Source organism: Ktedonobacter racemifer DSM 44963 (assembly GCF_000178855.1).
Classification (GTDB): domain Bacteria; phylum Chloroflexota; class Ktedonobacteria; order Ktedonobacterales; family Ktedonobacteraceae; genus Ktedonobacter; species Ktedonobacter racemifer.
Genome location: NZ_ADVG01000003.1, coordinates 115,344 through 171,624, shown reverse-complemented (window position 1 = coordinate 171,624; position 56,281 = coordinate 115,344). Strand labels below are relative to the sequence as shown.

54 protein-coding genes and 1 pseudogene (2 of these 55 only partly in view) are annotated in these 56,281 nt (G+C 53.9%); 20 read left to right on the top strand and 35 right to left on the bottom strand.

What is annotated here, in order from left to right; genetic code table 11:
• Positions 1-230 carry the start of a MerR family transcriptional regulator gene (locus KRAC_RS29785; RefSeq protein WP_007913777.1) on the bottom strand. It extends 595 nt beyond the left edge of the window, so only the first 230 of its 825 coding nucleotides appear in the window; the start codon lies at positions 228-230; the stop codon falls past the left edge of the window.
• Positions 231-509: 279 nt separating this feature from the next.
• Between KRAC_RS29785 and KRAC_RS71805 the strand changes: the two genes are divergently transcribed.
• Positions 510-929 (top strand): hypothetical protein, encoded by a 420-nt coding sequence (locus KRAC_RS71805; protein ID WP_157507335.1) that lies wholly within the window; start codon positions 510-512, stop codon positions 927-929.
• 94 nt (positions 930-1,023) lie between these two features.
• On the opposite strand, the gene KRAC_RS29775 is transcribed toward KRAC_RS71805, so the two are convergent.
• The 4 genes from KRAC_RS29775 to KRAC_RS29760 form a co-directional block, all read right to left on the bottom strand.
• Positions 1,024-1,959, bottom strand: a complete 936-nt coding sequence (locus KRAC_RS29775; RefSeq protein ID WP_007913776.1) for an LLM class F420-dependent oxidoreductase — start codon at positions 1,957-1,959, stop codon at positions 1,024-1,026.
• Positions 1,960-2,263: 304 nt separating this feature from the next.
• Positions 2,264-3,154 carry a YidC/Oxa1 family membrane protein insertase gene (locus KRAC_RS29770; RefSeq protein ID WP_007913775.1) on the bottom strand — a complete coding sequence of 297 codons (891 nt, stop codon included), beginning with the start codon at positions 3,152-3,154 and terminating at the stop codon, positions 2,264-2,266.
• A 165-nt stretch (positions 3,155-3,319) separates the two neighbouring features.
• The gene (locus tag KRAC_RS76370) at positions 3,320-4,834 is read right to left on the bottom strand and encodes a carbohydrate binding domain-containing protein (protein WP_007913773.1); all 1,515 of its coding nucleotides are present in this window, start codon (positions 4,832-4,834) and stop codon (positions 3,320-3,322) included.
• Between the two features lie 232 nt (positions 4,835-5,066).
• Positions 5,067-5,372, bottom strand: a complete 306-nt coding sequence (locus KRAC_RS29760) for a hypothetical protein (RefSeq protein ID WP_007913771.1) — start codon at positions 5,370-5,372, stop codon at positions 5,067-5,069.
• A gap of 191 nt (positions 5,373-5,563) precedes the next feature.
• On the opposite strand from KRAC_RS29760, the gene KRAC_RS29755 reads away from it, so the two are divergent.
• Positions 5,564-5,743, top strand: coding sequence for a hypothetical protein (locus KRAC_RS29755; RefSeq protein ID WP_040445316.1), 180 nt, complete (start codon positions 5,564-5,566; stop codon positions 5,741-5,743).
• A 14-nt stretch (positions 5,744-5,757) separates the two neighbouring features.
• Positions 5,758-6,447 carry an HAD family hydrolase gene (locus KRAC_RS29750; RefSeq protein ID WP_040445314.1) on the top strand — a complete coding sequence of 230 codons (690 nt, stop codon included), beginning with the start codon at positions 5,758-5,760 and terminating at the stop codon, positions 6,445-6,447.
• A gap of 69 nt (positions 6,448-6,516) precedes the next feature.
• Here the strand turns inward: KRAC_RS29750 and KRAC_RS29745 are convergent, their stop codons facing one another.
• Together KRAC_RS29745 and KRAC_RS29740 are read right to left on the bottom strand one after the other, a co-directional pair.
• Complete coding sequence (locus tag KRAC_RS29745) at positions 6,517-7,032, bottom strand: chromate transporter (RefSeq protein ID WP_007913767.1); 516 nt, start codon at positions 7,030-7,032, stop codon at positions 6,517-6,519.
• 2 nt (positions 7,033-7,034) lie between these two features.
• Entirely contained in the window at positions 7,035-7,727 is a 693-nt protein-coding gene (locus KRAC_RS29740; RefSeq protein WP_007913765.1) for a chromate transporter, read from the bottom strand.
• Positions 7,728-8,172: 445 nt separating this feature from the next.
• On the opposite strand from KRAC_RS29740, the gene KRAC_RS29735 reads away from it, so the two are divergent.
• A complete protein-coding gene (locus tag KRAC_RS29735) occupies positions 8,173-8,457 on the top strand; it encodes a 3-isopropylmalate dehydratase small subunit (RefSeq protein ID WP_157507333.1) in 285 nt (94 codons plus the stop codon).
• A 183-nt stretch (positions 8,458-8,640) separates the two neighbouring features.
• Here the strand turns inward: KRAC_RS29735 and KRAC_RS29730 are convergent, their stop codons facing one another.
• From KRAC_RS29730 to KRAC_RS29720, 3 genes are all read right to left on the bottom strand, one after another.
• A complete protein-coding gene (locus KRAC_RS29730; RefSeq protein ID WP_007913763.1) occupies positions 8,641-9,837 on the bottom strand; it encodes an MFS transporter in 1,197 nt (398 codons plus the stop codon).
• Between the two features lie 24 nt (positions 9,838-9,861).
• Positions 9,862-10,494 carry a hypothetical protein gene (locus KRAC_RS29725; RefSeq protein ID WP_007913761.1) on the bottom strand — a complete coding sequence of 211 codons (633 nt, stop codon included), beginning with the start codon at positions 10,492-10,494 and terminating at the stop codon, positions 9,862-9,864.
• Between the two features lie 180 nt (positions 10,495-10,674).
• Positions 10,675-11,352, bottom strand: a complete 678-nt coding sequence (locus KRAC_RS29720) for a hypothetical protein (RefSeq protein WP_007913759.1) — start codon at positions 11,350-11,352, stop codon at positions 10,675-10,677.
• Between the two features lie 264 nt (positions 11,353-11,616).
• Here KRAC_RS29720 and KRAC_RS29715 point away from each other — a divergent pair, with 264 nt between their 5' ends.
• Both KRAC_RS29715 and KRAC_RS70305 read left to right on the top strand, forming a co-directional pair.
• Entirely contained in the window at positions 11,617-12,168 is a 552-nt protein-coding gene (locus KRAC_RS29715; RefSeq protein WP_007913758.1) for a macro domain-containing protein, read from the top strand.
• A gap of 187 nt (positions 12,169-12,355) precedes the next feature.
• Complete coding sequence (locus KRAC_RS70305; protein ID WP_007913755.1) at positions 12,356-12,709, top strand: hypothetical protein; 354 nt, start codon at positions 12,356-12,358, stop codon at positions 12,707-12,709.
• Positions 12,710-12,763: 54 nt separating this feature from the next.
• On the opposite strand, the gene KRAC_RS29705 is transcribed toward KRAC_RS70305, so the two are convergent.
• The 5 genes from KRAC_RS29705 to KRAC_RS29685 form a co-directional block, all read right to left on the bottom strand.
• Complete coding sequence (locus KRAC_RS29705; RefSeq protein WP_007913754.1) at positions 12,764-13,213, bottom strand: GNAT family N-acetyltransferase; 450 nt, start codon at positions 13,211-13,213, stop codon at positions 12,764-12,766.
• 103 nt (positions 13,214-13,316) lie between these two features.
• The gene (locus tag KRAC_RS29700; protein ID WP_007913752.1) at positions 13,317-13,721 is read right to left on the bottom strand and encodes a VOC family protein; all 405 of its coding nucleotides are present in this window, start codon (positions 13,719-13,721) and stop codon (positions 13,317-13,319) included.
• Positions 13,722-13,925: 204 nt separating this feature from the next.
• The gene (locus tag KRAC_RS29695) at positions 13,926-15,071 is read right to left on the bottom strand and encodes a YncE family protein (protein WP_007913750.1); all 1,146 of its coding nucleotides are present in this window, start codon (positions 15,069-15,071) and stop codon (positions 13,926-13,928) included.
• Positions 15,072-15,256: 185 nt separating this feature from the next.
• On the bottom strand, positions 15,257-15,691 hold the full coding sequence (locus KRAC_RS29690; protein ID WP_007913748.1) for a VOC family protein: 435 nt from the start codon (positions 15,689-15,691) through the stop codon (positions 15,257-15,259).
• Positions 15,692-15,843: 152 nt separating this feature from the next.
• Positions 15,844-16,425, bottom strand: a complete 582-nt coding sequence (locus KRAC_RS29685) for a TetR/AcrR family transcriptional regulator (protein ID WP_007913746.1) — start codon at positions 16,423-16,425, stop codon at positions 15,844-15,846.
• A gap of 299 nt (positions 16,426-16,724) precedes the next feature.
• Here KRAC_RS29685 and KRAC_RS29680 point away from each other — a divergent pair, with 299 nt between their 5' ends.
• From KRAC_RS29680 to KRAC_RS29670, 3 genes and pseudogenes are all read left to right on the top strand, one after another.
• A complete protein-coding gene (locus KRAC_RS29680) occupies positions 16,725-17,468 on the top strand; it encodes an alpha/beta fold hydrolase (RefSeq protein WP_052568687.1) in 744 nt (247 codons plus the stop codon).
• Positions 17,469-17,729: 261 nt separating this feature from the next.
• Positions 17,730-18,903 (top strand): annotated as a pseudogene (locus KRAC_RS29675) (RNA-guided endonuclease InsQ/TnpB family protein).
• Between the two features lie 271 nt (positions 18,904-19,174).
• Entirely contained in the window at positions 19,175-19,537 is a 363-nt protein-coding gene (locus KRAC_RS29670) for an Mth938-like domain-containing protein (protein WP_007913736.1), read from the top strand.
• A gap of 22 nt (positions 19,538-19,559) precedes the next feature.
• On the opposite strand, the gene KRAC_RS29665 is transcribed toward KRAC_RS29670, so the two are convergent.
• From KRAC_RS29665 to KRAC_RS29655, 3 genes are all read right to left on the bottom strand, one after another.
• Positions 19,560-20,540, bottom strand: a complete 981-nt coding sequence (locus KRAC_RS29665; protein ID WP_007913734.1) for a methyltransferase — start codon at positions 20,538-20,540, stop codon at positions 19,560-19,562.
• Between the two features lie 344 nt (positions 20,541-20,884).
• Positions 20,885-22,249: a M20/M25/M40 family metallo-hydrolase gene (locus KRAC_RS29660; RefSeq protein WP_040445312.1), complete on the bottom strand. Its 1,365-nt coding sequence runs from the start codon at positions 22,247-22,249 to the stop codon at positions 20,885-20,887.
• Between the two features lie 238 nt (positions 22,250-22,487).
• Positions 22,488-23,381 (bottom strand): oxidoreductase, encoded by an 894-nt coding sequence (locus KRAC_RS29655; RefSeq protein WP_007913732.1) that lies wholly within the window; start codon positions 23,379-23,381, stop codon positions 22,488-22,490.
• 306 nt (positions 23,382-23,687) lie between these two features.
• On the opposite strand from KRAC_RS29655, the gene KRAC_RS29650 reads away from it, so the two are divergent.
• Both KRAC_RS29650 and KRAC_RS62785 read left to right on the top strand, forming a co-directional pair.
• On the top strand, positions 23,688-24,548 hold the full coding sequence (locus KRAC_RS29650; RefSeq protein ID WP_007913731.1) for a helix-turn-helix transcriptional regulator: 861 nt from the start codon (positions 23,688-23,690) through the stop codon (positions 24,546-24,548).
• A 440-nt stretch (positions 24,549-24,988) separates the two neighbouring features.
• Complete coding sequence (locus tag KRAC_RS62785) at positions 24,989-25,936, top strand: phosphotransferase family protein (RefSeq protein ID WP_007913730.1); 948 nt, start codon at positions 24,989-24,991, stop codon at positions 25,934-25,936.
• 128 nt (positions 25,937-26,064) lie between these two features.
• On the opposite strand, the gene KRAC_RS29640 is transcribed toward KRAC_RS62785, so the two are convergent.
• Positions 26,065-26,889, bottom strand: coding sequence for a helix-turn-helix transcriptional regulator (locus KRAC_RS29640; protein WP_007913729.1), 825 nt, complete (start codon positions 26,887-26,889; stop codon positions 26,065-26,067).
• A gap of 208 nt (positions 26,890-27,097) precedes the next feature.
• Here KRAC_RS29640 and KRAC_RS29635 point away from each other — a divergent pair, with 208 nt between their 5' ends.
• On the top strand, positions 27,098-28,036 hold the full coding sequence (locus tag KRAC_RS29635) for a zinc-binding dehydrogenase (protein ID WP_007913727.1): 939 nt from the start codon (positions 27,098-27,100) through the stop codon (positions 28,034-28,036).
• A gap of 62 nt (positions 28,037-28,098) precedes the next feature.
• Here KRAC_RS29635 and KRAC_RS69355 read toward each other — a convergent pair whose 3' ends face one another.
• The 3 genes from KRAC_RS69355 to KRAC_RS29625 form a co-directional block, all read right to left on the bottom strand.
• The gene (locus KRAC_RS69355) at positions 28,099-28,266 is read right to left on the bottom strand and encodes a helix-turn-helix transcriptional regulator (protein WP_083814891.1); all 168 of its coding nucleotides are present in this window, start codon (positions 28,264-28,266) and stop codon (positions 28,099-28,101) included.
• Positions 28,267-28,365: 99 nt separating this feature from the next.
• Positions 28,366-29,091: a VC0807 family protein gene (locus KRAC_RS29630; protein ID WP_007913726.1), complete on the bottom strand. Its 726-nt coding sequence runs from the start codon at positions 29,089-29,091 to the stop codon at positions 28,366-28,368.
• A gap of 240 nt (positions 29,092-29,331) precedes the next feature.
• Positions 29,332-32,535 carry a winged helix-turn-helix domain-containing protein gene (locus KRAC_RS29625; RefSeq protein ID WP_007913724.1) on the bottom strand — a complete coding sequence of 1,068 codons (3,204 nt, stop codon included), beginning with the start codon at positions 32,533-32,535 and terminating at the stop codon, positions 29,332-29,334.
• A gap of 319 nt (positions 32,536-32,854) precedes the next feature.
• Between KRAC_RS29625 and KRAC_RS29620 the strand changes: the two genes are divergently transcribed.
• The 3 genes from KRAC_RS29620 (at position 32,855) to KRAC_RS29610 (ending at position 36,171) form a co-directional block, all read left to right on the top strand.
• Complete coding sequence (locus KRAC_RS29620; RefSeq protein ID WP_007913722.1) at positions 32,855-33,559, top strand: arylamine N-acetyltransferase family protein; 705 nt, start codon at positions 32,855-32,857, stop codon at positions 33,557-33,559.
• A 171-nt stretch (positions 33,560-33,730) separates the two neighbouring features.
• Positions 33,731-35,392 (top strand): hypothetical protein, encoded by a 1,662-nt coding sequence (locus KRAC_RS73885; protein WP_007913719.1) that lies wholly within the window; start codon positions 33,731-33,733, stop codon positions 35,390-35,392.
• On the top strand, positions 35,359-36,171 hold the full coding sequence (locus KRAC_RS29610) for a TIGR03560 family F420-dependent LLM class oxidoreductase (protein ID WP_007913717.1): 813 nt from the start codon (positions 35,359-35,361) through the stop codon (positions 36,169-36,171). The genes KRAC_RS73885 and KRAC_RS29610 overlap by 34 nt, the downstream gene beginning before the upstream one ends.
• 81 nt (positions 36,172-36,252) lie before the next feature.
• On the opposite strand, the gene KRAC_RS29605 is transcribed toward KRAC_RS29610, so the two are convergent.
• The 3 genes from KRAC_RS29605 to KRAC_RS78470 form a co-directional block, all read right to left on the bottom strand.
• Positions 36,253-37,938 (bottom strand): tetratricopeptide repeat protein, encoded by a 1,686-nt coding sequence (locus KRAC_RS29605; RefSeq protein WP_007913715.1) that lies wholly within the window; start codon positions 37,936-37,938, stop codon positions 36,253-36,255.
• 11 nt (positions 37,939-37,949) lie between these two features.
• Positions 37,950-39,059 carry an RNA polymerase sigma factor gene (locus KRAC_RS29600; RefSeq protein WP_007913709.1) on the bottom strand — a complete coding sequence of 370 codons (1,110 nt, stop codon included), beginning with the start codon at positions 39,057-39,059 and terminating at the stop codon, positions 37,950-37,952.
• 96 nt (positions 39,060-39,155) lie between these two features.
• A complete protein-coding gene (locus KRAC_RS78470) occupies positions 39,156-40,880 on the bottom strand; it encodes a helix-turn-helix transcriptional regulator (RefSeq protein ID WP_040445310.1) in 1,725 nt (574 codons plus the stop codon).
• A gap of 462 nt (positions 40,881-41,342) precedes the next feature.
• Between KRAC_RS78470 and KRAC_RS29590 the strand changes: the two genes are divergently transcribed.
• Positions 41,343-42,374: a LacI family DNA-binding transcriptional regulator gene (locus KRAC_RS29590; protein WP_007913707.1), complete on the top strand. Its 1,032-nt coding sequence runs from the start codon at positions 41,343-41,345 to the stop codon at positions 42,372-42,374.
• 110 nt (positions 42,375-42,484) lie between these two features.
• On the opposite strand, the gene KRAC_RS29585 is transcribed toward KRAC_RS29590, so the two are convergent.
• From KRAC_RS29585 to KRAC_RS29570, 4 genes are all read right to left on the bottom strand, one after another.
• A complete protein-coding gene (locus tag KRAC_RS29585; RefSeq protein ID WP_007913705.1) occupies positions 42,485-43,393 on the bottom strand; it encodes a carbohydrate ABC transporter permease in 909 nt (302 codons plus the stop codon).
• 30 nt (positions 43,394-43,423) lie between these two features.
• The gene (locus KRAC_RS29580) at positions 43,424-44,362 is read right to left on the bottom strand and encodes a carbohydrate ABC transporter permease (protein WP_007913703.1); all 939 of its coding nucleotides are present in this window, start codon (positions 44,360-44,362) and stop codon (positions 43,424-43,426) included.
• Between the two features lie 127 nt (positions 44,363-44,489).
• Positions 44,490-45,875 carry an ABC transporter substrate-binding protein gene (locus KRAC_RS29575; protein ID WP_007913696.1) on the bottom strand — a complete coding sequence of 462 codons (1,386 nt, stop codon included), beginning with the start codon at positions 45,873-45,875 and terminating at the stop codon, positions 44,490-44,492.
• 207 nt (positions 45,876-46,082) lie between these two features.
• On the bottom strand, positions 46,083-46,325 hold the full coding sequence (locus KRAC_RS29570) for a hypothetical protein (RefSeq protein ID WP_007913694.1): 243 nt from the start codon (positions 46,323-46,325) through the stop codon (positions 46,083-46,085).
• Positions 46,326-47,068: 743 nt separating this feature from the next.
• Here KRAC_RS29570 and KRAC_RS29565 point away from each other — a divergent pair.
• On the top strand, positions 47,069-48,913 hold the full coding sequence (locus KRAC_RS29565) for a S9 family peptidase (protein ID WP_007913693.1): 1,845 nt from the start codon (positions 47,069-47,071) through the stop codon (positions 48,911-48,913).
• A 104-nt stretch (positions 48,914-49,017) separates the two neighbouring features.
• Positions 49,018-49,470, top strand: a complete 453-nt coding sequence (locus tag KRAC_RS62780) for an NUDIX hydrolase (protein ID WP_007913692.1) — start codon at positions 49,018-49,020, stop codon at positions 49,468-49,470.
• Positions 49,471-49,567: 97 nt separating this feature from the next.
• On the opposite strand, the gene KRAC_RS71800 is transcribed toward KRAC_RS62780, so the two are convergent.
• Together KRAC_RS71800 and KRAC_RS29555 are read right to left on the bottom strand one after the other, a co-directional pair.
• Entirely contained in the window at positions 49,568-49,789 is a 222-nt protein-coding gene (locus KRAC_RS71800; RefSeq protein WP_007913691.1) for a hypothetical protein, read from the bottom strand.
• Positions 49,759-50,373, bottom strand: coding sequence for a transposase (locus tag KRAC_RS29555; protein WP_338010129.1), 615 nt, complete (start codon positions 50,371-50,373; stop codon positions 49,759-49,761). The genes KRAC_RS71800 and KRAC_RS29555 overlap by 31 nt, the downstream gene beginning before the upstream one ends.
• Here KRAC_RS29555 and KRAC_RS79040 point away from each other — a divergent pair.
• Positions 50,365-50,526 (top strand): hypothetical protein, encoded by a 162-nt coding sequence (locus KRAC_RS79040; RefSeq protein WP_338010128.1) that lies wholly within the window; start codon positions 50,365-50,367, stop codon positions 50,524-50,526. The two genes, KRAC_RS29555 and KRAC_RS79040, sit on opposite strands and share 9 nt — an antisense overlap.
• A gap of 17 nt (positions 50,527-50,543) precedes the next feature.
• On the opposite strand, the gene KRAC_RS29550 is transcribed toward KRAC_RS79040, so the two are convergent.
• The 4 genes from KRAC_RS29550 to KRAC_RS29535 form a co-directional block, all read right to left on the bottom strand.
• Complete coding sequence (locus KRAC_RS29550; RefSeq protein ID WP_007913689.1) at positions 50,544-51,101, bottom strand: helix-turn-helix domain-containing protein; 558 nt, start codon at positions 51,099-51,101, stop codon at positions 50,544-50,546.
• A 44-nt stretch (positions 51,102-51,145) separates the two neighbouring features.
• Entirely contained in the window at positions 51,146-51,910 is a 765-nt protein-coding gene (locus KRAC_RS62775; RefSeq protein ID WP_052568685.1) for an alpha/beta fold hydrolase, read from the bottom strand.
• Positions 51,911-52,028: 118 nt separating this feature from the next.
• On the bottom strand, positions 52,029-52,268 hold the full coding sequence (locus KRAC_RS29540) for a hypothetical protein (protein ID WP_007913687.1): 240 nt from the start codon (positions 52,266-52,268) through the stop codon (positions 52,029-52,031).
• A 244-nt stretch (positions 52,269-52,512) separates the two neighbouring features.
• A complete protein-coding gene (locus KRAC_RS29535) occupies positions 52,513-55,275 on the bottom strand; it encodes a winged helix-turn-helix domain-containing protein (RefSeq protein ID WP_007913686.1) in 2,763 nt (920 codons plus the stop codon).
• Between the two features lie 268 nt (positions 55,276-55,543).
• Between KRAC_RS29535 and KRAC_RS29530 the strand changes: the two genes are divergently transcribed.
• On the top strand, positions 55,544-56,281 hold the 5' portion of the coding sequence (locus KRAC_RS29530; RefSeq protein ID WP_007913684.1) for a DUF998 domain-containing protein. The gene runs 18 nt beyond the window's last position; the window shows 738 of its 756 coding nt (coding positions 1-738); its start codon is at positions 55,544-55,546; its stop codon lies off the right edge, out of view.

Sequence of the window (56,281 nt, the reverse complement as noted above, 5' to 3'; positions counted from 1 at the left end):
ACCGTCTTCGTGTCGTAGGTTCGCAGCAACTGCGCGATCTCTTCCAGAGTAAAGCCGCAGTCTTTGAGCGCCAGAATACGCACCATATCGACCAGTTGCCCGATTTCATACAAGCGGTAGCCGCTCTCTGGATAGATTCTCGCTGGCCGCAGCACGTTCAGTGCATCATAGTGTCGCAACGTTTTTATCGATACCTGGCTGAGACGCGCAAATTCTCCAATCTTGAGCATAATCTTCTCTTCCTCCGCTTCTCAAGAAAGCTTACATCCTCCCCTTAGGGGAGAGTCAAGGGAAAAGTGAACCATCTTTGCGTCTTTCAGACGCGAACTGATATCTCCCTAGAAGGCATTTGTGCTCATGATATCCTATTGTGCAATTTTTGACCATTTTATTGTTTGCTAATTTGCTGAGCTAATGAGAAATCACATATGATGTAGTTGGAGAAATTACTTCCAATAGCAGCAGAGGGAAACGAGAAAAGGGTTCTTTCTGCTTGAAAGACCAATGCGATGATGAATTTATCCTTTGGAGACTTTATCTTTGGAGATTTGCGTAACTGGTCTATTTTTACGGGCCTAAGCGCTGCTGTACTTTGTGCCAGCGCGATCTTGCTCCTGGTTGCCAACTTGATTCGTAGAAGGCAGGCCTGGTGGCAAAATGCTGTCTTCTTGCTTGGGCTGGCTATGGGGGCCTGGTCGCTGCTTGTCGCGTATGATGCGTATCACCGATGGAGCGCGATGGTTCAACAGACGCCGCCACATGCCTATGCCGTTACGTCCATAGCTTTTGCGGGTTCCTATCATGCAGGCATTGCCAGGTGCCAAACTCAATGTGTTCTAATTCTTATAGCCGTTATCCTGCTTTTGCTTATCGCTGGCTGGTCAGCCTGGTCTTCTAGCAGGCTTAAAACTGCTTCAGAATCTGCTTGATACAAAAGATGCGCTACTGACGCACGCGCCTACGCCTCCCGAGCTACATGCTGATGCCTGGCGTAGGCGCGTATGCGTCAGTAGCGCATCTTCCTTACTTCGCGATAAACTCTTGCGCGAAGCGGTGGAGCGTCGTCAGGTCGGTTGCGCTGGGGAAGTCGATAATGATCTCGTGAATGCCCAACTCCTCCAGGGCCGCGATGCGCTGGCGGATGGTCTCGGGGCTACCCACGAGGGAGGTGTCTCTGAGGTTGCCCCTAGACTTTTCGGGGACCAACGCCAGAGCCTCCTCATCCGTATCGGCGATGGAGCAGAACGAGCCAGTCGTGTTATAGATGCTGCTATAATCGCGTCCCACCGTCTCGCAGTGCTGCTTGAGTACCCCAAGCTTATGCTTGATGGTTGCCAGTTCGCCGCCCACGTTGCAGGCGTCGCCGTACTGGGCCACCAGCTTGAGCGTAACCTTCTCGCCGCCACCACCGACGAGGATGGGGGGGTGTGGCTTCTGCACGCCTTTGGGCTGGTTGATCGCGCCACGTACCTGGTAAAACTTACCTTCGAAATGGGCCTCTTCCTGCTCCCACATGGCGTGAATGACCTGGAGGGCCTCGCGCAGCATGCGCAGGCGCTCAGGCGCATCGGGATAGGGATAGCCATACGCCTTATACTCGTGCTCATACCAGCCCGCGCCAATGCCGAAGTTCAAACGGCCATGGCTCAGGACATCCAGTGTACTCGCCATCTTGGCCAGCAGGGCGGGATTACGGTAGCTATTGCAGGTCACGATCTGCCCGATGCGGACGCGCTTGGTATCGCGTGCGATAGCTGCCAGCGACATCCAACTCTCAAAGGTGACCTCCTGTGTTGGCGTAGGAACTGTGTGGAAGTGATCTACCATCCACACCGCCTCAAAGCCCGTCTCATCCGCGGCCTTTGCCACATTGGTCATTGTCTCATATGCCTCAATAGGATCCTTAATACCCACCAGGCTCATAGTCCAGCCATTGGGAAGCGAGATACCGTATTTCATGCATAACCTCTTTCCATTGTGAAATATAGAAGTAAATCAATATAGCGGGGAGCTTCTACCTCACGTTCACCATGCCCCTCCCTCTCTGAAGCCAGCACATAACTGGCCCCTTTGATTATAGCCCAACATCAGGCCCATGTTCAATCTCAGCCATTTGCTTAGCGGTCCGCTCGCCAAGCGTGTAGGGTCCATGCTGGCATGGACTCGCCCGGCCCGCAGGCCGATACCCAACCGCTGGGGAGATCGCTGCGCTCGCAGTTCATGCCAGCATGGACCCTACATTTGTTGTGCTACTAAAACATAGCTACTTGCGTCGTCGCGAAGAGTTCGGGTTGCTGTGCCTCCTGTTGCGCCGCTTGCGTTGCGGGGCTAGGGATCGAGTCTTGAGAGCGCTTTGTTGGACGGGCGAGTTAGCTTCTTGAGCCATTGCGGGTTTGAGGGGAACTCCTCCCCAGACGGAGACAATATACTGCTGGCCGATGTTCATAAGGAGGGAGACGACGCGGTAGAGCGCCAGGCCTGCCGCGAAGTGCCAGGCAATGAGAACGGTCATGGCGGCGGGAAGCAGGAGTAGCAACCATTGCATGTTCTGTGAGACGTGCTGCATGGTATCGCGTGCCTCAACCGCGGCCAGTGGTTGGGTTAGCCAGGTCTGGAGGAGGGTAAGCAGCCCGGTCAGCAGCGGGAGAATTGCTGTGGGATCGGGAGCGCCGAGCGAGATATGCCAGGTGGCGTTGAGCACAGTGAACCACGTGAGGTGCAGATTGGGGAGAGAGGTGACGTGGACAACAAAGGGATAGAGATAGCGATTGATGTCAGCAACCAAAGGCGCTTGCAGGATCATATTGAGGGCGAAATACAGCCCAGAATAGATAGGAGCTTGGATAAGTAGCAAGAGGAAGGTTGAACTGGTGCGAATACCATACGCTTTATACAACTCTTGCAAAGCGCGTGTCTGAGCCAGGCGATCAGAGGCATAGCGCCTACGAAGGGCCTGAATCTCGGGCTGGAGCCGCCTTGTTATCCTGCCCTGGCGTATCTGTCGTAGTGTCAAGGGCAGGAGGAGCACTGAGATGCTGACCGTCAGCACGACCAGCGCCAGGCTAAAATCCCCCAGCCAGGCATATAGCAGGAGGAGCGCGTTAAAAATCGGGTACGTGAAAAGTGTATGAAAGAGAGTCACAATACTGGACATAATTTCTCCTTACCAGGCAAACAAGTAAAACATGCCTTTTCATTGTTTACGTCAGGAGAAATATAAAGTTGAATAAGGTGTGCGGTAGCGCTCTGGCACTGCCAGAGCGCTACCGCACACCTTATTCTGCTCGCCATAGCGTGGCGAGCATGTGTTTCCTATAGTCTAACTAAGGGAGACGTCATCGACGTAGACGTTGCCCTGGGCGTACCAGCCGTGGACATAGATGGTAGCGCTGCTCTGCGAGGCACCTGTGGTGAAGGTCACGCTGAGCAGTGTATAGCTGCTGCTGCTGGTCCAGTTGCTGGCGCCGTTTTGTACTCCCAGGTAGGCATATGGCCCATCCACATAGGCGCTCAAGGTGTAGGTGTGATTGGGCTGGACGCTGATGGTCTGATCACACTCACCCGTGGTCGAGCTGCTCGGGACCATAGCCAGGGCATGTGAGCCGCTGTGGACTGGGCTGCTCACCACGCTATCGCCCGCCTGGCAGGTCCAGCTGGAGAGGCTGCCTGTCTCAAAGCCAGCGTTGCTGACCAGGTTTCCGCCAGTTGGAGGCGTGGGAGTGGGAGTAGGCGTCTGGGTCTGGGTAGGCGTTGGCGTGGGCGTCTTTGTCTGGGTGGGTGTAGGTGTAGGCGTGCTACCACCACCGCTGCTACCGCTGGTAAAGGGTTTCCAGAGATTGGTGAAGGCGTAGGTGCTTTGCGAGAGGCCGCTACAGGTATCGGAGGCAGTCGTTGAACCGGCGCAGTTGCCGTTATCGCGTGGGACCTCCCAGAAGGCCAGCTCCCCAATCTTGTTTGTCTGAGCGAATGAGAGCACCTGCGAGGCATTACTCAGGCTAAAGACCTCGCCCCCGGAATCGTTCTGCCCAATCATGGGTGTGATGCCAACCATAGCCCAGAGCTGGCTAGAGCTTTTCGAGGGGAAGATGCTCTGTAACTCGGAGTGGAGTCCATTGGCCGCGTTGATGGATTCCTGCCCCATCTGGCTATCGGGCGAGCCATAGTCCATAGTCATAAGGTTGACGATGTTGAAGTTTACGCCGTGTGAGACCGCGTTATTTAGCAAGCCCAGGCTATCGCTGAGCAGGCCAGTTGTCGCGGAGGGGAGCGTGAACGAGATGGTCAGGCCGGGATTGGCGGCCTGCAACGCTGCCAGGGCCGTATTGCGACGTGTGTAGGTCGTCGAGTCGCCCTGCTCTCCGCCCTCGATATCGAAATCGAGATGCGTTGCATGGTACTGGTTAATGACGGCCTGGTATTGTGCCTGCAAGGAACTGACGGTGCTACAGGTCTGTGCCAGTTCCTGTCCGGCCGCGCCACCGAACGAGATAATGATATCGCCGCCCTGACTGCGCAAGTAGCTGATATCGCTATCCAGGTTAGGCAGATAGATACTGGTCTGGTTCAGCGGGATTGTACCGGCCCAGTCGGCGTTGCAGCCATTGCCGGTAATGAAGGCCAGCGTGTAATACTTTTGTCCGGTTGCCTGGGCAACCGATTGTAGCGAGGCACCAATGGTGACATCCTGATAGGGAGCGAAATACGACGAGGGAAAAGACGAGGCGGCATGGGCCTGACCGGCGTTGCCGATCTGCATCAGCCCGGCTGTCACCGCGCTGGTGAGCAGCAAAAATCCTGCCGCGATCACAAAAAGCATCCTGCGTGAACGGTTCATGCAGCTTTCCTCCTTGAAAACCTGGCAACAGCGAATGAAACAAAAGAAGGCGTTTCACGCGTTGCCTCTACAAAGGGGTTGGTGTACCAGGCTCCTGGAAGAGATCCTTTCTTCACAAAGCTGATACATACTTATAACTGTACTGTTGAAACGCGTTCTTGTCAAGACGTCTAGACCACTAGTTGTATTTTATGCTACTGGTTGGGGTAAGGATGGGAGGGCTTTCTTGAGATTAAACATCTTCCTGAGAAGAGAGCCAGAATTGCAGGCGGTCTTTCAAGCGTTGGACGTCGGCGGGGGTTAGACCGGCGCGTTGGCAGCGCTGGGCGAAGAGCTGATCATAGTCCTGGTGGGCTGCGAGAACCTGCTGGAAGGAGTCGAGCAGCACCTCTTCGTTCTGGGCGAAGGTCGCGTAGTAGCCTGCGTCGCCGCCAAGATTGACCGCGAAACGGCGACATGCGGCCAGGATGCGCACGCAGCGCTTCTCATCCTCGCGCAGGGCTGTGAGTTCTTTCATATCATCCGTATGTTCTGCCATGTTTGCTCCTCGTATTTGTGGTTTTTTATGTATTGTAACCTATGCCCGCTACTGGCGAACGCGGCTACTGGGGCCGTGAATGTGATGTGCGAAATTTCATTTGGGTGGCTGCTTGTATGATCGCGGGTTGGCGGGATATACTCAGAATAACCTGAGATGGATGAGGTAAAGAGAATGCATATCTCGCCAACATGCGGGAGCGTGGTCGCGGCTTCAACGCATTCGAACAGCACCAGCAGCACACCCAGGCGCGCCAGAACTGGCTCTATGGACAATGGCTGGCACGAGAGGCCGAGCGCCGGCCTTCCCGTCTGCCTGTGCGCCCCTGGGAGACGTTGCTTAGTCGCGCATTGGTGAGTATAGAACCATGAAGGAGGAAAAACGCGTGCCTATTCGCCTACCCTACCAGACCCAGGCGGTGCTATTTGATCTGGACAATACCCTGTATTCCAGAGAGCAGGCATTTGAGGCGTGGGGACGGTCATTTATCAAGTCTCACATAGCGAACGGTGATGAAAGGGAGATCGAACAACGCCTCAAGCAGCTTATCGCATGGGATAACTATGGCATGACGCCACGAGAGAAGCTCTTTCAACAAGTTAGCGGGGCCTATACAGGGCTGTCAGCACCTGTGGAGGAGTTGATTACAGCCTACCGCCAGGAACTTTCTCTGCATATCATGCCTGACGAGAGTATGCCTGGCTTGCTGCTTACGTTAAAAGAGGCCGCCATCCCATTTGGCATCATTACTAATGGAAGCGTGCAGAATCAACAACGAAAGATTAGGCGGCTTGGTCTTGAGCAGTTCACCTCCTGTATTTTTATCTCTGAGGCGTTTGGTGTCAAAAAGCCTGATGCCTCGATCTTCCTGGCTGCCGCTTCATGCTTAAACACGAAGCCAGAAGAAATTCTCTTTGTTGGAGATCATCCTTATCTTGATATGTGGGGAGCACATGCCATTGGGATGAAAACTGCCTGGCTGCACAGTTCTCTTCCATGGCCAGCAGATCTTTCCTCTGATGTTGCTGATATTACGATTGATTCACTGCATGAACTCCTGGCATTGATTGGATAGGCCTGCTACTGGCATACGCGGTTATTGTGGGCTTGGAGAAGTAGCCGCGTATGCTGGTAGCGGACTCTTTTAGCGGAAGCCATAGAGGAGGTAGCCTGCTCCCATGGCTAGAAGCAGGGTCAGGAACGATCCGATGCGGCGGTTCATACAGAGTGCGCAGGCTGCCAGGCAAATCAGAACGCTTCCAATATCGATGGTACGTCCATCCAGAATAGACCATGCTGCACTTAGCAGGATGCCAATCGAGACCAGCGAGAGGCTGCGGATAATCGCCTGTGCCCAGGCCTGGTGCTCAATGCGGTGGTATGCTGCCTCCAGCGGAAGGATGAGTAGCGGGGGAAGCACCAGGGAGAGCAAGGCCAGGCCTGCTCCAGGGAGGCCATATATCAGGTAGCCCAGACTGACCGTCCAGAGGCCATTGGAGCCTGGGCTAAATTGCCCAATTGCCAGCGCCTCGCCAAAGTCGGCTTCTCGTGCCCACCCCTTGCTCAATAGATCGCGATGCAAACTGGCAAGGTTGCCCACTGAGCCGAAAGAGAAGAGCGATGCTTTGAGGAAAAGCAGAAAATAAATGACAGGATTCATCTCTATTGCCTCCTTTGGGCTGCTGCTTGTCTTGGAGCAAGCTTGGTGCGCAGGGGAAGAAAAAATCCTACACTCAACAGAGCTGCGCCCAGCATAACCAGTACGACGTCTATATGCCAGAAGATCAATGCGCTGGCGCTGCTTAGAATGATGACCAGGCATTCAATGAGGCTCAAGCTATCTGCTTGATAGCTCTTCTTTACCAGTGGTTGGGCAAACTTAATCGATAAGGTAAGCATAATGCCAGCCGTAGCTGGAATAACCCCCTGAAGCATGGCCTGCACTGCTGGTAGATTCTGTACAGCCTTAAAACCGGCTGAAAAGAGCAGTGTAATGAGTGCGCTGGGTATAAGTAGCCCGGCGAATGCTGCGATGACATTCTTCCATCCGCCGATCTTGCGAAACATTAGAATCATTGTCGCGAACATGACGATACCCGGTGAAATCTGACTTAAGCTCCAGTAGCGACTATATTCCTCTTCCGTTGCCCATTTCATCTGCTCTAGGCATTTGCGCTGAATCAATAATAACGTCGCCGATCCCCCCCCCAAACGACATGACACCAATTTTGAACCAGGTAGTGAATACAACCCAGAAGGATGGTTTATCAGGGGCTGCTTCAGAGTCGTCTGCTGCTCGCTTTCTAGAGCGCGTATAGATGCCTTCTCTTCTGTATCAGACATTTGTGGGTGCATAAGACAATCTCCTATCACGTAGCTTGCCAGGTATAAAGAGCTGAATAGGCAAAACTCGCACGCGTTTCACTTGTTCAGGAGTATAGCTTGTGCTAGATGATATGTCTAATACCTATTTATTCAAATTTTAATAACAAAAAAGCATCACTGTCGGAGAAAAAAGCTAGATAGTTGATGCCTTTAGATTATCAAATATCGGAAAAATAAGTATTGGACATATCACTTGCTGACGATTATACTGCTGGTAAAGGCTGGCTTGCATGTGTTACAGGATTTAAGTGACAAGGATGTCTAGTCGTCATGTTGTGAAAGGGACGATTTTTATGCCACAAACAACGAGAACACAAACGATGTTTGAGAAGATCTGGCAATCTCACGTGGTGCGCGAAATTGAGGGGCAGGGATCGCTTCTGTATATTGATCGCCATCTTATCCACGAGGTTACATGCCCATATGTCTGCCAGAGAACGTGATTCAGTCGCTCTTTGACGCGGTTGAGGCTACGCCGAGCTATGCCTTGACAATTGATTTGCCTTTACAGCGTGTTATCACATCTAGTGAGCAGGTACATGCCCTCGACATTGATCCCTTTAGAAAAGATGTGCTTGTGCAAGGGCTGGACGCTGTTGCGCACACACTACGCTTCCAGGAAGACATCACGGCCTTTGAGGCGAGTCGCAGAGAGAGCGTGCCCTGGTATGAGGCTACTATTGCAAATACGGGAGGATAACTCATGCGTGAAACACTATTACCTGGTTGGGGCACGCAACGTTCCAGTTCATAACGGCGCGTTGAAGTTATCGAGATAGCACCCGAAACCATCGCCATCAGTGGCTGATGAGGCGATATTGGCCCGCTACTGGCATACGCGGCTACTCTAGGTCAGTAGCCGCGTATGCCAGTAGCGGGCTTGTTATGCGGGCGAAGCTATATGTCTCGCCAAAACGCGCCAGAGGATAATCATCGCCAGAGTCAGGAGGATGATAAAGGGCATGAGCGTCCAGATGCCCACAGCCTGGGCCAGCAGGCCGGCCAGCCAGGGGAAGACGCCCAGGCCGATGATGCTGATGCTGATCAAGAGGCTAATCGCGCTTGCCGCCAGGTGCGAGGGGACCAACTTGGGCATGATGGCGACCGTGAGAGGATAGAGCGGTGCAACACCAAGGCCCATAAGGCAGAAGGCCAGAGCCGCGCTAATGCCCGAGGGTACGAGCCAGGCCAGAAGCGCGCTGAGCACAATACAGATCAGGCATATATAGACGAGGACGGTTGAGCTAATCCCCATGCGCTCGGCCTGGCGCTGTAAGAAGAAGCGCCCCAGCGTCAACCCCAGCCAGTAGCCACTCACGATCCAGCCCGCGATAAGCGGACTCTGAGCGCGCTCATTGAGCAGGAAGGTGTAGCCCCAGCTACCCGCGCAGGTCTCCACGCCGACATAGACGAGCAGAAAGAGCGTCGCGATCCAGACCACGGGGAGCTTGAGCGTCGCGCCAAAAATGCCCTCTTTCCTGGCTGGCTCGTCTCTCTGAGTATCCTGGATGTTCGCAGGCACACTAAAGAGCGGACCCAGGCCGAGCGCGAGGGGCAGGCAGAGCACGACGAGGAAGAGGTACGTGATATTCCAGCCCCAGAGGAGCGTCAGGAGCGCGCTGACGAGCAGGGGACCAAGCAGTGATCCCACGCCGAAGAAGGCGTGCAGGTTGTTCAGGAGCGTCTCTTGCCTGGGCTGTGTACTGATATAGATATTAAAGCCTGTTTCGATGATGCCTGAGCCCAGGCCAATGCAGAGGCGAGCCCCGAAGAGCCAGAGAAATGGCAGGCGCAGGCCAAAGCCCGCGAAACCGAGGGCAAAGATGACAGTCCCCAGGAGCAAGAGCCAGCGCAGCCCAAACTTCTCAATGAGCAGGCCACTACTTAAGGATGAGAGGAAATAGGCGAAGGGCGAGACGAGCAAGAGCAGACCAATCGTGGCGTCTCCCACGTGATAGTACGCGCCCAGGCTGGGCAGAATGGGACCGCTTACACCGCTACTGATGCCCACAAGCATAAAACCAAAGAAAGATAACCAGATCGAGAGGCGCCGGGAGGGTACGGATACCGCGTTTTGCATACAAAACCTTAATTTAATACAGACTTATGCGTTGGGCTGAAAGGAGTCGAGCACCGTATCGAAGAGGCCATCATACCCGCCTGAGCCCTCGCATACCACAAGTTTATAGAGGTTGGCCTGATCCTGCCCATAGGCGATATCGTAGTAGAGCGCCTTGCCATCCCTGGAGACCTGAACGCGCGTCGTCCACCAGGAGATGTTATTGAACGTTTGCTGCTTGATGGCGCCAGGGCTGGCCGCCTGTTTAACCAGTGTATCCTCTTGCAGACTATTTTTCAATGAGTCGCTGGTGGGCATTCCCGCAAGCTTCTCCGCGTCAATCGTCGTTTCCTGGTTGTTGGGGGCCGTGAGCAGCACAGTGGCGTCGCTCTCCTGTGTTTTGTTCCAGTTGGCGGGATAATTGAAGGCGAAATAGCTATTGTGATAATTCTGTGTGCCGCCATCGGCCAGCGCCTTACCCTGAGGCGTTGGAGTAGGCGCGGGCGTGCTGTTAATGGTTGGTGTAGGGGTTTGGCTGATTGTAGCGCTTGTGGGTACCGACGTTGGTGTAGGCGTGAGCGAAGAAGCACTATCGCTCCCTCCGCAGGCGGCCAGCAGGAGAGCGAGCAGGCCGAGCGCGAGACCGAGTGTAAGACGTAGAGAAAGACACTTTTTCATAGAGAATGTACTCCAGGCATGCATGATTATGGGGATAAGAGGTGCTATTCAAGTATAGTAACGCTTGTGAATGCGACAAAAGCACGCTTAGATCAGCCATAAATTAAGAGTTTTCAAAAAAGAGCCGGGAGCAGCGACGCTCAGCGTCGCTGCTCCCGGCTCTTTTTTGAAAAACTACCCTTACCCGCGCTGGCTCTCATCTGGCGCGGTGCCGCTGGTGGTGGGACGACGGCGTAGGGCGACAACCGCTGTCCCCAGGCCGATGAGTCCTATCAGTGCGCCAAGTGAGCCAACGAGGACGCCAGTATTCTTCGCGTCCTGAATCTGAGCTTGCAGATTGCTATTGCTCTGCTGGGATGTTGTCGTGGCCTGGCTGGCGGGATAGGCTGTGATCTGCGCCACCTCGCTGAAGGTATTGGGGCCACCGGTGAACTTCTCGTCGATCTTCTGTCCATTGAGCGCCCCGGTGAAGTGGAAGGTGTAATCGCCGGTTTTAGTTGGAATGAAATCGGCGGTATACTTGCCGGGCGCGCCATCGACGGGCTGGAGGGTAAGGGCCAGGGGCGAAGAGCCACCTATACTAACCTCGGCCTTCAGGCTCTTATCCGCGTCGTTGAACGGATTTGAGACCGGGCCGCTATCTCCTCCGCCCGCGATCTCACAGGTCTTGCCATTGCAAACCGTCAGCGAGATCGCGTTCTGGCTGTTCTCATAGGCTGGCTCGTTGAGAAAGCCGACGATAAAGGTGTAGTTGCCGACATGGCGCACCTCGTGCGCCGAGGCGGAGGACAGGGGAATAAGTGCCAGCAGGAGCGCTGCCAGCACTCCCACACTGCTTATAATCAAGCGCTTGCGCATCAATGTAGCTACCTTTCACTCATCTACTCTTGTTTGCTTGCTGAACGGGAGTATTTTGCATCATCAGAGTAGAAAAAACATGACGGATGTACCATACAGTGTAGAAGAGCGGCTCGCTGCTGTCTATTAGGAGAAATCCCTATTTTTTTAGTCAGATGACCTTACTTAATTTATTGGATGGCTTGACGCAGGTAATATATTTATGAGTTAATTCTTCTCTAGACAAGCTTGTTGGATCTTCTTGGGAAGGAATGAGAAGGCAGAATGTCACAACCTATACAGTATATCGTCGATGGCGATCTATTTCGGGCGAGAGAGCAGGTCATTGTCAATCCCGTTAACTGCCGGGGTATCATGGGGGCGGGCCTGGCGCTGGCCTTCAAGCAGCGCTACCCTAAGATGTTTCTAGTCTACAAGCAGCAATGCGAGAGCGGCGAGCTGCGCATCGGCCAGCCATGGCTCTACACCGTAAGCCAGCCCTGGATCTTGAACTTCCCCACCAAGGACCACTATCGCCAGCCCTCGCGCCTGATCTACATCCAGCAGGGGCTGGATTATCTTATAGTCAATTGGCAGCAGCAGGGTATTGAGAGCATTGCCTTCCCTAAGCTTGGCTGCGGCAAAGGCGGCCTCTCCTGGGACGAGGTTGGTCCCCTGATGGCGCAGATACTCGCCCACCTACCCATCCTCACCACTATTTATATCGATAAGAGTGATCGAGAGTTATTAGTAGGTGAGAGATGCGCTACTGACGTACACGCCTACGCGCGGGGGATGCACCTCCATACGGGGACATGTAGGCGTGTACGTCAGTAGCGCGCTCACATCATGGCCTTTGCCCTGATAGGCTATATATCCTTTTTGCCTGATTCTGACTTAGAGACACAGCCGGGCTGCGGCGATAGCTGGTCCAGAGCTGGGAGAGGCGTCCGATGCTTGAAAATTTGTTCTAAAACAAGTATAATGCTTTTGTTGATGTATGTTAGCGGAAGAGAGGCTTTCTGTGTTAGATGAATCTATAACATCAGAGGAACGCTTTGCTGTGCTTGTTGGGGAGCTGCTCAGTTATCCGGGTGTCACGCCGCCAGCGGATGGAAGACAGGCGAAGAAGGGCTTTGGCGCCTCGGGACTGAAGGTGCATGATAAAATCTTTGCTATGCTCACCCGGGGCAGGCTTATCGTGAAGCTACCGAAAGCGCGGGTAGATGAACTGGTGGTCTCTGGCGATGGCGAGCGCTTCGATCCTCGCAAGAATGGTCGCCTTATGAAGGAGTGGCTGGTGCTCGAACCAACATCGCAGATAGAGTGGCTCGCCCTGGCGCGGGAGGCCCTGGCGTTCGTGTCTGCCCAGCATTGAGCACGATTTTTCAGGTTAGTAGCGTGAAATCGCTAAAACTTTACTCCTTCTTACTTATACATAGCTCTTGCGAAAGGTCTCTCCAAGATCGCGAAAGCCGTAGCGGCGGTAGAAGCTGGCGGAGTGCTCGGTGGAGGAGACCTCCAGGCGCGCGTGTGGGTAGAGGGTGTGGCACGCGTCCAGCAGGCTACTTCCGATGCCATGACCACGCCACTGCTCAGCGATGAGGAGTTCGAAAATATAGGTTGTGATATGCTTATCGCTCCAGGCGCGCACGAAGCCGATTACCTCGCCGTCTACTTCGGCGACGAGCGTGGGCCAGGAGTTGCGCCAGCCTGCCAGCGCGTCCTCCGGTCGCCGATTTGGTGTTGGCCATCCCTCGGCCTCTGAGAGGCGTTGAATGGCCGCAAAATCCTGCTCCTGCCAGGCCCGAATCACTATACCTTCTGGGATGTTTTGCTGTGCGAGGGCGTGTTCCAGTTCGCTTATATGGTGCGATGTCATTATCTTTCCTCTTGAGGTATCTTTTGCATAGAAGTGTTTTTAGTATAACATAGCCTGTGCTATATGAGCGAGGTTTGCCGGAGGCAAACCTCGCTCATATAGCCTACTCCTGGCGTTTACCGCCCAGGGGGAAGCGGTCCCAGGGATTCTGGTTGGCTGTAATACGGTAACCATCGGGATCGGCGAAGACGAATGTTCGTCCAAAGGGGCCATCAAAGGGTGGTTTGATGATGGTGGCACCCTCTGCATGGAGCTTGCTCCAGAGCTCGTCAACATTATCGCAGTCGATCCAGAGCGCTATCCCCAGCCCAGGCTGAGGCGTTTCGTCCAGGTTCGCCGTTGCCTGGCTGATCGCGAAGGGGATGGTGCTGGATTCGAAGAGGACCACACCCGGTGCGGTGAAGCTCGTATCCTCATTCAGGCCCAATAGCTCAAGATAGAATGTGCGCGAGATTGCGAGATCACGAACCTGTAAGTTGAGAAAGTCTGGTCCGAGTAGTTTGCCCATGAGTATACCTTCCCTTCAAAGCTATATGCGACGTGTTAGCCAACGTCTGCGATTTCTCTTCTTACAAGGAGTATAACCAACGAGCGTGACAACAGTATGTCAGCAGCAAAATAATTTTTTTGCTACTGACATACGGATTGTATAAACAGGGACGAAACAAGGAAGACGCTGCGTCTTCCCCCTCTCTATCAGGCTCCGGTACTACTACTGCCCGTAGATCACGAGGCCCAGTCCCTGCTGAGGTACATAGATCTTGCCTGTCGTAGGACTGGCGGTCACGTTATGTGATTTATCTGTGAGCGCGATCTGCTGTATCAACTGCCCATCCGCTTTGGTAATGGCCAGCGTGGCCGAGTCTGTGCTTAGCTCATTGCTATTGGCGAAGAAGAAGTGTTCATGGGTGTAGGCAACGAAATCGCCGCTATCAGTATTGGGAACCAGGACGGTCTTCCCGGTCTTTAGATCCAGGATCTGAGAGTTGCCCGCGCTACAGGCTAGCCCAAGCTGAGCATGACTGCCTATTGCCAGGCCATTGGGGTTACAGACATAGGGAAGTGAATACTCGCGTCGACGCGTGACCTTCTTCGTTGACGTATCATGTTGTAGCACGTAGACCGCGCCATAGGGATGTGTTGAAGCTCCCGTGACTGAGAGAAAGAAGCGCCCATCCGCGAACTCGATATCATCCAGGCCGCGTGCATTGCCTGTGGTTGCGGCCTCAGGAAAGATCAGGCGTGTCATGGGAAACTCATTCTGGCTCACCTTACTGGTATCGATGAAGGAAACCACGGGAATCTCGTCATTGCCATTGACCACCGCCAGCAGGTGATCGGCCTCATCGAAAGCCATCGCATCCGCGCGTAGCTCACCCAATTTGGGTGTAATACCCACGACCTGCTTCGTCTGCGTGCTGAGGAAAACCACTGTGCCATCACCATTGGAGGCCGCCAGCAGGTCTGGAGCCACGCGAAGCACATGGTTGGGACCATTCTTATTATGTTCCTCGCCTGTGAAGGGACCCGGAATACTGTAGAGAAGGGTATTCGTCTTTAGATCGAGCACATCGATGCTCTTATTGTCGCGATCGGCGAGATAATAGCGCGACTCGGCCTCATCGAGATAGGCTCCATCAAAGACCAGCGAAGATGCATTGGGGAGCGCAATTGAGCTTATCTGCTTGTAATTGCTTGCCCTATGCGCGACGACTTTGGGAAGGGTCGGCTGAACCGTGCTAATGGCCCGCGAGAGGATAAAGAAGTGCGAGAGACAGAGTAGAGCGAGTAGTCCAAGAATGGACAGGAATATAACCACGGTAAGGACCTTGCTGCCTTTTAAATACTGTGCTTGCATTAGTTGAAAGCTCTCTTTACTAAGGAAAAGATATCTTGCTTTCAGCATAATGAGCCAGGCAATAAAGCGACATCAATAAGCCTCCGTAAGATTGTAGGGTCCATGCTTGCATGGACTGAGCGCGCTGGAGATACGATTGATCCGCGAGCATGAGTCCATGCAAGCATGGACCCTACAAAATATGATTAAGAGTGAGCAGATGTTGTCCAGCTATTGTCTGCGGTAGCGTGGGGCGAGTTTGGGGCGATCTGCATGAGCTCGATGCGGTTGCCATCGGGATCGGTCAGCCAGTACTGCCAGTTATTGTCCAGGCCACGGGTAGGCTCGCCGCTGATGGGGAGGCCGCGTGCCTCCAGCTCTTTGAGCGTTGTTGCCATATCCTCAACAAGGAGGCAGAAATGGTTGTAGCCGACCTGGGAGGACTTGTTCTCGCCGGTCGCACCCGGAAAGAGTTCAATAAAGTGTCCAGGGGCGATCTGGAGGTAGACGATCCAGGGTGAGGGCGTCCCCTCACGGTCCAGGCGGAAGGCCTCGCGTAGGCCCAGCTTATGGCAATAGAAGTCCAGCGAGCGCTCCAGGTTACTAATGTTGAAGGCAATATGGCCTATTCCTTTAATCATGACACTCCTCATTTCTTTTTTGTATTGATTATCTTTAAAGTATGGCTTCATCTTCTAAAGAATGTCAAGTCTTGGGTTTGATTTCTCGCGGCTGTGGCCATTGCCGTGGTAAGTGAGGTGATGCGCCTCGCTGCTACAACCGCTTCTCTTCCTCACCCAATCCCAAGGGCGTGGCAGACGAAGCGGGCAGTCTCCACGATGTAGTGCTCAATGGGGATGGGTACGTTGTAGATGTAGCATTGCACGGCAGCATAGTAGACGGTGCCTACGATGAGGGTGGCTGTGATCGTGGGGTCAATGGCTGAATTGATGGTGCCTTGTGACTGCTCGTAGCGTAGCAGGTCCGAGATCAGGCGATGGTAAGGCGAGAAGACAAACTCGTGCTCTGAGGCGGACTCAACGAGGCGTGCCAGGGCGAGGACATCGCGATAGGTACTTAGAATGTTGAAGGTGTCTGTAATGCTTTTCTCGATCTTTTGTTTCAATAATCCAGGCCCGGCGAAGGCGCTGGTCAGCGCGATCTGGACCTCGTTCTGCATCTCGACCGTGAGGGTTTTAACAATCGAGGCTTTGGATGGGAAATACCAGTAAAAGGTTCCCTGAGCTACACCTGCCCTCGCCACGATCTCCGAGATTTTTGTCGCTTCATAGCCCTTCTCCGCCATGATCTCGCGTGAGACTTTAAGTAATTCTGCGCGGCGGTCCACCCTGGTGTTTTTCGCGTTCTGGTGCATATCTTCTTATTCCCCTGGCTGCATAGAAATCTTGCTGAGCGCTTTTTTTAGCATAGCACACCATCGGCTTAAAAGTACATTATCCTTATTTTGAATAAAAGTCAGAATTGATTGTAATGCAAATTTATGGGACAATGTTAACAACATATCCCACCGGGTAAGGAGGGAGCGTGCAGCACTATTAAAGGAGATCTGTACTAGTATAAAGAGTAGCAATTGAACGTATTCGATGATGTATAAGCACAGTTGAGTAGGTTTAGAAAGGCAGGCATGAGACCTTGAAGCTTGCAAGACATGTTATGACGCTCGATGGAGAGCAGATGCACTACTCAGTGGTGGGCCAGGGCGAGCCACTGGTCCTGGTGCATGGCCTCTCTGGCTCGTGGCGCTGGTGGCTGCGCAATGTGCCTACCCTGGCGCAGCATTATCGTGTCTACCTCGTGGATCTCCCAGGCTTTGGCAGTATGCGGCATCTATCGAAGAAGTTTGATCTGTTGCGCTGTGCCGCGTGGCTGGATATGTGGATGAAGGAGCTTGGGCTGGAGGAGGTGCGCCTGGTTGGGCATTCCATGGGTGGCTATATTTGCATGGAACTGGCGACCCTGCGCCCGGAGAAGGTCAAGCACCTCGTGCTGGTCGACTCTATTGGCATCCCCTTTGGACCAATGGTAAACCAGTTGGAGGCGATGGCCATGCGCTCTATTTACCGGACCACACCGGCTTTCTGGCCCTACATGGCCTATGACTATTTACGCGCCGGTCGCCTCATGGTACGGCGCGCGGCTGAGCAGATTATCGCCCTGGACGCCGCATCTGTTATCTCCTCCGTCGTGGCCCCGACGCTCCTGGTCTGGGGCGACCAGGATGACCTGGTCCCGTTCTCACTTGGTCAGCAGCTCCATGCTAACCTCGCCGGTTCGCGCCTGTTGATCCTTGAAGGCTCCAATCACTTCAGCATGTTCGACCAGCCGCAAGTCTTTAATAGCGCTATTCTGGCCTTCTTCCAGGGTCAGGAGATCGGTGACCTCTATGCTCTTACATAGTTTTCCACCCCGCCGTCACCCTGCGCCCCAAATACGGCCTCAAGATGACCCTCCACCGGCGGACAGTATAACTATTACAAAGTGAAGAGAAACGGGCATGTATAGGCACGTGCCTATACATGCCCGTTTCTCTCTTTATCTAACCGCGCCAGAAGACCCCTGTTGCGCAAACATGGGGATGAATGGCGCGCTCCTTTCTTGGGGTGGATAGGGCAGTGCAAATTGTTGCATTTTTACGCCGTAACTGCTATGATGTAACCTATGAAACAGAAACGCGCTTTCAAGTACCGCGTATATCCCACACCAGAACAACAGCAGATCCTTGCTCAAACCTTTGGGTGCTGTCGCTTCGTCTATAACTGGGCCTTGCGCAAGAAAACCGATGCCTATTACAACGACCATCAGCGACTCTATTACAAAGAGTTGAGTCTCCTGTTGACTGACTTGAAAAAGCAAGAAGAGACGCACTGGTTGAACGAGGTTTCCAGTGTGCCCTTGCAGCAGGCTCTTCGCCACCTGGACAAAGCGTTTCTCAACTTCTTTGAAGGACGTGCCAAATACCCGACCTTCCACAAAAAGCGAAATACCCAATCCGCCACGTATACAGCCAATGCTTTCACCTGGCGCAATGGCTCTCTTACGCTTGCCAAGATGAGCGAGCCTCTCCAGATCGTGTGGTCGCGTCCTCTGCCAAACGAGGCCATTCCTTCAAGCGTCACTATCACCAAAGATTGCGCTGATCGCTACTTCATCAGTCTCCTTGTGGAAGAGGAAATTGCCCATCTGCCTTGCAATGAGAAGGCGATTGGTGCTGATCTTGGCTTGAAGTCCTTTGTGGTTCTCTCGACGGGTGAAGTGGTAGGCAATCCCAGATTCTTTCACAAGGACGAAAAGAAACTGGCGAAAGCTCAACGCCGCCATGCCAAGAAGAAAAAGGGCTCGAAAAATCGAGACAAGGCGCGTCTCAAGGTCGCACGCATTCATGCTCGTATCGCTGATCGTCGCCGTGACGCGCCTGCACAAGCTCTCTACCCGCCTGATTCGTGAAAACCAAACGATGTGCGTGGAGAGTTTGCAGGTCAAAAATATGGTCAAGCACCCAACCCTGAGCAAAGCGATCAGCGATGTGGGATGGAGTGAGTTTGTGTCTCAGCTCGAATACAAGGCAGACTGGTATGGTCGAAACCTTGTCAAGATCGACAAGTGGTATCCCTCCAGTAAACGGTGTTTCGAGTGTGGTCATATTCTCACCTCCTTACCGCTTGATATCCGCCAATGGGATTGTCCTGAATGTGGTGTCCATCATGACCGCGATATCAACGCTGCCAAGAATATTGTGACCGTGGGGCTCACGGTCCTCGCCTGTGGAGAGTCCATAAGACCAGGACGGGTTTCGTCTCGTTCTGGCAAGACTCAGCGAAGCAGGAAACCCTAGAGGCGACTCTAGGAATCCCCTGGCTTTAGCCATGGGGAGAATGTCAATTGGGTAGCGCTACGCAAGCTGATTCTCATGGAATCCTATGAAGAGACGTTCGCTGAAAGCAGCACTATTGTGGTCAAATTTTTTTGCATATCAGTAAAGGTGAACAAGCGAAGGTTACACCTTTGCTTAGTGGTATACTATAGCCAAAGCTTTTTGTCCACAGAGCGCTTTTTCTTGAACGAGCCCACATCAGCATGCCAAATAGATGTGGAGGAGCAACAAGATGAAACCCACCATTGATCAGACCACCTTTGGCTCAATTACCATTGAAGGAACCGTCTTCGCGCACGATGTGATGATCAGGCAGAGTGGTCAAGTAAAAAAGCGGAAGAAAAAATTATCTAAGGCCCTCTATGGTACATCGCACATCCTTTCTCAAGACGAGGCGAAATACGTCTATGAAAAAGGGGCGAAACGGCTCATCATTGGCACGGGACAGTATGGCAATGTCAGACTTTCTGATGAGGCAGCTGAGTACTTCCAGCAAAAACAATGCCAGGTGGATTTGTTGCCAACACCTCTGGCAATCCAAACCTGGAATGAGGCCAACGGCACAGTAATCAGTCTGTTCCATGTCACCTGTTGAGTACAAAGCACTTTTTCACACATCAGTGCGCTTCGGCGACAATGAAACTGGAAGGTCCTGACAGGGGCTGGTGGCTGAAGCGCTGCCAGCCACTTTGTAGGAGCCATGCACACACTTCCTCCTCGCTATAAACATCGCCTTCACCAGTCGCGACCAGGAACTCCCCAGCTATCAGAGCAGCGAACAGGGGTTGGGTATGTGTGGTATCGGTCCAGAAATCCACAAGTAGCAGACGCGTACCAGTAGAGACATGCGCACGAAGACGTCGCAGCAATGTGAGATTATGTTCTGGAGAAAACATATGTATCACGTGGGCAAGAATGATAACGTCGTGGCCAGTAGGAAGGGGATCTATAAAGAAATCTCCCTCAACAATGTTCACTTGTTTCGCCACAGACGTTTCCGCTAGACGTTGATGCGCAAGCGTTGCTATGTGTGGGAGTTCGAAAAGGGTAGCCTCTATAGTGGGATATTGCTGCAAAATAGCATGGAGAAATAATCCCGCTCCCCCACCAAGGTCGAGCACACGGCAGTGGCTACCAAAATCATAGGCCGAGGCCAGGGCTATCGCCGCCCCGCTAGTAATAGCCTCCACTCCTTCCAAGAAGATCTTGTAACACTCCTCGTCTGGCGGTTCGAATGTTCCCTGACCAGTACGAATACGCTCTTCGAACTGGAGCCATGCTGGGTAGCTGATCCGATTCCAGAAATGTAGGAATGGACGCAGATCAGGAGATGTATGCCCACTCAGGTAGGAGGCGGCTACTAGACTGTTCTGATAATAATCGTTCTGGCGCTCAATAAAGCCCAGGGCGACCATCGCATCAACAGTAATGCGCAACCTGGAGCATGGAGTTCCTATCCGTTGCGCCAGAGCATCTAACGTCATTGGGCCCTCGGCTAAGTGCTCAAAAAGTCTAAGTTCGTTTGCGACATAGAGATGTTTGGAGGCCATAAAACCACTGGCAACCTGAAAAATGGCATCAGGTGGGACAATCGGCATAGTATGCACCCCTCCTCATCAATATTAGACAGAAGAAACAACCATCCGGTTGAGATCGACATTCCCTTTTCTAGGCATTACCATAGCCAGAGGCTGTTCTCCCGTTTATCTAGCAGTGCTTACGCTTTGATGTACCCTGGCGTCTGTTTGCTTCCTCCCTTCAACTTCTCTCTTTGTAGTTTATTCCTAGTGAGGAACAGCATGCGGGTTGTCCTATTTTGCTTGTACGATTACAGCAAATCGCTTTGTGTCAAATTAGCGTTCACGCCTGCCGCGTCCACGATCTGCCGCTTCCAGGCTGGCATTCCCACGAAGCTTACATCCAGATCGACCGAGTAAAAATTTTAGGCGCTGATCTGTGTGACGACCCGCTGGAGCACGCGTAAGCCAAAGGCGACGTTTGCCACTGAGATGCGCTCGTCATGTCCATGCGCCATCTGTTGCGGCGAGGGCCAGCCGGGCTTCGGCATCATTGGATCAAAGCCATAGGCGATAATCCCTCGTGGTATCAAGAAGCGCGAGTCCGTCATGGCTGGCAGCAGGTACGGTGAGACCAGAGCCTCTGGATCATGCGTGGCGAGCGCATCACGAATAGCCCTGAACAGCTCCGTGTCTTGCTCACATTCATGCCCATTGAAGGTGGCGCCCTCAACCTCAACCGCGACATTGCGGTCGGCGATCCTCCGCCGTAGCTCTGCCACAAACATCTCCGGCGTCTGCCCCGGCAGCAAGCGCCCATCGAGGGTCGCCGTGGCCTCACCTGGAATCACGTTAGAGGCATAGCCAGCCTGTAAGAGGGTTGGTGAAGCCGTATTATGCAGCATGGCGCGCAGGGCATCGGCTATGTAGGTATCTAGCGTCCCGAGTAGCGACTCAGAGAGCAGGGGATTGAGTACCAGGGGGAGAAGTGATTGCTGTGGCTGTTTCTGCGTTTGGGCCAGGGTGGCGATTAAGGCGCGTGCCGTTGCGGTCACATGCAGTGGCAGCGGAGTCATCGACACGCGGCGGACCGCGTTCGCCAGGCGCGAAATCGCGTTTCGCTGATGGGGAACAGAACCGTGGCCAGGGTCCCCAGTAGCCCGCAACCTGATAAGAGCGCTGCCTTTTTCAGCGGTTGAGCAGACATAGATGCGCTTGCCACCAACCTCGACGGCAAAGCCGCCTCCCTCGTTGAGTGCATACTCGACATCTATAAGCTCTGGCGCGTTTTTGGCGATCCAGCCCATGCCATAGGTGCCGCCCTGCTCCTCATCTGCTACAGCCAGGAAAATCAGGTCGCGGCTTAACGTCATCTCATCAGCCTTGGCCTGGCGGGCGGCGTGCAAAAAGATTGCCAATTCCTTGGCCGTCAGGCTCTTCGTGTCCACAGCCCCGCGCCCGTAAATATACCCATTCTGGATGGTACCCCCAAAGGGGTCCACAGACCAATGCTCGCGCTCAACAGGGACCACATCCACATGCGAGAGCAGCAGCAACGGGCGCTTTGTGCCATTTCCACGTATCCGCGCCCAGATATTTACCCGACCAGGAGCGGCCTCGAGCACGCGATACTCGATCCCCTCAGCTTCAAACTGGGAACGAATATATTCGATAGCCGTGCTCTCATTGCCGGGCGGATTTACCGTCTCGCAACGCAGCAAGGCCTGTAGATGTTTTACGGCTTCTGCAGCCAGCTCCTCTGTGCCATCAACCATATGTATGTCTCGCATATACACGCCCTTTCACTGTCAGCAGGAGCCTCTAATAATACCAGCAAGATCACAAGCTAGCAGGCTCTTTAAAGGTGTTGGAGTTAGCAGTGTATCACAAAAAGGATGATCTTTTCCTTTTTGGTCTCAGGGCAGGATGATGACTTGGGTATTCTGCATGCAGTTAACAGGTGAATACAGGCGAGCATCTTTTATAGATGCTCGCCTGTATTCACCTGTTGAAATGCTTTCGGTGGTTTTACTTTGGGCTTTCCTGGCTCGATTGTGGTAATCCAATGCCATGCGCCAGAGGATCTACCTCGACGTCGTCGTAGTCGGTCGAGGTAATGAGGCGTTCCCAGCACTCTGTCTCGGCGAGTTTGGCCTGGTCGACCAGGCGTGCTGTCTTAAAGGCGTCTCTTCCCAGGGGCAAACGAAGTGGTGGTTTAGCTTCATCCACAATGGTAATGAGTGCCTGGGCGGCTTTGTTAGGGTCACCCGGCTCTTTACCAGCAATTCCCTCCCTATAGGCCACCATCGGATCAAGGATGCTCTTATAATCCTCGCTTGCCTCTATGAAGGTCATGGAAGCACCACCCCAATCTGTACGAAAACTGCCGGGTTCGACCAGGGTGACCTTAATCCCAAGGTGTTTGACCTCGCGGGAGAGGACTTCGGAGAAGCCTTCGATCGCCCATTTCGCGGTCTGGTAGGGACCCAGGCCCGCTGCGGTCGTGCGTCCTCCAATTGAGGAGACCTGGAGAAAGTGACCAGAGCGCTGCTGACGCAGGGCCGGAAGCGCGGCTCGCGTCACATTGATTACGCCCCACAAATTGGCTTCAAGTTGGGCGCGCCACTCTTTTTCGGAGGCATCCTCAATTGTTGTCACGTTAGCATATCCGGCATTGTTGACCACGACGTCGAGCCGCCCAAAGGCTTCGATGGCGGTCGCAACCGCTGCGCGAGCCTGCTCGGGATTGGTGACGTCGAGGGCGATAGCGCGCACCCGCTCACCATATTTTTCTACCAGGTCACTGAGCTGCTCAGGCTTGCGCGCGGTGGCAACCAGCTGGTCCCCGTGTTCCAATACAGCCTCAGCGAGGCTGCGGCCCAGGCCGCGTGAGCTTCCCGTAATCAACCAGACTTTTGACATATTATAGTTCCTCTCTTGAAGAATCCATGGAGAAGCGAATGATCAATATCCGTTTGGATAGTAAGTATTGTAGAGCCGAGGAATGATTGGAACCAGGAGCGTAGTTATCATAGGTGTGGAAGTAACAGGCTACATATCACTCGTCAGTTCCTGCATCACTTTGTCAGAAGTAAAGTAGTAGCATCGTGCCACCGATTGTGGAATATGTGGTTGAGCGGGCTGGCAGAGCCAGCCCGCTCAACCACATATTCCACATCTGCGAGCCACATAGTGGCGAGAAGTCACGTAACAAGAGGGTTGAACCATATGCGAGACAATACAAAGAGGCGAGCCGAACTTGGCGATTTTCTACGCACACGGCGTGCGCGTTTACAGCCGAATCAACTTGGGTTACCAACTTTTGGCAGGCGCAGAACCCCAGGACTCAGACGCGATGAAGTGGCCCAACTCGCAGGAGTTGGAGTCTCCTGGTATACCTGGCTGGAGCAAGGGCGAGATATTACCGTCTCGGAGCAGGTAGTTGAGCGACTCGCTGAAACACTGCAACTTGAGAGTGAAGAGCGTCGCCATCTCTTTGTCCTCGCGCGTGGAATGGTTCCCGTCGCGGTCAAGCAGGTGGAAATTGTCTCTCCCCCGCCTGGCATCCAGGCAGTGCTTGATGCCCTGGGCATAACCCCCGCCATTCTGGTTGACCATCGTTTTAACCTGGTGGCCTGGAATGAAGGTGCCTGTCGCGTCTTTGGCGATTTCTCTCTGCTTACGGAGAGAGAGCGAAATAGGATCTGGAACATGTTCGCCAATCCCGCGACGCGCCAGCTTTTTGTCGATTGGGAAGAGGCGGCACAGCATTCCGTTATGCATTTGCGTTCTGCCTATGACCAGTACATTGGCGATGCCTGGTTTGAACAATTGTTGACAGACTTACAGCGAGAAAGCCCCGAGTTCCGCACACTGTGGTCGCAACACAATGTGCAAGCCTCTTGCGATCTCTATCACGAGAAGATTTTGAACCATCCACAAGTTGGCCATCTCCACTTCTCAAGCAGCGTGTTTATAGTGCCGGTTGCACCCCCACTCCACATGGTAACCTATACGCCATCCTCGCCAGAGACCGCAGACAAACTTGCAGCAATGGACGCTGGTAACCATAAGCACTTGAATAATTAGCCTGGACCATTTATACTAGAAAATATCGTATATTGCTTTTAAGTAAATGAAAGGTTTGTGCTCCAATGACCTGGACTTTAGCTTGCTAGTATCTCCACTAGCCGCATAGATTTCTCCATCTTCTCTTGCTCGCTTCCTTCGCGGGACCGGGTGTGTTGGCTGTCAGGCATGACGGTAAACACTCCACGTGATCATTCGCGTCTGAGCTGGCCAACGAACGAGCGCGGAAGGCTGATCGAGCCTGGAGGAAAGGCAGCTGGTGGTGGATGTTGAGCAAGAGATGCGGTTCAGGTTAGCGCGCATTGTGTCCTCCTTTCCTGTATACAGGCGCTCTCTCCCTCTCTCACATCCTCTTACGTGAAACTCCCTTTGCATAGCGTTGGATTCTTGCGCCTTTTTCCCTCTGGAGAAGTGGTGTACAGTGAAAAAGGAGATTTTTTATGCCTGATTTACGTCCAGTGGTTCCGACTGCACAGGCGCTCACTCTTTTGAGCCAGCATTTTAGCGCGCCGATCCTTGATTTGACGGCAGTTGAAGGCGGACAGGTGGCGCGTGTGTTCTCCTTTCGTGTGGAGAAGCAAGAGTATATCGTACGCTTCAATCTGGACAAGATGCTGTCCTCGAATTTTCCCAAGGAGGCATATGTCGCACGCAAGCTCGCTGGGACTTCGCTGCCTATCGCGCCTATTCTGCACGTGGGACGCCTGGGAGATCTGCATTTTGCCATTTCGCGCAAAATGCCAGGGAAGATGCTACAAGAGCATACTCCTCAGGAGGTCCAGGCGCTCCTGCCGCAAATACTTGATCTTCTGGAGGCGGCTCACAGCGTCGACACCAGTGAGACACAAGGGTATGGTGTATTCGATTATCGAGGTAGAGGTTCAGATGTAAGCTGGCACGCCAGTCTGTTGAAGGTTGCTGACGAAGAGGATGAGCGTGACTACTTTGGTAAATGGCACAGGCTATTCGACGAAATCTTTTTAGAGCGCGACCTCTTCGAGAAGCTCTACCAGTATATGCAGAAGCTGCTTGCCTTCTGTCCCGAAGAGCGAACCCTGCTTTTGGGAGCGTTCACTATGAACAACCTGCTAGCGCAGGATGGTAAGATTACCGCCGTGCTGGATCTACTCGATGCAAGTTATGGCGACAGGGTGTACGATATTGTCTCCCTGGATTTCTGGTGGCCTCCACTAGGGATCCGCGAAGCTTTTCTGGCATACCAGCGGCAGCATGGGCGTGAACTGCCTTTCTATGTAGAGCGCTTGCTCTGCTATGAATGCTATCATGCTCTGATTGGCTTGCGCTTCTACGCCAAAAGCGGCAACGAGCAGGGTTATCAGATGACACGTGATATTATTCAGCGAAAGCTCGCCGCGTCTGGCAGGTAACTGAAGGATTAGAATGCAACGCATAAGCTGAGAACCACGAAAGCGCTTGCGGTCTCCAGCAAAAATCGAACCTTCTTCAAGGTCCGATTTTTGCTGGAGACTTGTTTCTTCCGGTGTGGTTACGTCCTTCACAAGGAGGCAGAGAGTGCCTGCTCCAATTTTGATACCGAAGCTTCCGAGGCTGAGTAGACTTTCACACGTAAATCAGGGGAAAAGGATGTTTGGAAGGTTACATGGTCAAATTCCAACCATCCCAGTGTCGGGTGCTTCATGACTTGAGGTCTATCGGGCAAACCGCGTACATTTTGTTGCTCCCACCACTGGCAAAATTGTGGGCTGGCCTGTTGCAGGTCTTCGATAATTTCACGAAAAGAGACATCGCCCGGATAGCGGGCGTAATCGGCACGAAATTGTGCCACCAGGCTTTGTGCCTGCTTCTCCCATTCTTGATAGAGGGTACTGTTTTCACGTTGAAAAAAACGCCAGATGACATTGTGCGAGTGAGGTGGACATGGCTCGTGAAAACGAAATAACAGCTCTGCTGCTCGATTCCAGGTGAGAACATTCCAGCACCGCCCAATCATAAAAGCTGGGTGCGGATTGAGTGCATTGACAACGCGTTGGAGCGCAGGCGTCACCTGTTCCTCCTCCAACCTCTTTCCAGATACTTCTCCATATGCCAGGAGGAAGAGATGCCGCTCCTCAGCAGCAGTAAGCCTGAGAGCCGTTGACAGGCTGGAGAGCACCTGTTTGGAGGGATGAACATCCTGTCCCTGTTCAAGCAGCGTATACCAGGAAACACCGATGTTGGCAAGCTCTGCAACCTCTTCGCGCCGCAATCCCGCTGTACGACGACGATTGCGAGCAGGCAAGCCCAACTCTGCGGGTTGAATGCGTGCTCGTCGTGTGCGTAAGAAAGCGGCCAGCGCCTCCCTGCGTTCTCTTTCATCCATCTCTACTGCTTCTTATCCTGCTAGTTTTAATCATACGATAATCAAGCGCTGGTTATACGATCAGCTCATGCCTATACTAGCAAAGAGGAAATCGAAGGTCAAGGAAGGAGCCATCGTATCGGTGAGAGGGGAGCGGCACGTACTCCCTTAAAAAGTGGAACCGCATTTAAGAAGAAAAATAAGATAGAAATTGAGAAGGAGATTGACTATGAATACTATTCGTGCAATTGTTGTTGATCCTGATATGAAAGGACGTCTGGCGTTACACGAGGTTGAGTCGCCATCGCCCGCGCCATCAGAAGCACTTGTCCGAGTCTCTGCCATCTCGCTCAATCTGGGCGAGGTGCGTAGGGCGGTTGTGCGTACCTCGGAAGCGGGATGGCGCCCAGGGTGGGACCTGGCTGGGGTGGTGGAGCAAGCGGCTTCTGATGGATCGGGGCCGTCGGTTGGGGCCAGAGTCTTTGGCCTGGTTAATTCCGGAGCATGGGCGGAACTGGTCGCGGTTCCTACAGCTTCGCTGGCAGAGATCCCTGAAGGTGTCACATTTGCTCTAGCTGCAACGTTGCCGGTTGCGGGCCTGACTGCTTTATATGGATTGGAGAGAGCGGGCTTTCTGCTCAATCGGAAAGTGCTGGTCACGGGGGCTTCGGGTGGTGTGGGGCATTTTGCCTGCCAACTGGCCAGTCAGGGAGGCGCTACGGTGGTAGCTCTTGTGCGGCGCGTGGAGCGTGTGGCCAGTGTCCGAGCAATGGGGGCGCATGAGGTGGTTGTTGGAGAAGATGTTGCTCTGGCTCGCTCGTTTGGCCCTTATGATATCGTCATAGATACATTGGGCGGGAAATCTCTAAATACTGCTTTGACTTTACTGGAGACAGATGGCGTATGTGTGAATGTGGGAGCGGCAGGAGACCCGGAAGCAACGTTGCAGAGTCGATTGGAAGCGGCAAAAAAAGGACCATTCCTCGTTCCTGAAATCGAACGCATGTTAAATGCAGCGAAAGATCTGGGAAGATTGGCTCAAATGGTCGCTGAGGAACGATTGCATCCGCAAATTGGGCTGGAGGCTTCCTGGACCAAAGTTGCCGAGGTTGCCCAGAGCCTTCTGGACCGTCGTATCGCGGGTAAGGCGATACTGTATGTCTCCTGATGGTACACCTCAAATGACCTGCTCTATGAGTGGTTTCTGCAGTTATGCTAGCCCTAACTCAACTAGAGCAGCTTGTGCCTGCGAGCCTGGGCGAGGACCTGGGTGCGGCTCTCCTCGCCTAGCTTGCTATAGATGGTGTGCACATGTGATTTGATTGTGCTCAGAGCGATAATGAGTTGTGCAGCGATCTCGTTGTTAGAGTGGCCAGCGTTGATCGGTAGGCAAGGCATGCTTGTCGAACCTTGGTCACGAATTTTTCAAATAAGTTGACAATACCTGTTGAAGAGAGGTCACCTTGTTTGTCTGGTGACCTCTTGTACCTCACATTGTTACGCGTTTTGTGAAGTGGGATCATTCTGATGTACGATCAGGCTCTGCCGTATTGCCTCGCTTTTTTTACGGCCTTGACGGCTATAAAAAAACGTCCAGACCGCGAGTACTCCTATAATGCCGTAGATGATGAATGGGGAAACGATCAGGAATTGTTCGGTGCTCAGGGCGAGGACCAGATAGATACGTATCGCGGCCTCAAGCAGAAACCCAATGCCCCAGACCGTTGTCATCACGCGCATAGAGGTGCGGAAGCCCCGATACTGCCAAAGTGAATCAAACCAAGGAATATTTTTTGGATGGTTGCCTGTCGCGAAGTGACGAGAGAAATAGAACATGAGAGGCCTGGAGAAAAACAAGGATAACAAGAATACCAGCCCAAATACGACGGTAAAAAAAGACTCTCGTATCAGGTAGACTTTGGGGCTACCTCCCAGGAAAGTGATGATGAGCGAAGCGGCAATCCCTGCCAGGGCGATACCGGCAAGCAAATCAATGCGTTTCCTGCGGAGAATCCCTATGATGCTCTCAAGCAGAGATGGTACGCCCGAAGCCACGAGAGCCAGGAGGTCCGAGGTATTGGTATAGCTTTTCAGAAGCGTGTAAATGATGAAAGGGAGCGCTCCGTTGATCAGAAGGCTGCTTACCAGGCTCCCTATGGTCGCAGTTCGGCTTGCTTTTTGCGTCGTTTCTGGCTGTGCTTGTAATGATGCCGTAATTTCCATGATACTTACTCCTTGAGATATCCCGGCTCTGAAATACTTCCTTGCGAGCATCCTGTTCCTTATTCAGGGCAAATCCTACGTGATTTGCCATAGCCCACAAAACTACAGATGCCGATATGTCCCAGTATAATCTCATCATGAGCAGAAACCCTCCACCAAAAGGAGGAACGAGAGGTGAATTGTGGGAGGTTCTTTTGGCTCTTGTAGAGGCATGAGCGGTCGCCCTGGGAGAGGAGGAAGCTAGAGCAGATTGAGTCGGCGGGCCTGGATCAACGCCTGCGTGCGGCTCTTAACCCCCAGTTTGGCATAGATGGCCCTGATATGCGATTTCACAGTGCTCAGTGCTATGACGAGTTGCCGGGCGATCTCCCGATTTGAGCGCCCCTCGCTGATGTGTCGCAGTACTTCACACTCACGCTCGCTCAGCGACTCAACCAGTTCAGCTTGCTCACCTGATGGCACACCCATTTGCTGCTCCTGTTTGCAAAGCAGAATCAATCTATCGAGATATCTAGATGCAGGAGCGGGATTTTCTGTGGTGCGTTGCTTGCGCAGTTCGTCACGTAAGCGATAAAGAAGGGTTAGCAAGGGCGCACCTTCGTCCAGAAAAACGCGAAGGTAGCCTCTGGGCTCCGCCAGGCTCAGGGCGCGAGTGATGGAAGAGAGCGCCTGCCCCGCATTGCCCTGGGCCTCCTCGAGCAAGGCGCGCAGGGTGAGCCACAGGATCAGGTTACCGGTTCTCCCCTGCTGCTCTGCTAACATCTGCTGGCTTTGCAGCACCTGTTCCGCTTCCTGCCAGCGTTGGTAGGTAAGCAACAACTTTATGTAGAGCCGGTAGTGGTTGTGCTTCAATGAGATGAACTGGCGCAGCACTAATTGATCACTATGTTCGGGGAGAACATATTCTTGCAACCAGTAATAGCCTGTGTCATCATCACCTAAATCATGCATCAACAGAGCATATTCGCCCTTCACGGCGGGGAGCACCTCATTCCCCACCCATTTTTGTGAGAGAAAGCCTGCAATCTCTTCAAGGCACAAACGTACGCCTGCTATATCTTTCCTGATGAATTGGATACGTGCCAGCCCCAATTGTCCAAGAAGGAAATGGACATCGGAATCAGATTCTGTGAGGAGATCAATCTCCTCGCACGATGCGATGGCCAACCTGAAATAGTGCTCCGCCGTTTCCAGGTTGTTACGTTCATACTCGATATTGCCGAGAAAGATGTATGCGGTCCCCTGGGTGAGGAATGCCTTCCCTTTCGCTAATTCAAGAATATCCTGGGAAATGCGCGTCACATCATGCAACTGGCCCATCATCTCATAGAGCATCACCAGGCGATACCCGGTGCTGGTCATCCAGGTAACACTACCATCAGCAATGGCGGAGGCCAGTGCATCTTCCAGAGTAGCAGTAGCTTCGAACAGGTCGCCGCGCAGAATAGAGACCGTGCTCAGATGTTGTGCGATGCGTGCACGATGCGCCATGCCGGCCACACGAACAACCGCGCGACGGCACACAGCCTGGCTAAAAGCCGCTCCATCGGGGCGCTCCATATTCAACACTCCATAGAGAGCCAGCATCTCGGCGATCCGGTTGGCTCGCTGTTCCTCGCCCCAACGCGAGCGAGGATAGAGCATATCAACATGTGCGCTGATTGTCTGCTCCAGGGTGGCGACATCCTCTATCTCCAGGTCGGGTAATGCGTGTTGCTGGATATACTCGCGCATCATCTCAGCGACGACAGCGGCATGACCAGCGTACCAGCGCCACCAGCACTCATAGAGAAAGAGGCGCAGGCGTGAAAAGACTATCAGGCGAGGCAGCATTGCCACCCAGTTCATCACCATCTGAACGTTTCCGCGACTGATAAGTTCCACTCCAGCCTCTTCTGCAATATTGGCGATGCTCTCCCAATCGCCAGAGGAGCGAGCATGGGCGACGGCCTCGGCCAGCATTCCTTGCTCGCGATACCAGAGAGAGGCGCGACGATGCAATTCTGGTACCAGTGTGGCGGCACTCTGCTGTAAGCGTTGGAGCAGCATGTCGGCAAAGACCTGGTGATAGCGATACCAGCGGCGTGTCTCATCCAGAGGTGTCAAGAAGAGATTGGCCTGATAGAGCCAATTCAGGGTCTCCTCGCCATTGGGTTGTGCACTAACGGCCTCACAGAGTTGAGCATCCAGCTGTGAGAGAATCGAGGTTCGCAAGAGGAATTGCTGGATCCGCTCGGGCAAGTGTGCCAGCACCTCCTGCCCGAGGTATTCGGCGATATAGCTCTGGCTGCCCTTGAGGCTCTCTAAGACATTGGGCGCTTTTGGCTGACCATGCAAGAGGAGCGCGACCATTTGCAGCCCCGCCGCCCAGCCAGCCGTGCGCTCTTCCAATAGCGAGATCTCTGTGTGCGTAAGAGGAGCCTTTCCGTGGTGTGCGAAAAACGCTAGTGTCTCCTCACTCGTAAAGCGTAGGTCGTCGGCTCGTAGTTCAAGCAGAAGCTGGCAAACCCGAAGGCGCGCAAGCGGCAAAGGAGGATCATGGCGTGCCGCGATAACTATGTGCAGATGTGCAGGTAGATGCTCTACCAGGAAGGTCAGGCCCTGGTGAACGGACTCGTCGCTAATCATATGATAGTCATCCAGTACGAGCAGTGCCTCGCCGTTTGACTTTTGGGGTCTGAACTTCTCGTTCTCCAGCAGATTGAGTAGCAGCGTCAGGACGCGCTCAATCGTGGGGCGCTGAGGGGTGTGGAGCATACGCAGGGCATAGGTGCCCGCGCCGGGATAGAGGGCATCTATAGCCGTGAAGAGGTAAGACCAGAAGCGCGTGGTATCGTTATCGCTCGCATCGAGGGAGACCCAGGCCGAGAGCGATGCCTGGGCGCGCAACCAGCTACTAAGCAGCGTACTCTTGCCGGAACCAGCGGGAGCGCATATCAGGGTTAGGGAGCGTGCCTGGGCCTGGTGCAGGCGTTCTATGAGGCGCGTGCGCTCGACAAGATGCTGTGGTATCAGGGGAACGCGGAGCTTGGCCGCCAGTAGCTCTTCCCGTGCCAGGCTATGTATCTCCTTGCCTGTTGTAGCTTGCTTGGTTGCGCCTCCATTTTTGCCGTCTTCACCATCTGCCGCGAAGAGTCCAGCCACCTCCTCCAGTCGCTGAAGTGTGAGCACCTCGCCTTTGCCCAGATACTTCTTGCGTACCCGCTTCTGCGAGCGCTGATAGGCATACCAGTACCAGTCCCCTTGCTTCACCTGCTCGCGGCGTGCTGTATATGTGCCCTGCCGTCCTCGGAAGGCGAACGAGGCTGCCTGCACCAGAAACTCCTGCCATGCCGAAGCATGCGCCTCTAGAGCTAATTCTTCCATCTTCGTGTGCTGGTCACAGAGGATATATGTCTGCCTTGCCTCTGACCAGGATAGGGTGTATGCTGCTGCCCTTGGCATTCTCTACCGCCTTTTTCATCCCTGGTGATGTTACCTAACGCTGTGTTACCTAAACCCAAGTATAGATGGCTGCAGAAGAAGATGCAAGTTGCTGCATCCTCATTCAGGACTTTCCAGTTCTCTACCACATCGAGAGGCTCCCTTTTCTCGCGAGCCGAGGCAAGAGCTGGAAGAGAAATGGAAAGCCCTGATCTTCATTCTGTTCATTAGCGCAGGAGAATAGCTGGTCGTTTGGCCGATCAGCGATGACCAATTCTGTACTAGAATAGAAGAGATCCTATTCTATGGAGACATCTAATAAAGACACAATGGGATGATAATGAACATACAAGCTTACCTGCGACGCATTAACTACCAGGGCTCGCTTGAGCCAAATATCCAGACCCTAAACGCACTGCATGAAGCACACCTGCTCTCAGTTCCTTTTGAAAACCTTGATATCCACCTGGGAAGAGAGATTCGCCTGGATGAGCACTCCCTCTGGACAAAGGTTATTGAGGAGAGGCGTGGTGGCTTCTGCTATGAACTCAATGGTCTTTTTGCCTCACTCTTACGAGCGCTGAGTTTTCAAGTTGATCTCCTCTCTGCTGGTGTGGGGCATTCCTCAGGGGGCTTTGGGCCAGAGTTTGACCATCTTACCTTACTAGTTCATCTTGAAGAGGATTGGCTGGCGGATGTAGGCTTTGGCGATAGTTTTCGCCTTCCCCTTCGTATGCAGCCCTTGCTTATGCAGCCTCAAACCTGGGGACGCTATCGCCTGGTGCGAGAGGATGAATATTGGGTCCTGGAGCGGCAATACGACGACTGGAAGCCAGAGTATCGTTTTACCCTTCAGCCTCACATACTAGGCGATTTCTCTGCTATGTGTCACTTTCAGCAGACATCTCCCCAGTCGCACTTTACAGCGGAAGTGGCGAGAAAGCCCTGGTCATTGATGCCAGGGATGAATCGCCACTCTCACACGAGAGACAAAGGAACAGAGAAAAAAGCAAAAAAGCCAGGGCAATCGCATCTAAATTTTTAAGCGGCCTGTAGAGAGCGCCTATACAGCAGAGCTTCAAAAACGGGATTGTTATGACACGGCTTGTAGAGCCAATTCCCCAAATTAGATGCGATTGCCCTGGCAAAAAAGCCTAAGAACTTGTGTTCTTTCCATCTCTCTGGTAGAATAGGCGTATCAGCGTCGTTTATAGGTGTGGGTACAAGCGAGGAGCGGAAATGTCGAAAAAACGCTGGGGGGCAGGGAATACCAAAGAAACAGCAAGAGAAGCGAGCAGCAACGCCCACCTTTCTGCTCGAACTGCCTCTGGTTGTCGATCCTGGGCAAGCCGCCCGCCTGCGCGCTCATCTGGAAGCGGCTCGTCAGCTCTACAACGCCATCCTCTCCCAAGGGCAAAAGCGCCTGCGCCGCATGCGGGCTGACCCGGCCTGGCAAGAGGCCCGTGCCCTTCCTCGCACTCACAAGACCGAACGAGCGGTGGCCTTCTCCGCCTTGCGCAAAACGTATGGCTTCACCGAGGCCGCCCTGCATGAAGCGGTCAAAGGGCTACGCGTGGGCTGGATTGCCGAGCATATCGAGGCGGTGCTGGCACAAACCCTGGCCACACGCGCCTATCGCGCCCTCAACCGCGTCTGCCTGGGCAAGGCCAGGCGCGTCCGCTTCAAGAGCCGAGGACGCGGCTTCTCCAGCATTGAGAATAAGCGCAATGATACCAGCCTGCGCTTTGTCCTGCAGCCGCCCGAAGCCGGAAACGCGGGGTATCTGCTCTGGAATGGAGACCGGTTGCCCGCCCTCATCGATTGGAAGGATGAGGTGGTGACCCATGGCCTCAAGCACCGCATCAAGTACGCCCGCCTCATTCAACGCCCCGCCAGTAGCCCCAGAGCTGCTGGAGCTGATGCCCAGGGCTCTCGCTACGTGGTGCAATTGGCCCTGGAGGGCAAGCCCCACCACAAACCCAAGCACAAGGTTGGCAAGGGCATCGTTGGAGGGGACCTCGGACCCTCGACCCTGGCCCTCGTTCCCCAGGAAGGGGAGGCGAGCCTGGAAGTATTCTGTGCGGAATTGGCTCCCGATGCCAGGACCATTCGCCGTTTGCAACGGCAGATGGAGCGGCAGCGGCGAGCCGCCAATCCCGAGCACTACGATGAGAAGGGGCGTATCAAGAAACAGGGCAAGAAAAAGCCACAGTGGAAGCAGAGTAAGCGCTACCAGGCCACCCGACGACGCAAGGCGACCAAAGAGCGCAAGCTGGCAGCCCACCGCAAGAGCCTGCATGGCCGCAAGGTCCACGAGGTAATCGCGCTGGGCAGCACCATCATCATCGAAAAGATTTCCTACAAGGCATGGCAGAAAACGTTTGGCAAGAGTGTGGGACTGCGAGCACCAGGGATGTTTGTAGACCTCTTGAGACGCACCGTTGCAAGCACGGGCGGCATTCTCATCGAAGTTCCCACACGCACGACAGCGCTGAGCCAATGGTGTCATGGTTGTGGCAAGAAGGCCAAGAAGCCGCTCTCAGAGCGGTGGCACCAGTGTGCATGTGGCGTGGGTCCCGCCCAACGCGACCTCTACTCCGCCTTTCTTGCCGCCTCCCTCGATCCAGCAGATCCCATTCCCTCGTGTGCCCGATACCAGGCGTATTGGGAAGGTGCAGAGGCGCGCCTGCGAGCAGCACACGAGCGTACTCATCAACGCGCGAAAGAGGGGCAGACTGTGCCCCAAAGCTTTGGTTTGACCAGAGCCGGAGCGCGTCTGCCCAAAAGTCCAGGGGAACCGACACAAGAGCCAGTCTTCCTGCTTGGGTGGGAAGAACTGGAAGCGTGGACCGAACCCCTGGAACCCCCGCTGCTTTAGCGCGGGGAGCTTTCAGATTCGAGTGCTGGACAACGGCGGCAGCGCTGGCGCGCGATACCAAGCGCATTCGCATCGGCCAGATGGTAACATGCAATGGCTATCGCAATCCCGCATTGCTGGCCAAGATGGCCAGCACATTGGATGTGCTCTCATATGGGCGCCTAAACTTTGGCATTGGATCTGGCTGGTATGAGCATGAGTATCGCGCCTATGGCTATGAGTATCCCGATGCGCCTGAGCTGCTGCGCTATGTGCGCGAGGCGGTGCAGGTGATTCTTGCCATGTGGACCCAGGAAGAGGCACATTTCGAAGGCAAATACTACCAGGTGCGTGGGGCCATCAATCAGCCCAAAGGTGTACAAAAGCCGCACATTCCATTGCTGATTGGCGGGGATGGCGAGAAGGTCACGCTGAAGATGGTGGCACAGTTTGCAGATGCTTGCAATGTCGGCAACGATCTCGCGACGATTGGACAGAAATTTGATGTGCTTAAAGCACACTGTGAAGCGGTTGGGCGCGACTATGAGAGTATCCGCCGTACCACTACCACTTTCTGCTCGATTGGCGCGACCGATGAAGAGGCGCTAGAGAAGATTCCACCTGTTGTGCGGGCCAACTTTGGCGACCGCATCGACGTTGCCCTGATCGGTAGCCCTGATACGATTCGCAAGCGCCTGAAGGCGTATGAGGATGCCGGAGTGCAGGAACTGGTGATACGCTTCTTTGATATGCCACAATTGGAGGGCATACGCATGTTTGCCAGGGCATTTATCGACTAATGGGGGATTTGTGTTTGTGCATGAATTCTAGGTGTGGGCCGACGCGTGCTCTAGCAGCGTCGGCCCACTTTCTGTATGTTCCTACAGTTCGGCCAAAATGGCTTCTAGGGCCGGGTCTCGGTTGGCGCGATAGTCGTGTGAGGTGAACTCGGCGCGGATATGGGGCGCGATCCAGAGGCGCCCATCGAGGGCGAAGGTTCCCTGCCAGAAGCGATTAGAGATGTTCACATCAAGGCCACTGTATGGAAGGCGGAACGGATTGCCTTCGCCCACGAACTGGGGGCGCGAGCCGCTGCATTCGCCAACAAAGGTGACCTCGGTATGTGTGTCGAGCTGGTTGATAAAGTGTTGGGCTGCGGAGAAGGTATGGCGACCGATAAGTGCGAAGAGGCTCCCCCACCGGTTAACCTTGCGATTCTGAATGATACCGTGCAGGAGCGGTCGATAGGTGGTCAGGTCGCCACCCCCATTGCGGCGCAGATCGAGCACGAGCGCCCGCACCTCATGGCCCTCGATGAAAGCGAAGAGGCGCTCGCTAAAGGTCGCTAGCGATTCTTCTTTCATATTTTGGACCCCGTTGTACTGACAGTACACGATCTGCTGATCCTCAAGATACTCAAACCAGTAGAGCTCGCTCTGCTTGAGCCATAATGGCCTGGGTAGCGCTCCATCACACATACTGACCCAATTTTCCGGCTCGACAGATAGCCATACAAACCAGGGCGGTATATCCGCATTCTTATGCAAGCGCACATTGAAAGGCTCTTTCATCTCCTGTTGTAACTGTACATCAAGATATTCTCGACTCTCAGAGATTCCGAGCGCGTGCGCAATGGCGGGACAGGATAGCAAGAGCGGACCCTGGCGTTTGATCTGCATGATGTTGTCATTGAAGACCAGGGGCTTGATACGCTCTAGTGCCTCTTCCGCCGTGACCGAGCCAATGCGCAGCACACGCGCTCCCACGGTCTCTTTATATTCCTGCTTCGCCCCGCGTACAAAGAGGCCATCCTCGAACAGGTAAAACATGACTGGTGCATAATCGAATAGACCCTTCTGCTCCGCCAGGTATCCCTGCTCGACACCAAAGGGAAAGAGATTGGTATGTCCATCACCTGCCAGGGCCACAATCCGCATCAACTCGACTACAATCTCGTGGTCCTCCAGCGTGGGGATGTGCTGGTCCAGGTCCGCTATGACTGCCTGCCATACTTCGCGTGAGAGCGGGGTTTCGCGTCCAAAGAGATCATAGTGACCCTGCTCCATGCGCCTGGCCATGTAGGCTAAATCAGCGCGCCAGCCGGTAATACGGTCAAGGGTAGGAGAAAGCCGGGGCGCAAAAAGCGAGCCATTGCGCTCATTAGAGCGCAATGGCTCCCACAGGTTATCGCTCTCCAACTCTGGTAGCAAGCGGAATGAGATGCGCAAGGCCTTCTCTAACCAGGACACAGCCTCCTTGTCTTTTCCCTGGTGCATCAAGGTGGACGCGAGATGATATTCTGTGTCCCCCGACCAGCGGTTGCCACACTCAATTGCCTTTTGATACGCGTCTATAGCCTGCTCATACTCCCGAGCCTCTTCATAGTATCTACCCAATACATGCCACAGGTCGCCGTGGAAGGGATTCTCTTCCATGTAGCTGGCGAGCAGGACGATGGTTTCGGTCTCTTCTCCCCGCTGGATATGTTGTCTGACCCGTTCCAGTAACTGGGATGGCAACATAGGGCTGTAGATGGTCAGGGTCAAGAGTTGTAGCTCTGGTAACATGGGTTCTCCTTTTACGTGTAATTTTTGATCACGTGTAGGATCTTGTAGGTATCGGCTGCCAGAATCACATCCAGCCGCGCTTTAGTGCCGAGGCTCTCAAAGCTGGCCACGATCGCTATACATCCATCTATTTCAATCATGCGTTCAGGCAGTAGGTGAATGCGCTGCTGGGTCTTCCAGAGTTCGCGAGCCTCTGGCAGACTGAGCGAGAGCGAGGCCACGGTTTCGCGTTGAAAAACATGGCAAGCTGGGCAGCGCATGTAAAGGTAGTGATCATTTGGTTCGATGACAATAGGTGTCAGGCGCCCACAGCCGACGCAGGGCGCCCTTTTTTGCGCCAGGCGCTGCTCATAGTAACCATTAATAAACTGTAGTAAACGCGTCATAGAGCGCGCATAGCTCTTAACACCCTGTGGGAAGGTGTTAAAGATGGCACTGTTGGGATCGGGATTACAGCGGCTGCAAGTGAAGTAGAGCGCGTTCTTCGGAGCCGCTGCTTTCCAGTGCGAGGTGCCACAGAAGGGGCACCAGAGGCGCAACTCCTGCCAGGCGAATGTATGGGAGGTGACCATGTAGGTCTCCAGTTCTTGACTCAGATGCGTAGTGAGCACCTGGCGGAAGGCATCTCGACTACGCTGCAAGCGCTTAAAGGCCGCGGGAACAGTGATGCTATGCTGGCCCGCAATCTCACTTATGGGCCGCTCCTCGACGTAGTGCGCGATCAACAAGGCGCGCGTCTCGGTGGGGAGTAGGGCCAACGCCTGCTCTAGCAGGTGGATCAGTTCCTTCTGCTCCAGGTCTTGCTCCAGATTGAAATCATCGGCCAGTTGCTCCTCCAGTTCAGGTTGTTCCTCGTCCTGCTCTGGATTGGCTGAAACCAATATATGTGCTCTATCGCGTTGCTGGGACCTCAGCCAGCGTAGGCACATGTTGCGTGCAATGCCAAAGAGCCACTGGTGCGCCCGGGTCTGATCACGTAGCTGCTGTTGTGAGCGCCATGCCTCCAGATAGGTCATCTGCGCCAGGTCTTCAGCGGCATCGGGGCTGCCAGTCATCCTGGCGCAGAAGCGCACAAGGCTCTCGCGCTCCTTATAAAGCAATGCGTAAACATCGGTCGCCATACCTTGCTCCCTTCAGTGTATCCTCTTACTAGTATGTCGCATAAAAGTGAGCAAAGTGGACGCAGAAATATGAAATATCTCTGAACATTGCCTAATTTAAAAGGGTATGTGGAGAGCGTGGGCTTTCGCCATGACCTGGGTGCGAGTGCTGACATGTAGTTTGCTACAGATGTTGGAGACATGTTTCTTGACGGTGTTGGTACTTAGGACGAGGCGATACGCGATCTCGCGGTTGGAAATACCATCCAGGAGCAATTGCAAAACCTCTTGTTCGCGGGCTGTGAGCGGCTGCTTCAGGGGCTGATTTTGTGGAAGTGATGTCTCTATGATATGGGGTGCCCCCTCGGAGCATAATCCTTGCTGCTCATACCAATGATTGGCGCGCGCGCGCAGTTTCGGTACCAAAGTGGGGGCGGTGTGCTGTAGTCGCTGGCGCAGGGCCTCAGCAAAGAGCCGGTGATATCGATACCATTGGCCTTCGTCATCGAGCGCCAGCAGAAATAAGTTATTGCGCTCTAACAGTTCGAGCAGGACCTGGCTCCCCTCTTTCTGGCGTACGGCATCACAGAGCGGTGCGCTCAGGCGTTCCAGAACGCAGGTTTGCAACAGAAACTCTTGCACAACCTCGCTCTGCTGATGCAGCACCTCTTCAAGGAGGTAGTCCACGACATAGTGATGACTGCCGCTGAAGGCTGCGATAAAGGTTCCAGGGTCAGCACGCCCCTGGAGGGAAAAGGCAGCGAGCTGGAGTCCTGTAATCCAGCCTTCAGTGCGCGCGTGCAGGAGTAAGCTCTCCTCCTTTGTAAGAGGTAGTTCAGCCACATCCATAAGGAAGTCAACGGCCTCCTCAGAGGTGAAACGCAGGTCGGTGGCACGCAATTCCAGCAGGTCGTTCTGTCCACGCAGGTGTGCCAATGGGAGAGGTGGATCTTCACGTGTGGCGAGAATCAGGTGTACCTGCGGTGGCATATGTTTGAGCAAGAAGGAGAGAGCATAATGAATTGAGTGATTGGTGATGAACTGGTAGTTATCCAGAACAAGTACAATGTGCTCGCACGTATTGACACGTCGCTCCAATAGGTCATTGATCAACACCGTCAGCAGTGCCTCTATTGAGGCCGCATTTGGCAACATAGGGCTGAATGCATCCAGGTGAGAATTGTGGGGCTGCAAGGCCGCTAACAGGTATGAGAGAAAGCGTGCAGGCTCATTGTCCTGTGGCTCAAGCGAGAGCCAGGCGACAGAGGAGGGATGGGTGTGTAGCCAGTTGGCGAGCAGGGTGGTCTTACCGAAGCCAACCGGCGCTGAGATAAGGGTCAGCGTGCGTTGCAAACCCTGTTCGAGTCGATTGATCAATCGTTGTCTATGCACCAGGCGTGGGCGTGGGCGTGGCATATGAAATTTCGTGGCAAGCAGAGGATGGCTCTGAGCTGAGAAGGATGTCAGACTCGTCTGTGACTCAATTGAGGCTATCTTCCTGGTATGTTTTTCCTCTGCTTTATCGAGCCCCAGGTTATGGGCCACCTCCTCTAAATGAGGGATGCTCAGATTGGTTTCTCTCCCAAGATAGCGCTTAGTTACCTTGCCCCTGATACGCGCGTAGGCGTACCAGTAGCCATCACCACGCTGTTTCCGTTCTTTGCACGCCGTATATGAGCCATGCTTTCCATGGAACGCGAACGACGAGACCTGGCTTACCCACGCCAACAAGGTATGTTTCTCGTTGGCGATATCGAGAACTTCATTGTTCTGGTGCTCATGTAGCTCATATGCATGACGCAATGGCGACCAGAAGATGGTATAGTGTGCCTTCTTTGGCATTGCATCCCCTTTGAACCTTCATGGGTTGTCACCCAACAGCAACATTGCTGGCAATAGTATATCTTTCGCGATTAATTGTTGGGTGACATATATTTACCCATTTAGCAATGAACACGTGTAACATTTCGTTAACAAGAATACTACCATCTTACTTTTTCGCTGTCAAGGAAGGGAAAAATATGTATGTCTATCTATAGGCATGCATATTTTTCTAGGAGGCCTTTCGCGCCTACGGCGCTCAGGGGTAAGGGTGTGTGGGTGGAAAACGGCTAAGCCGTTTTCCACCCACACACCCTTACCCCTGAGGCTCGCGTAGCGGGCCGAGGAAATGGGGGACGAGCGAAAGTGAATCTAGAGGCTTTGGCCTATCAGGCAACAATCTATTGACAATTGCCTGTCCTACATGAGATAGTGCTTGTAATAACAAGAACACGCGTCACTCATAGGCAGGAACTTAATGTTATGGTCACAAGCGAGCAGGTCGCTCGATTAGCAGGTGTCTCGCGGGCGACGGTTTCGCGCGCGCTGAATGGATCGGCACACGTGAGCGAAGAGACAAGAGAGCGCATCCAGGCGGCTATTACCGCCCTTGGCTATGAGCCCGATGTGGTGGCTCAAAGCCTGGTGCGTCAGCGCTCCCACGTTCTGGCTATAAGTCTCTTCCCCGAGGATGACAACGAAAAGTTCTTAGCGCACCTCGGGCAAACCTCGCAGTATATGTACCTGGATGTCCTGAAGAATATTGAGCGCGAGGCCAGGTCTGTAGGCTATGATCTGCTTGTGCCGTCGCGCCCCCTGGGGCATTCTCCAAAGCATTATATTCAGAGCTTGCAGACACGACATGTGGCAGGCGTCATTATGCTGCATGCGACTGAGGAGGGTATCCAGGCTTTGATCGATTCTAATCTTCCTACGGTCTTTGTGGATCGTATTGCCCAGGGGAAGCGTGCTACCTATGTGAAGTCAGATAATCTGGATGGGGCGCACCAGGCAACCGAGCATCTGTTGTCCCTGGGTCATAGGCATATCGCCATGTTGACCGGAAAGACGGCCGACCTGGCAGGAATGGAACGTCTCCAGGGCTTTCAGCAAGCCCTGACTCTGGCAGGGATCAAGCCCGACTCTGGCCTGGTGCGCCACTCGGGCTGGAACATCTCTGAGGCGTATGAGGCCGCGAAGACCCTGCTGGCCGAACGACGCGACTTTACAGCGATTGTTGCCGCCAGCGATATGATCGCCATGGGGGTTCTTCGCGCACTCAACGAACAGGGGATGCGTGTGCCAGAGGATATATCGCTCATTGGCTTCGATGATGTTGAATTCAGCCAGTATACCTACCCACCACTTACTACGATGCGCCAGGACTGTGCCGCTATGGGGCAGGGAGCGGTGCAGCGCCTCATGTGCCTGTTAAGCGAAACGGAAGACACCCCATTAAACATTCCTACCCAACTTGTCATACGTCAATCCACAGCCCCGCTCCTGCGTGGATGAATGCCCCATTCTCTGCCTTTGTATGGGTAAGGTGTGGTAGCGCGCTGGTTCCGTCAGCGCGCTACCACACCTTACCCGGCGAGCCACGTAATGGCGAGAAGTTGCTTCCCTTACGCCTTTAAGCCTGTCATCGCAATGCCGCGAATAATGTGGCGCTGGGCCAGGATGTAGACGATCAGGACAGGCACGACTGCGATCACGGAGCCCGCCATGACCAGCGTCCACTCCGTGGCATACTGTCCACGGAACTGGTTAAGCATCAGGGGTACGGTAAAGTTCTCCGGCGTGTTGAGCATGATCAGGGGGCGGAGAAAGTCATTCCATTGGCCCAGGAAGGCGAAGATTCCCCACGCGGCGAGCGGGGCCTTGAGCAAGGGCAGAATGACTTGCCAGAAAATCGTCCAGCGATTCCCACCATCGACAATTGCCGCTTCCTCCAGTTCAATCGGTATCCCCATAATAAACTGGCGCATCATGAAGACGCCAAGGGCGCTGAAGAGCGCGGGCGGTAGGATAAGCGAAAGCAGGGTATCAAGCAGATTCAGCTCTTTCATGGTGAGGAAGATCGGAATGATGGTGAGCTGGAAGGGAATCATCATTGTCGCCAGGAAGGCAATGAAGATAATATTGCGTCCAGGAAACTCGATACGCGCAAAAGCATAGCCAGCCATCGAGCAGGTAATTAACTGGAAGAAGGTGACGCTGACAGCGACGATGGTGCTATTCATGTAGGCCAGATTGAAGGGCAGAGCATTGAGCGATTGTGGATAATTTCCCCACAGAAAGGGATTGGGAATCCAGGTGGGCGGAACGCTAAAGGCCTGGCTTGTGCTCTCTAATGAGGTGATGAGCATCCAGACAAATGGGGCCGCCATAAAGATAGCGCCAATGATCAGGATAAAGTGGAGAACCACGTTAAAGACTATATTTGAGGGGCTTCTACCCGCATTCCGCGTGGCTCGTGCTACTGTCTTCTCACTAACTTCGCTTGTTTCCGGGTTTAGAGTTTCTTGTATCATATGTTCGCTCCTCCTTCTTCTTTACGTGCGTTACACATCGTAGTTTACCCAGCGTCTTTGCAGCCGGAACTGGATCAAGGTCACGACCAACAGGATCACAAACAGGATGACAGCCACAGCGCTGGCCTGGCCAAACTGAGCTGACTCAAAGCCCAGGTGATATAAGTCGTAGACCATTGTGTAACTGTCTTTGCCTGGCCCGCCGCCTGTGAGGACGAAAGTGAGGTCAAAGACCTGGAACGAATTGATGATAGAGATTACCGTCGTAAAGAAGAGGCTTGGCGTCAGCATAGGCAGGGTAACATTCCAGAAGACCTGGAACCGATTCGCGCCATCGATACGTGCCGCCTCGGTGTATGAGACTGGAATGCCCTGGAGAGCCGCCAGGAGAATGACCATATTGAAGCCCAGGCCCTGCCAGGTCCCGACTATCGCCAGTGAGGGAATAACATAGTTCGAGTCTGTCAACCAGCCCACACCACTAGCATGGAACCAGGAACGCAAGAGCGTATTGATCAGGCCGAAGTCGCTGTTGAGCAACCAGGCCCACATCACGCCAACGGCCACTGAGCCCGTGATATAGGGCATAAAGTAGAGTACACGATAGGCACTTTTGCCGCGGACATTGTTGAGGCCAAGCGCGATCAACAGGGCCAGGATCAGCCCACCGGGCACTGCGAGGACCGTGTAATAGATGGTGTGTAGGAGTGAGATGCGGAGATCATCACCTGTAAACTGGTCGATGTAGTTCTGTATGCCTACAAAGCTCACTGGCCCCAGGCCATCCCAGCTTGCCAGGCTGAGATAGAAGACTGTGACAAGAGGAATCAAGGAAAATACCAGAAGCCCTATCAACTGTGGCAGGATAAAGACGTAGCCCCAGCGTCTATCCCTCCGGGCTCGCTCACTTGGCCTACCCTTTTTTGTAACAGCCCCGGGTATGTCCAGTGATTGCACTTGAAAATCCATAGCTATGACCCCTCCTCTGTTGTGTCCATTTTCATGATGAGAAGGTAGTGTGGGAAGGCTTTCGGCTTGGCACCTGAAGCTTTCCCACAACTCCAAACAAAACTCTAATCGCTACATATGCAAGCGTTTACTGCGCGTTCTGCTGGGCCCTCTGAATACGAGGATTGGCCATAGTGGCGATCCCGCTCAGAGCGGTTTTGACGTCTTTCCCTTGTAACCAGACAGGATCAAGCGCCGTCTTGATATCATCAGTCAAGCCGGGGACATTGCCTTCCGCGGGGAAGAGGCCATAGCCAACGTTGCGGGCATCAATCAGGTACTGGGCGTGGGCGGGATCATTGCCGGCCGTGACCACCGTCTCCGTATCGGCCGACTGGATGGATGGCACGGCATTGCCCCCGCCTTGCAGGCGGAACTTCTGGCCCTCGGCCGAGACATAATTGGTCAGGAAATCAAAGGCCTGATCCTTCAGCTTGGTCTTATTATTGATGACCATGTATGCAAGGGCTACTGGCGCGGGTCCGCCCTTGCCACCGGGAGCGGGGAAAGGTACACAGTCATACTTCATACCGCTGGCGGCATGGAACTCGGGGAGGTCCCAGCGACCAACGGAGATAAAGCCGGTCTGTCCACTAATCAGAGCGAGGTCTGACCCCTGGCCCTTGGGCAGGGTGCCAGCGTAGACAATGGTCTTCTTCTTCGTATTATCGGCCAGCCAGGTAAAGGCCTCGACCGACTTGGGATCTTCATGCGCGATGAAGTCGCCATAGCCATTCTTGTCATAGACCTTGCCGCCATTGGTGGTGACCCAGCAATAGTACTGCATATCCCAGGCGTCCAGCACAAAGCCGTACTTCCCACTGGCCTTGATCTTGTCCATCATCTCCTGGAAGGCGTCACGCGTCCATTTCCCCTGCTCATACAAGTCGGCAGGCATGGTGGTGATACCCGCGTTCTGTAGCACCTTCTCATTGTACCAGAGCAGGAGGGGATTACAGTCGACGGGTACGCCAAAGATCTTGCCGCTCTGCGTCTTGGAGGCGCCCCAGAGGCCTGGCAGATAATCACTGGCCTTCTCTTTGCTCTTGGAGCTGTCCAACAGATCGTTCAACTGCATGACGGTCTGGTTGGCGACCAGCTTGCCGATATCGCCATCCCCGACGTAGAAGCAATCGGGAGCCACACCTCCATTGAGCTCGGTCAATATTTTGGAAAAATAATTGTTATTGGCCGAGGGGATAAAGCTATACGAGACATTTGTGTTATGGCTCTTGTTGTAGTTTGCGGTAAAATCCTTAAAACGCTGGATCTCACCGGTGTTGGCCCAGTTCGACCACTTGATGGAGCTGCCAGACCCACTGCCGCCGCCAGAGCCACCGGTGGTGCAGGCCGCCACAATGGCTTCGATGCTGGAAAGTGAGATACCGAGCACCGTCGCCCGGCGAATAAAGGAACGGCGATCTATCCTTCCGGACTGAAACGCATTTACCAGGAAATTCTTAGAAGTGCTCATACTACCTTTTTTCTCCTTGTCTTGGGACAGATAAGTGAGTTGAGGGATCAGAGTATCACTATTGAGATAATGACTGTTAGAGTCGTTCTCAAAGGCTCTAAAGACTACGATGTCTACTACTTTTCAGCGAAGTATGATGTGGATCACATGATTGAGAGAAAAGAGCGCAGGTACTCTTTCAGTGGGAAAGAGGTATTTTTACCTGCCTCATGGGGAATCCTCCTTTGCATCTTTTTTGACTGGAGCATCCACCTCTAGAGGAGAAATAGAGATCAAGGTTAAATGGAGGTCGCGTACTTTACTGAGTAATCCGTGTAGCGCGGCCTGGTCGACCACTTCCCCTGTAAGCACTGTTTCCCCGTTCGCCTCATGCATCACCGTCAGTCCACCCAACCAGGACGACCAGCGCTGGTCGAGCTTTTCCTTGAGACGAATCCGGTAGGCTGGCATAGCTCCTCCTTCCGCGAATGACTTGCCGCTCCCAGCGGCATACGATGAGAAAGCTCATAGCAAGCATAACCTATACCTGAGGCATAGCGGAGGACCCAAAAGGAGTATTTAAGGATTACATTTTGGGGGGAAATGAGTATGGTTGGCGAGTGTACACTCACCAACCATACTCATAGAAATAATAATGTTAGATAGAAAACGAGATTCTTCTATCTTTCTGGGCATATCTGGTCTTACCTTCATGAAACCTAAGATATGGAGAGTAGCAGAGGAAGGCATATAAGCGAACAGTCAGACGCTTGACAGGCCTGCTTACATTCAAGTATGCTCTATATGGAGCTAGAAGATGCACTATCTTGTTACACGTTTTTTCACTCTAAAGGAAACATAACGACGTATGGCTATGGTAAAAATGGCATTTCATGCCCGCTGGACCGGCGCGCTCTTCTCTCTGTACCAGTCTCCCATAGCCGTACTATGCCCTTTTTCAGCTTGTGAGGTAACTAAGCGCTAGGTAACATCATAGTAGACACGGCCATGGACGATGAACATGCATTGCTCATGGCTTTTTTGTGCTTTTTCAGACAGAGAGTTTGTGAGGCGTGCATGTGGTACTGGGCACGCTCTCATGGCTCTTTGTCTCATGGAGCGCTTATGACGTTTGTTTGCTCTTCTGCTCTCGTGCTCAGGTACACAATGGATGTCTCATACACTCCTCGCTGTTTTAAGAGGAGAACGTATCCGTGTTACAACCTTTATCTAATGATCCAGGGACAACCTGGAAGCAACGCTTTCGCGCCCCTACGCTCTTGAGGTCCCAGATCGCGGCGCATGCGCCAGATCGGGGCCTGTTAGTGAGCAATCTCTCAGGTAGCTATCAACTTCATGCCTGGGATGTGCCAACAGGGCAGGTCAGGCAGATCAGTCATGAGCCAAAGGGCGCGCTCGTCGGGCGCCTCGCTGGAGATGGCCGCTTTGTCTACTACTTGCAGGATGAGGATGGAGATCAAATGGGGCGCTTTGTACGTGTGCCTTTTGCGGGAGGCGAGCCGCAGGAGCTTACGCCTGAACTTCCTCCCTACTTCGCCGATCCTTGTCTCAATCCAACGGGTACTGTCCTGGGCTTCCTGGTTGGTGAGCAAGAAGGGGTAGATCTCTATGTCGTACCCCTTGGTCCCGGTGACGATGTTGGCGTGCCACACCTGGTGTTTCATAATCCGGTGCCGGGGCTACTGGGTAGAAAGCTGCTGGCTCTCTCCAGCGCGGCCCAGACCGCGGTCATGATCTCACAGCCACATAATCCCTACACCTATGAGCGTTTGCTGGCTATCGATCTGGCGACAGGTGAGTGTATTGACCAATTGCAGGCAGAGCCAGGCACCTTTGTCTCCCTGGGTGATTACTCTCCAGTGCCGGGCGATGAACGTCTGTGGGCGACAATCCACCGTGGAGATAGACGGCAGCGCATCATCTGGAATCCACGCACGAGTGAGCGTATCCTGCTGGCCCTGGATGAGCTTGCTGACGCTTTTCCCTGCTCCTGGTCGCCTGACGGCAAGCGCCTGCTTCTTTGGCAGGAAGATCAAGGTCATAAACGCTTTGCTATATGTACGCTTGCCAACCAGAGCATTCAGGTCTTAAGCGAACTGGATGGCACGTACTGGAGTAGTTACTTCGGCAACGCTGGCGAGATCTACACACATTGGGGTATGATCCAGGGTGGCACCGTCCTGGGTCCAGAAATCGTGGCTTTGGACGCGGCCACTGGCACCCAACTGCGTACTCTTATGGCCTTTGAAGCAGTCTCGCCAGGACGTCCCTGGCAATCGGTATCGTTCCCCTCTTCAGATGGGCAAAAGGTGCAGGCCTGGCTCATTACGCCCGAGGGCGAGGGACCATATCCAACCATCATCGATGTGCATGGAGGACCACATATGCAGCGCACCGTTGATCCCGCTCCTGATCTGCATATGTGGGTAGATCAGGGTTTCGCAGTCCTCTCCGTCAATTATCGGGGTTCAACTGGCTTTGGCAAGGCCTTTGAGCAACGTATTGTGGGTAATGCCGGACATTGGGAGGTAGAGGATATTGTCGCGGCCCGCTCCTGGTTGCTTGCTGAGAATCTGACACACCCAGAGGCCATCCTGCTAACTGGCTGGTCTTATGGTGGGTATCTGACCCTGCTTGCGCTTGGTAAGTACCCTGAGCTATGGGTTGGAGGGATGGCGGGTATCGCCATTGCTGATTGGAAGCTGCTTTACGAGGACACACACGAGGCTTTGAAGGTATCTTTACCCATCCGACTCCTAGGAGGCACACCAGAGGAGAAGCCAGAACAGTACCATGTAAGCTCGCCCATCACCTATGCCGAACGAGTACAGGCACCTGTGCTGGTCATCCAGGGGCGCCATGATCGTGGCTGTCCACCTCGCCAGATGGAGCAGTACGTGGCTCGCCTGCAAATGCTGGGTAAGCGAATCGAAATCGACTGGTTTGACTCCGGTCATGGCTCACTCGATGTCGAGGAAGAGATTGACCTGTACGAGCGGATGCTGGCGTTTGCACTTAACGTTCTCAAGGCTAAATAGAGCTGTCTAAATGTTGTAGGGGCCATGCTTGCATGGCCTTATTCGCACAAGGTAGGTGTATTCCCTATATGCAGCATGAAAAAAGGAAAGAGGGAGAAAGCAAAATGAGTCGCCAAAACACGGTCCTGGCGCTAGTAAGAAGTCAGGGGAAGTTCTTGTTGGTGAGGCATCATGGGCCAGAGGAGAGCGCCTGGTGGCTGCCTGGTGGGGTTGTCGAGCCAGGGGAGACGCTGTTAGAGGCCTTGCGACGGGAAATGCTTGAGGAGACTGGCCTGTACATCACAGGCCAGCCATACCTGGCCTTCGTCGTTGAATTCCAGCGTGAGACGGAGCAAGGCCTGCAAGAGGCTGGCTTTGGCTTCCATTTTGTATGTGAGGTCAGCGGCCAGTTTCAGTTTGCCGACCCAGATGGTCTGGTGCAGTCCGCACACTGGGTCGATGATGCGGAGGTCGTGCGGCTCCTCAGTGCGCAGACCTGGTACGATTGTGAACCCCTGCGCCGCTGGCTCTCGGGCGAGGTGGGCGCCGGGGCTATTTATACAACAAGAATTAAGTGAAGTATGTATTGCTAATGATCTATTTGTAGCTCCACATGGCTTGAACGCTTGCGCATATCTACCCGGAGGCGTAGGCGCGTACGTCAGTAGCGCTAACCTATGCTTTGGCGAAGAACTGGCGCAGTTCTTGCGCGACCAGCTCTGGCTTGCTGCCACGATTGGTCTGAGTGGGATTATTTGAGCCACCATGCTCAAGGCCGGGGAACTCTACACGTTTGGCGACGTGAGGCAAGGTTTTTTCCAGGGCATTGAGGGAAGGCTTCAAGAAGGGCAGACCCTTGCTCCCACCTAGTGGGTCAGTTGCCCCGCTCGCTGCCATTTCGAAAGCATCGTGGGATGAATGCGCACGGGACGGTGTATGCAGGCCCCACTCCCACCAAGGGCATGTCGCCGTTCTCGTGCCCGCTTGCGTCGCAGCGAACGTTTGCCACCCCACTCAAACGGTGTGGGGTGGTCGTTCCAATGACGGGCCACCGCCTCAAGCCAGTCGATGATCTGCCAGGGGTTGGTCGGATGTTGTCCATCCAGTGCCCGGCGCACAATGATGCGCTGGATGGACTCGGCCATGTTCAACCAACTGCCCCCCAATGGTGTTTGGAGAGGGAGGATACCTTGACGAAACATCCAGCACAATAAGGCTGGAGTCTTATGTCCGGTAAGGTTGTCCCAAATCAGCAGCATCCGTAAGGGGGGCAACTGTGCCGGCAGCGTCACCCGGATCTTGAGTCCCTCCCGCCAGCTTTCCCAGAGCAGACGATTCTCTTCGGCAGTGAGGAGAAGGGAAGGTTCAGGCAAGGTCTTGAGAACCGCAGAGAGTTCTTCTTTGAGCCAGGGATGCAAGACGGCATTGGTGCAGCTGCGTACGCCTTTGACCCGGACCTCTCCCGTTGTTGGATGGAACAACGTCAACAGTTTCGCGGTACCGTTGCGGATGTACTCATGCGGCTGCCTGGCTGGCTGGCCCGCTGGTTGCCAACTGCTCCCGGCATACGGGATGGTTTGATAGGGTCCGGCTTCATCCTCATTCCAGACTGCCAGCCCCAGGCGTTCTCCTAGCTGGTGTGCACGTTCAATCAGTTTTTTTTTGCCACGGTATCCTGATCCCTCACCGTCACGACACCACGCTTGCGCTTGCGCAGGACTTTGCCGGTTTCACACCAGGTTCGACTCTTCTGCCAGTTGTACCCCGCCTCGTGTAAGACACCCCAAATCGTGTAGGTGCTGACATGCGGTAAGCCATCTGGAGCCTGACGTAAGCTAGCTTTGAGCAGAGAAAGCGACCAGGTAGCCGTTCCATCCTCATTGTGAGCAGGCAAGCGACGGACTTCGGCCAGGATACGCTCCGTCTCTTCGACACCGTAACTGGCTGGTGTTCCTCCCCCATGTCGCGGTTGCAAGGCGGCCATCCCTTCCTGATTGAAACGGTTTACCAGCTTGCTGACGGTATCTCCCACTCGATAGCCCGCCCTCTCTGCCGCTTGGGTAGAGCTCTTTCCTTTCGCCACTGCAAGCAAGGCTTTCGCTCGGCTGATATGGACTCCCGGTTGGCTCATCGAACGGCTCAGGTGTTCTAGGGCGTGGCGTTCTTCTTCATTGAGGACCCGCAGTGGATCTTTTTGGTGGCGGGACATAGCAATGCTCCAGTTTAATGCAACACACTGTTCACCTGGCTATTCTACCCCTTTTCTGCGAATGGCAGCGAGCGGGACAACTGACCCACTAGTAGCAGCACCTCTGCGTTCACCGCCCGGAAACTCTCCAGTTTCCCGCTCATCTCGGCGAGCAGTAGCCCATCGTAGTGAAGCGTCGGAGCGAGCTTCCTCATGGTGATATCTTCGGGCTTAGCTTTCTTGTCCTCGCTTTTCATTGTTGCGTTCGTCAGTGACTCGAGCAGCCAGTTGGGCATGGCGTTCATGACCGGTCCTCCAAGCTCCAGCCCTTTCATGCAGGTGACGAGCGCGGCGGCTACTTTACCCTCGGCCATCTCCTGGTCAAAGCGCGCCAACCAGGCTGTGTGCGCCGTGCCGTCTGTCAATATGGCTGGCTCATAGAGGGCTATTTTCTCAATGCCGGGCAGGCTGAGTGCTGCCTGGAGGCTGATAAGGCCTCCCGCGCTGACGCCATATAGCAGGTGAGCCCCTGTTTTGTTGACCAGCGCGGTCAGGTCTTCAACTTCTTCCTGAATGCTGTAAGCCTTGCTGAATGGACCACTCAGACCACGGCCACGGCGGTCGGGCAGGTAGACGGTGAAGATATCGGCAAGCGCCTCGGCGAGTTGGGTAAAGTCCGAACCTGATACGTTGGCACCGTGCAGCATGATCAAACCAGGACCATGACCGATCTGGCGATAACCGATGGTGGTGCCGTCTTTTGAGATGACAGAGCTGATGGTGTAGGCTGCCTGTGTGCTGCTGGTGTTGATGTTAGTAGTTGAATTCATTGATGATGCCTTTCTTTCGTTGCTCAATCTTTGAGTATAATTGTGAAAATCTTCCAGAAAAATGTTGTGTTGTCCATAAGAGAGAAGAAGTCGCTTGCGGTCTGTTACCATGCCCTACTCAGCCCTCTGGTGCCCATGGAGGAGTGCTGGCTTCGAGTGAGAGCAGCGTCAGACCCAGATCGCACATTCTGAGCAGGACGCCGTAGAGCGCTGCCTGGTCAGGGATGGGGCCTGCTAGCCGGGTTATGCCATTGCTCTCGTGCGTGATCGAGAGAGGCTCAAACCACTCTTGCCAGAAGGGGTCCAGGTGTCCTTTGACCCGAATGACGTATCTCATCTGCGTGTGCTCCGTTCGCATAATGTGTTTGCTATGGAAGAAGCGTACCGTATTGCGACGTGGAAGAGAGGAGCCAAAAGTACACTATCAAGTACCATATGCGCGTGCTATCGGGAGGAGACAAAAGGATACCCGGCGGTATGGGAGAGGTGCGCTACTTGCGTACGCGCCTACGCGATTGTTGCCTGGTAAAGGTAAGGGGCGCATGTCCGTTTAGGAAACGAGGAGATGCCCACCAGCGTAGGCGCGTACGCAAGTAGCGCATCTAAAGCAGCGATAACTCCCGCGCCAGTGCCACGGCGTGGGTTCTATTATCTGCGGCCAGCTTGAGGAAGAGGCTGCCGACATGTTTCTTGACTGTGGTGAGTGAAACCACCAGGCGTTCGGCAATCACCTGATTGCTTGCTCCTTCGGCAAGTAAATAGAGCACCTCTTGCTCACGCGGAGTGAGGGGCTCAAGCAGAGGAGAAGCAGGGCAAGTTTGTGTTGTAGAGGACAGGGAAGTACCTGGCTGCACCACAGTCTCGCCAGGAGTCCTGGCGAAGGCGGTAAAGATGTCAAGGGCGTAGGTCGCCAGGACTGGAGAAGCAAGCTTCTGCTCCGTAGCGAGCCAGGCCTGGAGCGCCTGATACATTGGCTCCCCAGCGTCGAGGAAGACGCGGGTGTATCCCTCTGGTTCTGCCAGGGTGAGCAGGCGCGAGAGTACGCGCTTCGCCTCTTGTCTGGCACCAGACGCCTGAAGCACGGCTACTTGCCACGCCAGAATAGAGATGATACTCCCCGCCCGAGAAAGTCTCTCGGCGCTGCTGAGGAGCGCTGCGAGCAGTTGTAGGGCCTGTGGATAGTTTTGCTGCGCCAGGGAGATGCGTGCCAGTATCAGGTAAGTGCTTTCGCGGCTGTAGACGCTATAGGTAAGAGCTTCCTGGCGATAGGGCGTGTGCTCGGCCCAGCCTACTGCCTGAGCCAGATTGCCCTGGACTAGCCAGAGGTGAGCTTTCAGACCCTCGATCCAGGGACGGAAAAGCGGGATGCCAGCGGCTTGATTGGCCTGCTCCATCTCGCTCAACGCCTGCTCCGCGCCTGTCAGATCGCCCTGAACAATGCAGACACGTACCAGCACCTCATAGGCCCCCATGAGAATATCCATGTACTGTAAAGGGAGCGTCCTGTCAATGGCCTGCCGCGCGGCTCTATGCGCGACATCAAGTTGATTCCACGCATAGGCTAGCTGGGCCTGAAATAAAGTGGGATAGGCCGCCAGGGGGAGAGGTATCTTTAGACTATTGATGAGTTGTTGCAAGTCCTGACAGCAATCTTGTGCCTCTCGCAATTGCCCCAGCGCGATCTGCGCGGCGATCAGCCCCCAGAGGATATGGACCTCCTGAGAGCGATCCTGTGCTATCCGGGCTCGCTGCCGAATCTTTTGAATCGCGGTTACCATGGGCGGAAAATTTCCCGCCATGCGCCAAGACATAGCGAATGGTGCCAACCCATGCTGCTGCCAGAGGGCGTCATCATCGAGTTCCGGATGCTGCATCTCTTCGGCAACCTTGCTCAACTGCTCCATATTGCCAGCGGAGAGCGCCTTCTTCGCCAGTTTCCATGTGTCCAGAATCAGTAACCGCTTGCGCAGGCGGTCCTGCTCGATGGCAGGGAGCGAGGTGTGATTACCGCTCTGTAAGAGCTGCTCCACGCTCTCTTGAAGTTGCTGAAGATAGGTCTTCTCCTCTTGCTCTTGCTGAGAGAAAGGAAAAAGTAGATTGAAGATTAACAGATATGACGTGGCAAGGCGCGGATGCTCGCGCAAAACCCCGGTGGGAAGCTGTTTGATCCAGGCCAGTAGCGTTTTCAGCTCTCCCTGGAGTGATAGCCGCTCGACACAGTCCCCCAACAACTCCGCCACAAATACATAGTCACGTGTGGCCAGGGCATGGGGGATGGCCTCATGTGCCCAGCCCTGGCGTTGATACCAGAGAGCCGCCTCCCGGTGCAGACGCAAGAACTGCTCGGGCTGGCTGGTCTGTAGGCGCGCCAGTAGCACCTCGCGAAAGAGCGTGTGAAAGCGATACCAACGTCGCTCTTCATCGAGTGGTAGCAGAAAGAGGTTCTCTCGCTCCAATCCCTCTAGCGCCTGTTGACTGGCCGCTTCTCCGGTCAGTGCCTGGCAGATCTCGGCGTTAATCCTGGTCGGCACCGAGGCATACAACAGGAAGCGCTGCTGATCCTCTGGCAAAAGCTCAAGGATCTCTCCCTGTACATAATCCAGAATAAAGCGATGGCTACCGGTAAAGGCCTGGATAAAGGCTGATGCGTCAGTATGCCTACGCAGAGAGAGGGCCGCCAGCTGGAGTCCGGTAATCCACCCTTCGGTGCGCGTCTCCAGAAGAGCAATCTCTTCCTCTGTAAGCGTCAGGCCCATCACCTGGCGTAGAAATTGTCCAGCTTCTTCAGTGTGCAAGCGTAGATCTGTCTCGCGGATCTCCAGCATCTGCCCACGCGCTCGCAAACGAGCCAGCGGAAGCGCCGGATCAACGCGACTGGCTAGCAAAAGATACAAATTAGGCGGACGATGCTCAAGCATAAATTGGAGCGAGGTATGAAGCGCCTGCTCGCGAATCACATGATAGTCATCCAGAATCAGGGCAATATCCTGCTCCAGATTGGCCAGCTCGTTGATAAGTGAAGTGAGCGCACCAGTCAGGAGGGCGGATTGAGAGGAATGCAGAAGCGCTTCCGCGGGCGCGCCTACAGGGGCGCCCGCCTTCCTGAGGGCGGCAATCACATAGGCCCAGAAGCGCATTGGATCGTTATCCTGTTCCTCAAGCGCGAGCCATGCTACCTGCCCGTTATACTGGCTCGCCCAGGCCGAGAGCAGCGTCGTCTTCCCGAAGCCAGCGGAGGCTGAGAGAAGGGTCAAAGGGACCCGGCGGTTCTGCTCGAGGAGCGTAAGCAAGTGTGAACGTTTAAGCAACCTCGAACGAACAGGTGGAACCGTAAACTTTGTCCCCAGCAAGTCAGGCTCAAGCATCGAAAAGTTTTCTCCCGTTCTCAAGCTTTTATTAATTAATACTGATGAGCATAACATGTAAAGTACCTGTGAAGCAAGATAGGAAGAAGCGTCGCGACAATCCTCTCCATCCAAAAGCGAGCTTATAAAGTAAGCAAAAAGGTATTAAGATGTTTTTGGATTGGATAACTATATAGTTATATTTGACATTTAAATGAGTAGATGATTATACTGGAAGCACAAACATAACTTTGGATCCCTTTGTATGCGCTTGAATGGAGGGAGACCCATGGCTACAACTCCTGATCACTTAACGTCTGGAGATCAACCCGCTTCGTCCTGGCTTAGCCAGTCGCCTCTGAATGGTGCTCCTTTGTCCCCTACTACAATGTTCCTGTTGCTCTTGAGCCTATTTGGTTCGCTCCTGTTTACGATTACCTACCTGATCGAGGGAATAACGCGCCCCGGCTATGATGCATTGCGTGAACCCGTTAGTGCGCTCAGCCTGGGCTCCGGAGGATGGGTACAGCAAGCTAATTTTATCATCTTCGGTTTGATTGGCCTCTGTACGGTCCCAGCCACGCGAAGTGTCCTTAGAGGAGGCCTGGGGGTAACGTGGTATCCTATTTTCCGCTCTATTAGCGGTTTGAGCTTTATCATGCTGGGAATATTCTCACAGGATCCAGCGTACGGCTATCCCCCAGGAGCGATAGTTCTTACAATCCCTACCACCTCGGGAATGATTCATATTATCTTCTCGTTTGTGAGCTTTCTCGCCTCAGCGACCGGTTGCTTCATCATCGCCAGGCGCTTCGCCAGGGAACCGCGTTGGCGTGGTTGGGCGACGTATACCGTGCTTACTGGGGTATTAATGATCGTTTTTGTCGCTGTTTATGGTACTCTAAACGCGCAACACAGCCCCATTGCCGGAGTTTTCGAACGCCTATCTGGCGGCGTCGATTCGCTCTGGGGAGTTATCCTCATTGCACGGCTATTCATTATCCAACGGGAAGCCAATGCGAGTATG

What these genes read in the sequence shown, in the direction of transcription:
- KRAC_RS62775 (WP_052568685.1), bottom strand. Translation starts at nt 51,910, where the DNA reads ATGAATTCAACTACTAACATCAACACCAGCAGCACACAGGCAGCCTAC.
- KRAC_RS29580 (WP_007913703.1), bottom strand. Translation starts at nt 44,362, where the DNA reads ATGGATTTTCAAGTGCAATCACTGGACATACCCGGGGCTGTTACAAAA.
- KRAC_RS29600 (WP_007913709.1), bottom strand. Translation starts at nt 39,059, where the DNA reads ATGGCGACCGATGTTTACGCATTGCTTTATAAGGAGCGCGAGAGCCTT.
- KRAC_RS29705 (WP_007913754.1), bottom strand. Translation starts at nt 13,213, where the DNA reads ATGACATCGCACCATATAAGCGAACTGGAACACGCCCTCGCACAGCAA.
- KRAC_RS29740 (WP_007913765.1), bottom strand. Translation starts at nt 7,727, where the DNA reads ATGCACCCACAAATGTCTGATACAGAAGAGAAGGCATCTATACGCGCT.
- KRAC_RS76370 (WP_007913773.1), bottom strand. Translation starts at nt 4,834, where the DNA reads ATGAACCGTTCACGCAGGATGCTTTTTGTGATCGCGGCAGGATTTTTG.
- KRAC_RS29535 (WP_007913686.1), bottom strand. Translation starts at nt 55,275, where the DNA reads ATGCTTGAGCCTGACTTGCTGGGGACAAAGTTTACGGTTCCACCTGTT.
- KRAC_RS29700 (WP_007913752.1), bottom strand. Translation starts at nt 13,721, where the DNA reads ATGGGCAAACTACTCGGACCAGACTTTCTCAACTTACAGGTTCGTGAT.
- KRAC_RS29685 (WP_007913746.1), bottom strand. Translation starts at nt 16,425, where the DNA reads ATGCACCAGAACGCGAAAAACACCAGGGTGGACCGCCGCGCAGAATTA.
- KRAC_RS71800 (WP_007913691.1), bottom strand. Translation starts at nt 49,789, where the DNA reads ATGGCAGCGAGCGGGGCAACTGACCCACTAGGTGGGAGCAAGGGTCTG.
- KRAC_RS29720 (WP_007913759.1), bottom strand. Translation starts at nt 11,352, where the DNA reads ATGCGCAAGCGCTTGATTATAAGCAGTGTGGGAGTGCTGGCAGCGCTC.
- KRAC_RS29635 (WP_007913727.1), top strand. Translation starts at nt 27,098, where the DNA reads ATGAATACTATTCGTGCAATTGTTGTTGATCCTGATATGAAAGGACGT.
- KRAC_RS69355 (WP_083814891.1), bottom strand. Translation starts at nt 28,266, where the DNA reads ATGCCTTGCCTACCGATCAACGCTGGCCACTCTAACAACGAGATCGCT.
- KRAC_RS29770 (WP_007913775.1), bottom strand. Translation starts at nt 3,154, where the DNA reads ATGTCCAGTATTGTGACTCTCTTTCATACACTTTTCACGTACCCGATT.
- KRAC_RS29760 (WP_007913771.1), bottom strand. Translation starts at nt 5,372, where the DNA reads ATGGCAGAACATACGGATGATATGAAAGAACTCACAGCCCTGCGCGAG.
- KRAC_RS29625 (WP_007913724.1), bottom strand. Translation starts at nt 32,535, where the DNA reads ATGCCAAGGGCAGCAGCATACACCCTATCCTGGTCAGAGGCAAGGCAG.
- KRAC_RS29725 (WP_007913761.1), bottom strand. Translation starts at nt 10,494, where the DNA reads ATGAAAAAGTGTCTTTCTCTACGTCTTACACTCGGTCTCGCGCTCGGC.
- KRAC_RS29640 (WP_007913729.1), bottom strand. Translation starts at nt 26,889, where the DNA reads ATGGATGAAAGAGAACGCAGGGAGGCGCTGGCCGCTTTCTTACGCACA.
- KRAC_RS29745 (WP_007913767.1), bottom strand. Translation starts at nt 7,032, where the DNA reads ATGAATCCTGTCATTTATTTTCTGCTTTTCCTCAAAGCATCGCTCTTC.
- KRAC_RS29570 (WP_007913694.1), bottom strand. Translation starts at nt 46,325, where the DNA reads ATGCCAGCCTACCGGATTCGTCTCAAGGAAAAGCTCGACCAGCGCTGG.
- KRAC_RS29650 (WP_007913731.1), top strand. Translation starts at nt 23,688, where the DNA reads ATGCGAGACAATACAAAGAGGCGAGCCGAACTTGGCGATTTTCTACGC.
- KRAC_RS29690 (WP_007913748.1), bottom strand. Translation starts at nt 15,691, where the DNA reads ATGATTAAAGGAATAGGCCATATTGCCTTCAACATTAGTAACCTGGAG.
- KRAC_RS29620 (WP_007913722.1), top strand. Translation starts at nt 32,855, where the DNA reads ATGAACATACAAGCTTACCTGCGACGCATTAACTACCAGGGCTCGCTT.
- KRAC_RS71805 (WP_157507335.1), top strand. Translation starts at nt 510, where the DNA reads ATGATGAATTTATCCTTTGGAGACTTTATCTTTGGAGATTTGCGTAAC.
- KRAC_RS29550 (WP_007913689.1), bottom strand. Translation starts at nt 51,101, where the DNA reads ATGTCCCGCCACCAAAAAGATCCACTGCGGGTCCTCAATGAAGAAGAA.
- KRAC_RS29730 (WP_007913763.1), bottom strand. Translation starts at nt 9,837, where the DNA reads ATGCAAAACGCGGTATCCGTACCCTCCCGGCGCCTCTCGATCTGGTTA.
- KRAC_RS29660 (WP_040445312.1), bottom strand. Translation starts at nt 22,249, where the DNA reads ATGCGAGACATACATATGGTTGATGGCACAGAGGAGCTGGCTGCAGAA.
- KRAC_RS29755 (WP_040445316.1), top strand. Translation starts at nt 5,564, where the DNA reads ATGCGGGAGCGTGGTCGCGGCTTCAACGCATTCGAACAGCACCAGCAG.
- KRAC_RS29775 (WP_007913776.1), bottom strand. Translation starts at nt 1,959, where the DNA reads ATGAAATACGGTATCTCGCTTCCCAATGGCTGGACTATGAGCCTGGTG.
- KRAC_RS29665 (WP_007913734.1), bottom strand. Translation starts at nt 20,540, where the DNA reads ATGCCGATTGTCCCACCTGATGCCATTTTTCAGGTTGCCAGTGGTTTT.
- KRAC_RS29630 (WP_007913726.1), bottom strand. Translation starts at nt 29,091, where the DNA reads ATGGAAATTACGGCATCATTACAAGCACAGCCAGAAACGACGCAAAAA.
- KRAC_RS29585 (WP_007913705.1), bottom strand. Translation starts at nt 43,393, where the DNA reads ATGATACAAGAAACTCTAAACCCGGAAACAAGCGAAGTTAGTGAGAAG.
- KRAC_RS29670 (WP_007913736.1), top strand. Translation starts at nt 19,175, where the DNA reads ATGAAACCCACCATTGATCAGACCACCTTTGGCTCAATTACCATTGAA.
- KRAC_RS29680 (WP_052568687.1), top strand. Translation starts at nt 16,725, where the DNA reads ATGACGCTCGATGGAGAGCAGATGCACTACTCAGTGGTGGGCCAGGGC.
- KRAC_RS62780 (WP_007913692.1), top strand. Translation starts at nt 49,018, where the DNA reads ATGAGTCGCCAAAACACGGTCCTGGCGCTAGTAAGAAGTCAGGGGAAG.
- KRAC_RS29590 (WP_007913707.1), top strand. Translation starts at nt 41,343, where the DNA reads ATGGTCACAAGCGAGCAGGTCGCTCGATTAGCAGGTGTCTCGCGGGCG.
- KRAC_RS79040 (WP_338010128.1), top strand. Translation starts at nt 50,365, where the DNA reads ATGGAACAACGTCAACAGTTTCGCGGTACCGTTGCGGATGTACTCATG.
- KRAC_RS78470 (WP_040445310.1), bottom strand. Translation starts at nt 40,880, where the DNA reads ATGCCAAAGAAGGCACACTATACCATCTTCTGGTCGCCATTGCGTCAT.
- KRAC_RS29655 (WP_007913732.1), bottom strand. Translation starts at nt 23,381, where the DNA reads ATGTCAAAAGTCTGGTTGATTACGGGAAGCTCACGCGGCCTGGGCCGC.
- KRAC_RS29715 (WP_007913758.1), top strand. Translation starts at nt 11,617, where the DNA reads ATGTCACAACCTATACAGTATATCGTCGATGGCGATCTATTTCGGGCG.
- KRAC_RS29735 (WP_157507333.1), top strand. Translation starts at nt 8,173, where the DNA reads ATGCCCATATGTCTGCCAGAGAACGTGATTCAGTCGCTCTTTGACGCG.
- KRAC_RS29540 (WP_007913687.1), bottom strand. Translation starts at nt 52,268, where the DNA reads ATGCGAACGGAGCACACGCAGATGAGATACGTCATTCGGGTCAAAGGA.
- KRAC_RS29575 (WP_007913696.1), bottom strand. Translation starts at nt 45,875, where the DNA reads ATGAGCACTTCTAAGAATTTCCTGGTAAATGCGTTTCAGTCCGGAAGG.
- KRAC_RS62785 (WP_007913730.1), top strand. Translation starts at nt 24,989, where the DNA reads ATGCCTGATTTACGTCCAGTGGTTCCGACTGCACAGGCGCTCACTCTT.
- KRAC_RS29695 (WP_007913750.1), bottom strand. Translation starts at nt 15,071, where the DNA reads ATGCAAGCACAGTATTTAAAAGGCAGCAAGGTCCTTACCGTGGTTATA.
- KRAC_RS29605 (WP_007913715.1), bottom strand. Translation starts at nt 37,938, where the DNA reads ATGTTACCAGAGCTACAACTCTTGACCCTGACCATCTACAGCCCTATG.